Below are 56973 nucleotides of genomic sequence, written 5' to 3'. Positions count from 1 at the left end.
GTCGACACTGCCGACGATCGACTCCAGCGGGATCACCTGTAGACCCAGCCGCCGCTCCCCGGCGCGGCCGAGCGCGGCCACGACCTCGTCGAACGGCAGCATGATGTTCACGTCGTCCGGTTCCCGCCGCAGCCACGCGCTGAGCCGGGCGAGGACCTGGCGGCGGCGCGCCCGCAGGAAGTCGTACTCGGCGTCGGCGTCGGGGAAACCGGTGTCGCGCGGCATGCTCGCTCCCCACGCTCGGGACAGCTCGGTCGGGCGGCCGGGTCGGGCCGCCCGCCAAGTCTTCCCCTCCGGACGGCCCCACGCACACTGCGCCAGCCGGGTGAAATCCCCGGCGGCCCGCACCCGCTCCCAGTGGGTCTCGTTGGCGTGGATCGGGTGACGAGGTGAACGTCCGGTAACCAGCCGTTCGCCCACTCGCCACACCGGCGGTCGCGGGCGTGTCGTGGTTGCCTGGTACCAAGTCGAGCACGGCGGCAACCGAACCGGGGCCCGCTGTATCGATGCTGTTGTCGGGAACGAGGAGTGGTGGGAAGGGAACTGTCGGTGTCCGGCGCGCGTCCAAGCGGATAGCGTCATCGTCGGAAGCGATCGTCCACGGGGCCGAGGGGAGCGGTGGTCCGGTCAGCCACCGAGGGGAGCGAGCGATGGTAATGCAGCGGCACGGCTACGACCGGTACGTCACGGGCGGGGTGGTCTGGGAGAAGTACACCCTGGAGCAGTTGATCAAGATGGTCCAGGAGAGCGCGAGCGCGCCCGAGTTGCAGCAGCTCGCCCAGGAGTGGCGCGAGGCGGGCGACCAGGTGTCCGCGGCCGCCGGGGTGCTCGGCGAGGCGCTCGGGCAGCTGATGGAGTTCTGGGCGGGTACCGCGGCCGAGCAGGCCCGCCAGGACGTGGAGCTCAACGCGCGCTGGGTCGCCGACCTCGGGGAGACCGCGCACGACATCGGGCCGTCGATCGAAGAGGCCGCCAACGCGCTCAAGGCCGTCCAGGCGGCCATGCCCGAGATCCCCGCCGAGCCCGCCGTACCGCCCGCGCTCGCCGCCGACAGCGCCGCCCGGGGCCTCGACGCCGGGGGGCCGCTCGTGTCCGCGGTCAACGGCACCGCGGCGGGCACCGAGAGCGCGTTCGCCGCCGACCAGAAGGTCGCCGAGCTCAAGGCCCGCGCGGTCGAGGCCATGCGCCGCTTCGAGGGCGCCGTCATCGGCATCGACCAGTCCACCCCGCGCTTCGCCGAGCCCGTGTCCGACTCGGGCCCCGGCGTCACCGAGCCGACACCGCCGCCGACCGCGCCACCGAGCCAGACCCCGCCCCCGCCGATCTCCGCCGACCCGGTCCAGCGCTGGGAGGACCTCACCAAGGGCGACCCGAGCACCACCGCGCAGGGCTTCGGCGACGGCGGCGGCTCCGCGGGCGGCTACTCCGGCGGCGGTGGCCTCAGCGCCGCACCTGTCGGAGCGGACGCGGGACGTGGCCCCCTGCAGTACGGCGGCTCGGTCGGCGCGACCGAGGCGCTCACCGGCAACAACCCCCGACCGGCCGTCCCCGCCGCGGGCATGGCCGCCTCGGCAGGCGCCGCGGGTGGTGGCACGGGCATGGGCGGCGGCATGCCGATGGGCGGTGCGATGGGCGGCGGCCAGGGCGGCGAGGGCGGTGCCGACCACCGCAGGCGCTACCCGTACGACGGGGAAGACCCGTTCCTGTTGGACCAGAAGGCCTCGCCACCGGTGATCGGGCTCTGAGGCCAGGGAGACCACGACGATGCGCGAGCAGAACACCCCCCAGTCGGACGCGACCCACCAGTTCCCCGTGCACGTCCCCGACGGCATGACCGTCGCGGTCCCCGTGCTCGGCGCCCTGCCGACCGCCACCCCCACCCCGGCGCCGACCCCCGACCCGATCCCGGCGCCCCCGTCCCCGGACCCGATCCCCGCCCCACCGGTGCCGGACCCCATCCCGACCCCACCCGCCCCGATCCCCCCGCTGCCCGCCCCGCCCACGCCCCCGCTCCCGCTCCCGCAGCAGGCGGCCCCCCAGTACTACCCGCAGCACCAGTACGCCCCGCAGGACTACGGCCGCCCTCACCTGACCGTCCCCTCAGACGCGACCGTCCCGACCGCTTTCTCCCCAGACCTGGCCGCCCGCCTCGCCGCCCAACACCCGGCCAACCAGGCCCCCTACACCCCAGACCCGAGCGCGCACCCCGCGAACCAGTCACCGTTCGCCCCAGACGCACACGCGCACGCGGCAAACCAGTCGCCGTTCGCGCCGGATGTGAGTGGGCAGCCGTATCCGGTCACCCAGCCTCCGGATGCGTGGGCTCGGCCCAGCTACCCGGACGCGACCGCCCACCCCCCGCAGCCGTCGGTGAACCCCTTACCCGACGCGACTGCCGGGCCGGGGAACTGGGGTGCCCCGCCGCCGAGTGCTGGTCAGCAGTACCCCGCCACGCAGCCCGAGCCGAAGCCGGTCCTCAGTGGTCCTGTCACCGGTGCGCCGGTGCCTGCCCCCGAGCCCCTTCCCGTCCCCACCACGCCCACCCCCAGCGCGCCGACCCCCAGCGCGCCGACCTGGACACCCCGGGCGGGCAAGGGCGGCGACTACCACCACCACAGGCCCAGCACCCCGCCCACGTCCGGCTCCGCGCCCGACTACGGCAAGCCCGCCCCAGGTGGCGGCAACAACCAGCCCCCAGACCCCAAGCCCGGCACCAACCCCACCGCGCCGAACACCACCCCCGGTCACACCGAGCCGGGCTCCACCACCCCCGCCGACGCCACGTCCCCCTCCGCAGGCAGGCCGGACGGCGCCGGTCCCGTGCAGCCGACCAACGGCACCACGCAAGGGTTCTGGAAGATCGACCCCGATCAGCTCGCCGGGTTCACGCGGGCCGTGCAGGCGGCCAGGTTCGGGCTGGAGGGCGTGCAGCTCAAGGTCGACGGCATGGACGGCAAGGAGCCGAAGCTGGGCACCAGTCCGGTCGGCGAGCAGCTGGCGCGCAAGTTCGGCGACCGGCTCAACGGCCCGAACGGGCTCAAGACGCTGCTGGACCAGGCCATGATGAAGATGGACGGGTTCATCGAGAGCGCCGAGCGGGTGCGCGACAGCTACCTCGACGTCGACGACACCGCGCGCGGGGACCTGCAGAGGCGTGATCCCTCCTCGGGCGGCACCAGGTGACCGAGATGTCCACCGGCCTGGAGTCCGACTCCGGGTACCGCGACGGCGGCCAGGCCTCGCTGCACCCGGCCGAGGTGGACCTGCTGTGCACGTTCGCCGAGGTGTCGCCGCCGTTCCCGTTGCGGATCGGCGCGATCGGCGACCGCAGGGAAGCGTTCGCGGTGGCTCGCCGGGAGCTGGCCAGGCGAGGGCTGGCGGACGGCCGTGGGCCACGCGGCGTGGCGGGCGACCTCGTCCACTTGCTGCGCAACAGCGCGGGCGCGGTCGACTTGATGGTCGCGCGGCTCGGGCAGAGCCGGGGCGCGTTGGTGCTGGCGCAACGTGACGAGGCGCTGCTCGTCCGCCAGGACATCGGACTGCCCGGTGCGAGAGTGCACGTGGTCGCACTCTCGCTGCACGACGCGATCGAGCATCTAGTCGACTTGGTGCCAGAGCACGGTCCCGGTATGGCGGCGCCGTTCAGCCTCTCGCAGCGAGCGCTCGATCAGGCCTACCGCGCCATCCAGGCCGCCACCGGCACGGACGAACAACCGCGCAAGCTGGACGCTCACGAGGTCGACCGGCTGCTGCGCGACAACGGCATCGATGACACCACCGCCCGCAGGATGACCACGCACCTACAGCCGGTTCTCGGCAACGGTCAGGCCGGGGTCGCAGAGCGCCGCGGGTACGCCGACGAGTGGGGCCGGGTAGGGGAAGAGGTGCGTTGGCTCGACACCGCGCGCGGTCGGTTCCGACTGGGCACGGACTCCACTGGCTGGGTCAGCGTCAACCCCCTGACCCGCGAAGACCTGCGCGCGGGCATCAGGTCACTAGCCGCCGAACTGTGGTACTAACCTCGGCGAACATTCCCGGATCGTCCGTCCTATCGGCTACGGTTGGACCGCGGGAACGGCCCGGGGCGGGGCAGCCACAGGTCGGTTTTACAGCGTGAGGGAGGGCACGGGCATGATCGCCGGTCTCGACGACGTGGTGCGCCGGATGGCCGAACAGGCCGAGCACGCCGCTGCCGCCCGGCGGGCGGCCGAGCAGGAGCGCAGGCGCCGCCGCGAGGCGGACGACAGCTACGTGACCGGCGGTGTCCACTGGGACGGCTACTCGCTCAAGTCGTTGCAGCGCATGGTCGGCGACCAGGCCAACGCGGGCCAGCTGGACATGCTGGCGGGGGAGTGGGCCCGCTACGGCGAGAAGGTCGCCCAGGCCTCCAAGGACCTGTCCGGCTCGATGGCCAAGCTGCTGCAGTTCTGGTCCGGCAGCGCGTCGCAGGACGCGTCGCGGACCGTGGTCAGCAACGCCGCGTGGATCTCCCAGCTCGGCGGCACCGCGCAGCAGATGGCCGACCCGATCCAGGACGCCGGTGGCGCGTTGCGCTCGGCGCAGAGCACGATGCCCGGCGGCTCCCCGAGCAGCCCGTTCCTCGCTACAGCGGGCGGTGGCGCTGCCGCGGGCTTCGCGATCGGTGGGCCTGTCGGCGCCGCTTTCGGTGCGGCGCTCGGTGGTATCGCCAGCGCGTTCGGCTTCGGTAGCAACAAGAAGAAGATGAAGCGCAAGGCAGTGCAGACCATGCAGCGCTTCGAGACAGCCGTACTCGGCATCGATGGCACCACCCCGCGCTTCGGCACCCCGGCTGACGGCGTCGACCCCGGCGTGAACCGGCCGCAACCGCAGCCGCCGCGCACGGGCGTCCCCGGTCCGGGTGTGACCGTCCCTGGTGGCCCCGGCCGCGGACCGTCCGACCCGTCCGCGCCGGTACCCGGTTTCGGCGGTGGGCCCAGCATGGGCACCACGCCGTCGCTCTCGCCCGGGTTCGACAAGGGCTGGGAGAACCACTGGCGCGGCCTCACCGGTGTCGGCACCGGCGGCCAGCTGCCCGGCGGCATCAACAGCAACGTGGGCAACGGCCCCGGCAACATCGGCCTCGGTGGCGGCGGGTACGTGCCCGGCGGTTTCGGCGGCGGTGGCCGCGGTGGTGCCAACGGATCCGGTCGCGCGGGGCTCGGCTCCGGCGTCGGGGCCGGTGGCCGTGGCGCTGACGGCAGCCGTGGTCGTGGCGGCGCGGGTCGTGGCCTCGCGGGTGCGGGTGCGGGCTCGTCCGGCACCGGCCGAGGTGGACTCGCGGGTGGCGGCGGTTCCGGTGTCCCCGGCGGTGGCCGTGGGCGTGACGGCAGCCGCGGCGGGAGCCGGTTCGGTCGGGCCAGCGGCTTCGGCACCGACCCGCACGGCCGGTCCGGCAGCGGCTACGGGATGCCCCCGGGCAGCGCGCGCGACAAGGAAGAAGACGGCGAGCACCGCAGGCGCGTGCCGATCGAGGAGGACCCGTTCACCACGGCCGACCTGACCGCGGCCCCGCCGGTCATCGGCGCCTGAGCTAGGGAGTGAGCATGGACGAGCCCAACGCCGGTGGCGGTTGGCGGGTCGAGCCCGACCAGGTGCGCGAGTTCGCGGCCGCGGTCGAGGAGGTCCGCGCCGACCTGAACGCGATCTTCGCCGAGGTCGCCGACCTGGCCACCCCGGCCTACCTGCCGATGCTGGGCACCAGCCCGGTCGGCCAGGAGCTGGCGGACAAGTTCACCGAGCGGCTCGCCGGGGAGACCGGGCTCAAGGGCCAGCTGGAGGAGGCGCTGCGCCGGATGGAGGACTTCGTCGCCAGCGCCGAGCGCTCCGCCGCCGGGTACCAGGACAGCGACGACAACTCCGCGCAGCGCTTCACCAACCCGTGACCGCGCCGCTGGCCCCCGGCGTCGCGCTGCACCCGGTCGAGGTCGACCTGCTGTGCGCGTTCGCCGAGGTGCAGCCGCCGTTCCCGATCGAGGTGCCCGCCGCAGCGACCTCCGACCTCGAACGCGGCCTGCTCTACCGCGCCGCCGCCGAGGAACTCGCCGAGCGCGGCCTCGCCGACGACAGCGGCCCGCTCGACGTGGCCGAGGAGTTCGTCTACCTGCTGCGCGCGTGCACCGGCGTGCTGGACATCGTGCTCAACGGTCCGTCCGGGACGCTCGGGATCGCCGTGCTGGCGGTGCGCGACGAGGCACTGGTGCTGACCCAGGACCAGTCCGACCCGAACGGCCTGATCCGCATGTGGGCCGCCACCGTCGACGAGGCCCTCGGCCGCGTCACCCGGATGATCCCGCGCGCCGAGACCCCGCTGACCGCCCCGTTCAGCCTGCCGATGCGCCCTCTGGAAGAGGCGTTCGCGGTGATGCTCGCCCGCATGCCCGACCCCGACAGCCCGGGCACCCCCACCCCGATGACCCAGACCGAGATCGACGACCTGCTCCACGCCCACGGCATCGACGACCGAGTAACCCGCCGCATGGTCTCCCACCTGCAACCCGTCCTCGGCAACGGCCAAGCAGGCGTAGCCACCCGCGACGACACCGAAGACCAGTGGCACCGAACCGGCCAAGAACTCCGCTGGCTAGACACCCCCCGCGGCCGCTACCGCCTAGCCACCACCCCCGCCGAAGAAACCCCCTGGCTCAGCGTCAACCCCCTGAGCACAGACGAACTAGTCGCCCACCTCCGCTCCCTAGCCCACACCACCCGCGGCTGACACTCCCCGCAGACGATGGTCCTCACGTGCCCCTCACGGACGTTGGCCAACCACCCGGCCCTCACAGACGTTGGCCCCAACGTGCCCTTCTACGACGTTGGCCCCAACACGCCCTCTGAGGCGTTGGCCGAACAACGCTCCTCGGAGTCGCTGGTGCCAAGCTGGCTCGATGGGGCGGACTTGTTTTGTGTGGGGGAACGGCACCCGTAGCGTCGCCCACGCGGCAGGGCCTGTTTTTCGGCCCCTGCTTTGTGGTTCTGCCCGGGTGTATACCCCACTCAGTCCACACAGGACCGCCAGCGACCGAAGCGGAAATCCGTTACGTCCCCGGCGTTTCCGCGATGATCACCGTTACCACCGTGATCCAGGTGACGATCACCGCGAGCAGCCAGAACTTCACATTGGTCAACAGCCGGGCCATGGGGGAACCTCCCATCGAGAAGGGCGAACGGTGCGGCGAGCTCAGAGCCATCGGTTCTTGCGGAAGATGCGGTACAGCACGATGCACGCCACGAAGATGACCGCCATGACCATCGGGTAGCCGAAGCGCCAGTGGGTTTCCGGCATGTGGTCGAAGTTCATGCCGTACACGCCGACCACCATGGTGGGGACGGCGATGATGGCCGCCCACGAGGTGATCTTGCGCATGTCGGTGTTCTGCTGCAGCGTGATCTTGGCCAGGGTGGCGTCGACCAGGGTGGTGAGGAGTTCGTCGAAGCTGGTGACGCGTTCGGAGACGGTGGTGAGGTGGTCGTCGACGTCGCGGAAGTAGGAGCGGACGGTGTCGGGGACCAGGGGGGAGCAGCCCTCGGCGAGGCGGCGCAGCGGGTTGGCCAGGGGCATCACGGCGCGGCGCAGTTCGAGGATTTCCCGCTTCATCAGGTACATCTGCTCGGCGCTGACCGGGCTGCGCGGCGCGAACACCGCCTTCTCGATCAGGTCGATGTCGTTCTCGAACGCGTCGGTCACCGCGAGGTAGGTGTCGACGACGTGGTCGGCGATCGCGTGCAGCACCGCCGCCGGGCCGCCGCGCAGCCGATCGGGGGCGCGCTCCAGTTCCGCGCGCAGGTCGTGCAGCCCGGAGTGCTTGCCGTGCCGCACCGTCACCACGTAGTCGGCGCCGAGGAACGCCATGATCTCGCCGGTCTCGACGATCTCGTTGGCCGTCGTCGGCGACTCGTGCTCCACGTAGCGGACCGTCTTGAGCACCATGAACAGGTTGTCGTCGTAGCGCTCCAGCTTGGGCCGCTGGTGGGCCTGGACGGCGTCCTCCACCGCCAGCTCGTGCAGCCCGAAGGTCTCCGCGACGCCCTGGATCTGGCGGGCGTCCGGCTCGTGCAGGCCGATCCAGACGAAGCCCTCGCCGCGCCTGCGGACCTCGGCGACCGCGTCGATGTGCGTCCACCGCCCGGGCAGCCGCGACCCGTCGACGTACACCCCGCAGTCGACGACGTACGCCGACAGCGGCACCGGGATCGGCGCCGTCGGTGGCGCGACCCGGGTGGTGCGACCTCTCAGGCCGCCGAACGAGGGAATGGCGGGCATCAGACCTCCAGCGACACGCGTCGCGCACCGACGCGGCTGACCGGTTGGCCGAATGGCATAACCGGGGTTGCTGAGCGCCCCGGCCGGTGACACGGTGCCCGCCACTAGCGGCGGCGTGCACCTCCGGAGGGGACGCGGGGACTACTGCATCCAGTGTCGGTTTCATGACCGGTGGGGTCGCCCATGCGTCTCACCTCCTCAGGTCGACGGCGGCCGGGCGCGTGACGCGCGGGCCTGCCGGGAGGACAGCGTACCCCCGTACACCGACCGCCCGGCCACAGGGCGGCAAAACCGAACGCGTTTCACACGCGGTGCCCTGGCTCACACACCGGTTGCACCTGGGCGGGAGCCGTCGTACACAGATCCCTACTCGCCGGTCACATAGGAGGCACACAGTGCAGTTCGGGCGCTACTACGAGGAGTTCGAGGTCGGTGCCACTTACAAGCACTGGCCGGGTAAGACCGTGACCGAGTACGACGACCACCTGTTCTGCCTGCTGACCATGAACCACCACCCGCTGCACATGGACGCGCACTACGCGGAGAACACCACCGACTTCGGCAAGAACGTGGTCGTCGGCAACTACATCTACTCGCTGCTGCTGGGGATGTCGGTGCCGGACGTGTCCGGTAAGGCCATCGCGAACCTGGAGGTCGAGTCGTTGCGGCACGTGAAGCCGACCTTCCACGGTGACACCATCTACGGTGAGACCGAGGTGCTCGACAAGACCCCGTCCAAGTCGAAAGACGACAGGGGGGTTGTGTATGTCGAGACACGGGGCTACAAGCAGGACGGAACAGTCGTCTGCACCTTCCGCCGGAAGGTGATGGTGCCCAAGCGCTCTTACGGTGAGGCGCGCGGGGGCGAGCAACCGGGACGACCGGAGCCGAAGGTCTAACTGCCGGGTTGGGGACAACCCGGGCGGACGGAGGGAACGCCGTGACCGTGTCGCTGGACGAGGTCAAGCACCGGTTGCGGCGCTTTGCCGAGGTCGAGGCTGCCGGGGTGTCGCCGCTCTACCAGCACCTCGCCGAGCGCGCCGCCGAGGACGACGGCGTCGCCGACCTGCTGACCGCCGCCCAGCCCGGGTTCGAGACGGCGACCCTGCTGCTCGCCGCCGTGCACCGGGCGCTGCAGGCCGAGCCGTTCCACGAGCTGGTCAACTACTACCCGTCCATGGGTGGCAGCTACGGGGTCGACGCCGCGACGTGGCCGATGTTCCGCCAGTTCGTCGTCGAGCGGTCCGAGAAGATCCGGGCACTCGTCGCCGCGCACACCACGCAGACCAACGAGGTGCGCCGGGCCGCGCTGCTCTACCCGGCGGTGTCGTTGGCGGCCAAACAGGCAGGCGCCCCCATCGGGCTGCTGGAAGTCGGTTGCTCTGCCGGGCTCCTTCTCAACCTCGACCGGTACGGCTACCGGTACCAGACAGAGCAGTCCGGTCAGATCGTCGTTGGCCCTACCAAGACGCCTCTTGGGTTGCATTGTGCGCTCGAGTTGGGCTCGGACGCGGTGCTGCCGACCATCCCCAAGAAGCTCGCTGTCGCCGAGCGGGTCGGTCTAGACCGCGCGCCGGTAGACCTGGCTGACGAAGACGCCGCCGCGTGGCTGGAAGCCTGCATCTGGGCGGATCAACCCGAACGCCAACGGTTGTTCAGCACCGCGGCCGCCCTCCAGCGCAAGAGCCCCCCGCAGCTGGTGCGCGGCGACGCCATCGCGGACCTCGACAAGGCCGCCGCGCTGATCCCGACCTCGGTCCCCTTGGTCGTGATCACCAGCCACGTCTTGCCCTACCTGTCGGAGAGCGACCGCGCGGACTTCGTGGCCGCGGTCGCCAAACTCGCCGGGACGCGCGCGCTCTGGTGGGTCAGCGACGAGGTCTACACCGTCGGGCTGCACCACGTGCTGCCCGATCGCGACGACCTCGTCCCGCCGCCGGGGCAGCCCGCGTTCAGCGTCGTGGGGCTCACCAGGTGGGACGGCGGGGTCCCGACTTCTGCCGCTCTCGCGCGCGCCGCCATGCACGGTGAGCGCATGGCGTGGCTTGTCTGATTCCCGTCATCGCGGCAGCTCACCCCACCCGGCCAAGGTCTCGGAAAGGCCTGCCACCAGGGCATTACGGCCATCCAATGTGGTGAACATCGCAAGATCCACCCAGGTGGCCGCATCGGCGTCGTCACCCGGCGAAAGATCACCCCCGGTGACGGTGCAGCGGTAGTCGTGGATCTCGAACAGCCCATCCGGCGCGGGTCGCTCCACGGTGCCCACCAGGTCGCCGACCACGACGGCCAGACCGGTCTCCTCGGCCACCTCCCGCGTCAGTGCCTCGGGGTCGGACTCACCTGGCTCGACCTTCCCACCTGGGATCGACCACAGCCCGGCGCCGGGCTCGCGGCCGCGGCGGATCAGCAGCAGCCGATCGCGCTCATCACGGACGAGGCCGCCGACGCACCTGATCCTCCTAATGTGATCTCCCCTCATGACGACGCAGAGTAGCGATCGCCGGGTGATCACGCTCCGCGTTGCCCCAAGAGCTTGACTACTCTCCCTTAGCGCCGCCGAGTGCGGTACAACGGTTTTCAACAGGCGCCATGCAGGGTGCGTACGGAACGGGGTAGATCACAGTGGACATCAAGAAGATCTTGATCATCACTGGGGCCGCTTTGCTCGTCTTCTTCCTGGTGACGCAGCCGGTCCAGTCCGCGGGGATCGTGAACTCCATCCTCACCAGCCTCCGCGAGGGGGCCGAAGCGGTGATCACCTTCGTCCGCACTGTCTTCCAGAGCTGAGACGAAGTAGCGTCGGAGCATGTTCGCGCCCAGGGACCCTGACGAGTACCTGCTCGACTCCGAGCGCCGGGTCATCCGCGTTCGCAGGCACTGGGCGAGCCTGGCGTGGCAGGTGTTCGAGGCCGTCGCCCTGCTCGCGGTGTGCGTGATGGTCTCGTACCTGCTGCCGCCGCAGGCGTGGCTGGTGCAGAACATCCTCTGGTACGTCGCGCTCGTCGTCGTGCTCCGCTTCACCTACCAGGTGATCGAGTGGTGGGTGGAGCGGATCGTGGTCACCGACAAGCGGTTCATGATGACCACCGGGGTGTTCACCACCCGGGTGCTCATGATGCCGATCAGCAAGGTCACCGACCTCACCTACAAGCGCACCGCGACCGGGCGGGTCTTCGGCTACGGCACGATGGTCGTCGAGTCCGCCGGTCAGATCCAGGCGCTGAACAACATCGAGTTCCTGCCCCGGCCGGAGCAGGTCTACGACGCCATCTCGGAACTGGTCTTCGGCGACAAGAAGGCCCAGGCCGAGCGGTTCTCGATGATCAAGGCGCAGCGGTTGGCCCGCGGTACCCGCAAGGCCCGCAAGCCGGTCGGCTGAGCGGCCCGCGCCGCCCACCACGCCGGTGACCTGGGTCATCGGGAACACTGGGTCGGTGCGGATCGACCTCCACTGCCACTCCACCGCCTCCGACGGCACCGACAGCCCCGCCGGGCTCGTCGCCGCCGCCGCGCGCGCCGGGCTCGACACGCTGGCGATCACCGACCACGACACCACCGCGGGCTGGGCCGAGGCGGCCGCCGCGCTGCCGCCCGGCCTCGGCCTGGTCCGGGGGGCGGAGCTGACCTGCGCGTCCGAGGACGGCCGCGGCGGGCAGTGCACGATCCACTTGCTGGCCTACCTGTTCGACCCGCACGCTGAGACCGTGGTCCGGGAGTACGCCCGCACGCGGGCCGAACGACGCAGCCGCCTGCGCACGATGGCCGAGCGGATGGCCGCGGACGGCTACCCCGTCGACCCCGACACCCTCCTCGGCGACCTGCCGCCCGACGCCCCAGCAGGCCGCCCGCACCTCGCGCAGGCCCTGGTCAGGGCCGGGGTGGTCGGCTCGGTCAACGAGGCGTTCACGGAGCTGCTGCACGGCCGCAACGGCTACTACGTGCCCAGCAGCAAGACCCCGGTGCGCGAGGCCATCGACATGGTCAAGGCCGCCGGTGGGGTCACCGTCCTGGCGCACGGGTTCGCCCACCAGCGCGGTCCGACGATCAGCGCCGACGTGGTCGTCGACCTGGTCGACGCCGGGCTGGACGGCCTCGAAGTCGACCACCCCGACCACGACGACGACTCGCGGGCCCGGCTGCGCGCGATCGCCGACCGGCACGACCTCATCGTCACCGGTTCGAGTGATTACCACGGCACCAACAAGACCATCCGGCTCGGCGCCAGGACGACCGCGCCGGAGATGCTCGACGAGATCGTCGCGCGCGCGTCCGGTTCCGGGTTGTTGGTGGGTGCCTGATGGCGTTCTTCGACGCCGCGCTGTTCGCCGAGGCGACCATCACCCTGGTCGTGATCATGGACCCGCCGGGCACCGTCCCGGTGTTCCTGAGCCTCACCGGCCGCAAGACCCGGCAGACCCGCAACCGCGCCGCGCGCCAGGCGGTGCTGGTGTCGCTCATGGTGATCAGCCTGTTCGCGATCAGCGGCGAGGCGATCTTGCGCTACCTGGGCATCGGCATCCCGGCGCTGCAGGGCGCGGGTGGGTTGCTGCTCCTGCTGATCGCGCTCGACCTGTTGACCGGCAAGAACAGCACCGAGCCGGAAGCGGTCGAGGACGTGAACGTGGCCCTGGTGCCGCTGGGCACGCCGCTGCTGGCAGGCCCGGGTGCCATCGCGGCGACCATAGTGTTCGTCCGCGGCGCAGGCGGGCACGTGGCGTCCTACGTGGCTCTGGGCCTGGCAATCCTGGCCGTGCACCTGATCCTCTACCTGTGCCTGCGCTTCTCCGGCGCGGTGATCCGGCTGATCAAGGACAGCGGCATCACCCTGCTGGCCAAGATCGCCGGTCTGCTGCTGGCCGCGATCGCGGTGCAGCTCATCGCCAACTCGGTGCGCGGGTTCATCGAGGGCTCTAGCTGAGCGCCGCGTCGATCGCTTCCTGGGTGCGCGCGAGGTAGGCCCGCCCGTCGTCGGTGACGATGATCGGCCGCTCGATGAGCACCGGGTTCGCCACCAGCACCGCGATCCACGCCGCGCGGTCCTTCGGCTTGCCCGCGAGGCCGAGTTCCTTCGCCACCGGCTCTTTCAGCCGGGTGATCTCCCACGGCTGGAGGTCGAGCCTGGTCAGCACCTCGTCCAACTCCGCGGCCGTCGGCGGCTCGTCGAGGTAGCGGCGGACGGTGTGCCCGGGTGCGGCGGCGTCGAGCGCGGCCAGGGCGGTGCGCGACTTGGAGCACCGCGGGTTGTGCCAGATTTCCACGCCGCCGATTCTGCCCGGCGCCGGAGTTGTCGGTGCCGGTGCGTACCTTGTACCTCGTGCAGGACGGCCAACTCGGATTCGACAGCATGCCGCGCAAACTCATCAAGGTGACCCCGTCCCGGCTCGGGGTGTGGAACGACTGCAGGCGCCGGTTCCGGATGGCTTACGTGGACCGCCCGACGCCGCCGCGCGGGGGTCCGTGGGCGCACAGCACCATGGGCGCCGTCGTGCACAACGCGCTCAAGGCCTTGTTCGACCTCCCTGTCGAGCGCCGCACACCCGACAGCGCCGCCGCCTTGGTCGGCACGCACTGGAAGGACGACGGGTTCGCCGATCCCAAGCAGGCCGCGGAGTTCCGCGGGCGCGCAGCGGGGTGGGTGCACGACTACGTCAAGGAAACCGACGTCACCGACGACCCGGTCGGCCTGGAGCGCTGGGTGTCCGCGCCGGTCGGCACCATCGTCGCCGAGGGCCGCGTCGACCGCATCGACCAGCGCGCGGGCGAACTGGTGATCGTCGACTACAAGACCGGGCGGCACGCGCTGAGCACCGACGACGCCAGGGGATCGCAGGCGCTGGCGCTCTACGTCCTCGCCGCCCGCCGCACCCTGCGCCGCCCGTGCACCCGGGTCGAACTGCACCACCTGCCCACCGGCACCGTCGCCGCGTGGGACCACACCGAGGACTCCCTGGCCCGCCACCTCACCCGCGCCGAGGAAGCCGCCGACGAGTTCCAGCTCGCCATCGACACCCACAAGGCGGGCGGCGACCCCGAGGTCCTCTTCCCGCCCAACCCCGGCCGCCAGTGCTCCTGGTGCGACTTCCGCCGCAACTGCGCCGAGGGCCAGGCCGCTGGACCGGCCATCGACCCATGGGCGATGCTGTCCCCGTGACCACCCCCGACGACGCCACCGTCGAGCTCCCCAGAACCCGCGCCCGCTCCGGCTTCTGGCGCGAAACCTCGGGCGCCCTGGCGATCGGCCTCGCAGGTCTGGCCGTGGTGGTCCTGGCCCTCCAGGTGATCGCCTGGGTCCGCGGCCTCCCCGGCCCCGGCATCGCCGTCCTCCTGGGCCACTTCGCCACCGCCGCGGCGGCCCTACTGGCCCAGCACTTCGCCGACCGCAAAACCGGCCCCCAAGCCGCCCTCTCCATCCTCATCGTCGCCATCGCCACCGGCACCGCCATCTGGTTCTTCTGGTGGGCCTGACCGGCGCGACGGCCGGAGTGGTCGTCCTGTGCGGAAACCCGTTCCGCACAGGACGGGTTCACCGGGCGTCGCGGTAGAACTGGAGAACCGTGGCGGCGTTGCCCGCCGCCCGGGTCAGCCAGTCCAGTTCCGCGTCGCCGAACTCCCGCGCGCCGGTGTCGACGACGCAGAAGGCTCCCAGCACGTGCCCCCAGGGTGAGCGCAACGGAACGCCCAGGCAGCTGTGGGCGCGGTCGACCACCGAGTGCGACCCGATCTCGACGACTCGGGCGCACAGGTCCGCCGCCGGGGGGCCGACCACGTCCGTGATCGGTCCGGCCGCGGCCAGTACGCGCGCCGCGGTGTCGACCACGACCGAGATCAGGCTCGCGCGGGCGGCGAGCGCGGTCACCGCGCGGGCGGCGGCGGCGTCGAGGTGGGCGAGCAGTTCGGGGTTGCCGAGGTCATACCTGGCGATCTCGGCCTGGTGGTCGTCGCGGCCGCTGCCCGCCGCCACCCCGGCCAGGACGCCGGTCGGTGTCCAGCCAAGCCCGCCGTCGAACGGGGTCCGCCGGTCGTGGTGCGTGGTGTGGATGTCCATGGTCGTCTCCGGTGCTCGGTGCGGTCAGTGGTCGAAGACGTCGACGAGCGAGGTCAGCTTGGCCGCGAGCCGCGACAGGTCCTCGGCGGCGCCCTGGCTGGCCCGCGAACTCTCGGAGGTCGCCGCGGTGACCGCGGCCACCTCGGTGAAGCTGCTGGTCAGCTCCTCGCCGCACAGCGCGACCTCGCCGATCGACCTGGTCATCTCCGAGGTCGTCGCCGACTGCTCCTCCACCGCGGAGGCCACGGTCGTGGCGTGGTCGGTGATCTGCGCGACGACCTCCTGGATGCGCCGCACCGCGAACGCCGCCTCGCCGGTCCCGGTCTGGATGGCCGTGACCCGCTCGGCGATCTGCTCGGTGGCGCGGGCCGTCTCGTGGGCGAGGTCCTTGACCTCACCGGCGACGACGGCGAACCCGGCGCCCGCCGACCCGGCGCGGGCCGCCTCGATGGTGGCGTTGAGCGCGAGCAGGTTGGTCTGCTCGGCGATGCTGGTGATCAGCTTGACCACCTCGCCGATCTCGGCGCTGGCCTGGCGCAGGCTCTCGATCCGCTCCCCGGTGTCCGCCGCCGCCCGCATGGACTCCTGCGCGACCTCGGCCGCCTGGGTGGCGCTGCCCGCGATCTCGGCGATCGACGTGGTCATCTGCGCCGCCCCCGTGGACAGGCTCTGCACGCTCGCGCTCACCCGGGACGCGGCTGCCGAGGCGACGCCCGCCCGCTCGGAGGTCTTCTCCGCGCCCCGGTTCAGCTCGGCGCTGACCGCGGACAGCCCGGCGGCCGCGGTGGACAGCGTGGTCGCGGTCCCGGCCATCTCCCGCACCGTCTCGCGCACGGTGCCGACGGCGGTGTCCAGGTCCCGCCCCATCCGGGCCAGTTCGTCGCGCCCGGTCAGCCCGACGGTGCTGGTGAGGTCCCGGTGCGCGAGAGCCGCCACGACCGCGCCGATGCGGCGCACGCCGCCGACGATCGCCCGCGACACCCACAGGCTGATCGCGACGGCGAGGGTGATGCCGACCGCCAGTGCGACGATGATCGTGGTGCGCGCCGACGCGTAGCTGGCCTCGGTCGCCTCCTGCCGGGTGCGGGCACCCCTGATCTCCGCCTCGACGATGCGCTCCAAGGCGTCCTCGGCCTTGACCGACAACGGTTCCAGCACGGTGTCGGTCAGTGACTCCACCTTCGCGGTGTCGTTCGACCTGCTCGCGGGCACGACCTGGTCGTCGCGGACCTTCTGGTACGCGGTCCAGGCCTCGCGCAGCGGTGCGATCAACTCGGGGACCGTGCTCAGCGCGGTGTAGGCCTCGATCTCGCCGTTGAACGCGTCGTCGTCGGCTTGCATCGCGCGCTCGTAGCCCGCCATCTTCTCCCGGCTGTCCGAGGAGGTGTGGCTCAGCAGGTCCTCGCGGGTGTCCGCCATGTCGATCCTGGCCTCGTAGATCCGCTGCACCGGCAGCAGGCCGCTGCTGTAGAGCGAGTCGGACGCCTCGTTCATGTCGCTCATCCGGATGATCGCGAGCGTCCCCACGCTCACCGCGACCACACCGAGCACGCCGACCGCGCCCAGCACCTTCGTCCCCACGCGGCGGTTGGCCAGCCACCGCGACATCACCCCACTGCGCGTACTTGCCATCGTCCACCTCACTCGGTCGCGGCCATCCGTGGCCGGTTCTCCGGGGGGGGCGGATGCCGGGGGCGCGTCCGGGACACGACGGTGGCAGTCAATATTTCAACAAGACGCGAAACGCCTGGTCGCGTTCCGAAGTCGGTACTCGGGTCCCGTGTGGACCGGGACCAAGGGCCCTGTGTCGCCGGTCACCGCCCGAGCGCGGCGGCCGATGTGGTCGTGGACAACGAAAAGGCCGCTGTCCACACGGGACAGCGGCCTCCGGTTCAGTGCGGCTCAGGGTGCGAAGCCCACCTTCCGCGTGTCCGCGCTGCCGATCTCCACGTAGGCGACCCTGCCTGCGGGGACGACGAAGCGGCGGCCCTTGTCGTCCAGGAGGACCAGTTGTCCGTTGGTGTCCCGCAGGGCGTCGGCGACCAGGGCCTCGACCTCGTCGGGAGTCTGCGAGCTGCTGAGCACGAGCTCTCGCGCGGTGTCCGCGACACCGACCTTGACCTCCACGCCGAACCTCCGGGCATCGAATCTGGGAAAGACCTTCGTCGGCAAGGCTAGTCGAGTGCGGGGGTCGGGGCGCGCAGGGGCGCGTTCACCCGCCGCGAAATCCAGCCGGGACCCGCCCGGGGGACCTAGCCGAGGCCCAGGGCGGTCATCCGCTTGCCGTGCTGCTGCTGGAGCCTGCGGAACAGCGCGGCGATGCCCGCGAGGTCACCCGTTCCGGCGACGATCAGCTCGGAGAGGCCGTCACGCTCAGCGACCACGTACTGGGCCTGGGTGAGGGCCTCGCCGAGCAGCCGCCTGCCCCAGAGCGCGAGGCGGTCGCGGACGGTCCTGTCCCGGTCGATGGCGGCGGTCACCTCGCGCTCGGCGAAGGCCGAGTGGCCGGTGTCGGCGAGCACGGCGAGCACCAGCAGCCGGGTGTCCTCGTCGAGCCAGGCGGCGATCTCCCGGTACAGGTCGGCGGCCAGCCCATCGCCCACGTAGGCCTTGACCAGGGACTCCAGCCACGACCGGGGGGCGGTCGAGACGTGCCAGGTGTCGATGTGGGCGATGAACGGGGCGATCGCGTCCTCGATCAGCACGCCGTGCGCGGCCAGGTACTTCTCGATCGTGGCGTAGTGGCCCATTTCGGCGGCCGCCATCGCCGAGAGCGCGGCGCGCCCGGACACGGTCGGGGCTGATCTGGCGTCCTCGGACAGCCGGTCGAATGCCGACAGTTCCCCGTAAGCGAGCACGCCGAGCAGGTCGACGACCCCTGCCGACAAGGCGCTCCCGGACACTCCCGACTCCGCGTTCTCCATGGTTGGCAGCGTATCCGGCGGCTCTCGCGGGTAGACTCGCCAGGACGCCTGGCTCGCCACCGCCCCAGGGCGGGTGGCGCCGGACGACTACGAAGACCTCGGGGAACGTCGCGGGCACCCTGCCCGCGGGACCGAGTGAGAGGGTGCGCGCCTACCTCGCAGGCCCTCCCGCGCCCCACCCGGGCCGCGCCGACGCGCAGGACCGGGGCGGGACCGGCGCGGTCGAGAAGGGCCCTCCAGGGCAGTGCGCGCTGGTATGAGAGAGGCTGATCACCCTGACGCAGGACGACACCCGGGGCGGCGACACCGCCACCCGATCCGACGAGCTGGACCCGGTCACGCTGGAGCACAGCGAGGCAGGCCTGCCCGAGAGCGACACATCACACCCGTTGACCGCGGGCGCCCCGGTCAAGCCGACCGCGCCGACCTTCGCCGAGCTCGACGTCAAGCCCGAGATCGTGCGGGCGCTGGCCGAGGCGGGCATCGAGCGCACCTTCGCCATCCAGGAGCTGACCCTCCCGCTGGCACTGGCCGGTGAGGACCTCATCGGCCAGGCGCGCACCGGCACCGGCAAGACGCTGGGCTTCGGCGTCCCGCTGCTGCAGCGCATCGTCACCCCCGGTGACGGCACCCCGCAGGCGCTCGTGGTCGTCCCGACCCGCGAGCTGTGCCTGCAGGTCACCGCCGACATCCGCGACGCGGGCAAGCACCTGGGCATCCGGGTGCTGTCCATCTACGGCGGCCGCCCGTACGAGCCGCAGGTCGCCGCGCTGCGCAAGGGCGTCGACATCGTGGTCGGCACCCCCGGCCGCCTGCTCGACCTGGCCGAGCAGAAGCACCTGGTGCTGGGCAAGGTCCGCGGCCTGGTGCTCGACGAGGCCGACGAGATGCTCGACCTGGGCTTCCTGCCCGACATCGAGCGGATCCTGCGGATGGTCCCCGACCAGCGGCAGACCATGCTGTTCTCGGCGACCATGCCCGGCCCGATCATCACCCTGGCCCGCACCTTCCTCACCCGCCCGACGCACATCAGGGCCGAGGAGAACGACGCCAGCGCCGTGCACGAGCGCACCGAGCAGTTCGTCTACCGGGCGCACTCGCTGGACAAGGTGGAGGTCGTCGCCCGCTCGCTGCAGGCCGAGGGCCGCGGCCTGACGATGATCTTCACCAGGACCAAGCGGACCGCGCAGAAGGTGGCCGACGAGCTGACCGAGCGCGGGTTCGCCGCGGGCGCGGTGCACGGCGACCTCGGCCAGGGCGCCCGCGAGCAGGCGCTGCGCGCGTTCCGCTCCGGCAAGGTCGACGTGCTGGTCTGCACCGACGTCGCCGCGCGCGGCATCGATGTGACCGATGTCACGCACGTCATCAACTACCAGTGCCCGGAGGACGAGAAGACCTACGTCCACCGCATCGGCCGCACCGGCCGCGCTGGCAAGACCGGCGTGGCGATCACGCTGGTCGACTGGGACGAGGAGAAGCGCTGGAAGGACATCAGCGACGCGCTCGGCCTGGACAAGCCCGCGCCGGTGGAGACCTACTCCACCTCCGAGCACCTGTTCAGCGACCTGGGCATCCCCGCCGGGTCCACCGGCAGGCTGCCGATCGGGATGCGCACCAGGGCCGGGCTGGACGCCGAGCCGGAGGAGGACTTCGGCGGCAAGCGCCGCGGGTCCGGTGCCGGGGCCGGGGCGGGTGCCGGTCGGACCCGCAGGGTCCGCGCGACCGGCGCGAGCAGGGCGAAGTCCGAGGCCGCCGCCCGCCCGGCCGGTGACGAGCCGGGTGGCGACGACGACAGCAGGCCCCGCAGGCGCCGTCGCCGTCGTGGCGGCAAGGACATCGGCGAGGAGAACGGCGCCGCGGTCGAGTTCTCGGCGGCCGAGGTCTCGGCCGAGCCCGCCGCGGAGCCCGAGTCGAAGTCGGACAAGCCCGCCAGGGTCCGCCGCAGGCGTCGTCGCGGTGGCGCCGATTCGGCCGGTGAGGCCGGGGCCAACGCGGGCGACACACCGGGCGGGGCAGACTAGCGCCCGTGACGCTCGGCGAGACCAGGGACGGCGGGGACGGGGAGCACCAGGACCCGGACCCGCGATACGGGTCGACCGGCGGCCGGACGGCCGTGGTCGACGAGGACGTGCTGGCCGGGGACGCCCCGGCCACGCGCGTGCGGGGCCCGCGCAACGGGTTCAACACCAAGCGCGACTGGGCGCTGCTGCTGCTGATCGTCCTCGCCCTGGTCGGCTCCGGGGTGGGGGTGTGGCAGACCAGCGGCATCGCCGCCACCGAGTCCGACCCGGCGACGGGCAGGTACACGGTGCTCAACCCGCCCGAGGTGTTCCCGCCCTCGCTCGGCGAGGCGTGGCGGGTCAACAGCCCGGCCACCTGGCAGCCGGTGGTCTCGACCGTGCAGCCCGACCAGGGCAACGGCGCGCCCGGGTCCACCGTCGTCAGCGGTGACGGTGGCGTGGTCGCGGGCCGTGACCCGGAGACGGGCGAGGTCCGGTGGACCTACCGGCGCGATCTCGACCTGTGCGGCATCACCGCCGCCTGGAGCAAGATCGTCTCGGTGTTCCGGACCTCCGGCAACGACCTGCCGCCGTCCGACCCGAGGTCGGCGGGTGGCTGCAGCGCGGTCACCTCGCTCGACCCGACCACCGGGGTGCGCGACAACCAGGACAACGGCGAGACCAACGTCGGCCAGCGCGACTGGGACGCCGAACTGGGCTCCCGCTTCCTGTTCGACGGCCAGGACTACGTGACCGCGACCGGGTCGCGGCTGCTGGTGTCGATCCGCTCCGACCTGGTCAAGACCGGCGAGTACGGCCAGGTCCCGGCGCAGGTCAACCCGAACAAGCAGCCGAGGACCGGCTGCGAGTACCACTCGGTGCTGGCCGCCTCGGCCAAGGTCGCGGTGGTCGAGAGCTGCCCGGACGAGAACACCGACCGGCTGACCGTGCTGCGCGCCTCCCCGGCCGAGTGGGAGAAGCCGGAAGAGGTCACCAGCCAGCTCCTCGACGGCCGCGGTGCCCAGGTCGTCGCGATGAACAACGACCTGACCGCCGTCGCGCTGGCCGACCCGGGCCGCATCGTCGTGTTCAACCAGCAGGGCGAGCGCACCGGCACCTTCGACGTCGACCTCGGCCCCAACGACCTGGCCACCGACGCCCCCGGCCGCAGCCCGCTGGTCACGAACGCCACCGGCGCCTTCTACTGGTACACGGGCTCGCGCACGGTCGTGTTGTCGGCGACCGAGCTGCGGCCCCTGTGGACGGTCCCGGACACCCTCGGCCCCGGTGTGGTGTTCGCCGGGCGGGTCCTGGTCCCGGTCCCCGACGGCCTCGCCGTCCTGAGCCAGGCCGATGGCGCCCGCATCGGCACCATCCCGGTCAACCGCGAGGGCTACACCGGCCCGGTCACCATGAACACGATCGGCCCGATGGTCCTGGAGCAGCGCGGCCCCACCCTGGTCGCCTTGCACTAGTCGGTTGGCGCTCGCCTGACCGCTGGTCGCCGTGCGGCCGGAGCGGGCACACTGGCCCGCATGCACTCGCAGCTGACCAGCCACTCGGCTGAGCCGGTCGAGTTGGCCGCGCGGTTCGGTCCGGTGGGGGCCTTGCGCCTGGACACGGGCGGGCCGTACGCGCTGCTCGTGCCGGGCTACACGGGGTCGAAGGAGGACTTCGCGCCCCTGCTGGACGAGATCGCGGGGGCCGGTTTCAGCCCGGTGGCGATAGACCTGCCCGGCCAGCAGGACTCGGCTGGGCCTGACGACGAGGCTCTGTACCTGCCTGAGTCTCTTGGCGGCGTGGTCACCGACCTGATCGACGGGCTAGATCGCCCGGTGCTGCTGCTCGGCCACTCTTACGGCGGCCTCGTCGTGCGTCGGGCGGTGCTTGCCGGGGCCAAGATCGCTGGGTTGACGCTGCTCAGCACCGGTCCGTCAGAGCTACCGCAGGGGCCGCGCCGTCACGTGCTCGACCTGGGGGAGTCGCTGCTGCGCGAGCACGGCGTCCCAGCGGTGCACCGCGGCCTCGAGGTGATGAACGCCGCCAACCCGCGCTGGCTCGCGCAGACCCAGGCGGTCCGCGACTTCCTGCGGCTGCGGTTCCTGCGCAACCGCCCGGAGGCCCTGCTCGGCATGGGCAACGGCCTGCGCACCGAACCGGACCTGGTCCAGGAGCTGGCCCGCGCCCTCCGCGCCACCTCGACCCCGTGCCTGGTCGCCTGCGGCGCGCAGGACGACGCCTGGCCCGCGGCCACCCAGCGGGACATGGCCGACCACCTCCAGGCCGACTACGCCACCGTCGAGGGCGCCGCGCACTCACCGGCCATCGAGAACCCGCACGCCCTGTTGGCCGCGCTCCTGCCCACCTGGAAGTCCTGGCTCGGCTAGGCGTCCAGCACGTCCAGCTCGGTGAGCAGCGTGAACGGCGGGGTCGAGGTCCCCATGATCCGGTACCGGTCCCAGGGGTCCGGGTCCGACAGCTCGCCGACCGCCTCGCCCTGGGGCGTGCGCAGCGTGGCCGCGGTCTTGCGCCCGGCGACGGCCGAGGACAGCTCGGCGTCCGCCGCGACCCGCCCGTACCAGCGGTAGTAGCCGTCGATCGGCTGGAAGTGCCCGCGCAGGTCCACCGCGACGGCGAACTCGCGCTCGCCGACCAGCAGCGTGGCCTCGCCCTGGTAGCCGTCCTCGTCCATGGGTCGCTCCTCAGCCCGCGGCGGTGTCGCCTGTGGACAGTGTGATGAGTTTGTTGATTTCCAAGGGCTTGTGCGGGTCGATGGTGACCCCGTAGCCGCGCATGGTGCCGTCGATGGCGGCCCAGATGGTCATGGTGAGGTACTCGACGACCGCGTCGCGGCTCATCGTGCGGCGTTCGAGCCACCACTCGCCGACGTTCTGCACCATGCCGACGATGCCGTGGCCCCAGATCTCGGCGCCGCCGGAGTCGATCTGGTAGGCCCGCATGTAGTCCCCGAGCAGGGCGGCCAGCGCGTTCGCGATGACCTCCTTGTCCTCGGCGACGATGTCGTTGTCGATCCTGCGGTCGGCGAAGGTGCTGCGGACCAGCAACCGGTACAGGTTCGGGTACTCCTCGATGATGGAGAAGAACGCGTCGAGGCTGCGCCGGATCCTGGGCAGCGGGGCCTCCTCGCGGCTCATCGCCGGGATCAGCCGCTCGAACAGGATCTCGGTGCCGCGGTGGCCGAGCGCGACGAACAGGTCGGCCTTGTCGGTGAAGTGCCGGTAGAGCACCGGCTTGGTGACCCCCGCAGCCGCGGCGACGTGCTCCATGCCCAGGTCGGGGCCGTGTTCGGCGAGCGCGCGCAGCGCGGCCTCGACGAACTCCTCACGCCGGGCGGCGCGGTGCGACTTCCACCGGTCCCGCCGCGCGTCCCCGGTGCCCGCCCCGGTGTCGCCGGGGCTGTGGCGCTTGACACGGTCAGCCATGCGACTCATGCTACCAGAAGTAACTGTTACCCGAAGTTACGCGTGCCGGAACCGCCGCGTAAGAGGAGTGACTCACCGATGAGCCGCGCGACGCAGGTTGCCAAGTTAGCCGATCGGGAGAAGACCGCGGGCCGTTTGCTGAAGTCCTCCGCGGACAAGTTCTACGACCCCGACATCGATATCGACTGGGACGCCGAGATCCCGGCTGACCTGCACTTCCACCCCGAGCACCGGATCTCGCTCTACGGCACCGAGCTGTGGGAGCGGTTGACCCCGCAGCAGCGCGTCGAGCTCGGCAAGCACGAGATCGCCAGCATCGCCAGCACCGGGATCTTCTTCGAGGTGCTGCTGATGCAGATGCTGCTCAAGCAGGTCTACAAGCACGACCCGACCACCGACCACGTGCACTACATGCTCGCCGAGATCGCCGACGAGTGCCGACACTCGACCATGTTCGGCAAGGCCTGCAAGCGCTTCGGCGTCCCCGCCTACGGCCCGCGCGGCTGGGTCAAGCAGCTGGCGAAGGTGCTGCCGGTGATCGGTCGCGGCCCGTCGGCGTACGCCGCGATCCTGGTGGCCGAAGAGGTGCTGGACCGGATGCAGCGGGAGAACATGGCCGACTCCACGCTCCAGCCGCTGATCCGGATGGTCAACCGCATCCACGTCCTCGAAGAGGCGCGGCACGTCACCTTCGCGCGCCAGGAAGTCGTGCAGGGCATGGCCAAGGCGGGGTGGCTCGCGCGCCAGTACCACCGGCTGCTGACCGCGTTCGTCTCCTACTTCGTCGCGCTGAGCCTGGTGAACCCCGAGGTGTACCGGGCGGTCGGGCTTGACCCCAAGCAGGCGTGGAAAGCGGCGAAGAACAACCCGCACTTCCAGGAGACCATCCGCTACTGGGGCGAGCGGATCATGAAATTCCTGGACGAGGCCGATCTGGTCGGCGGTCCCGGGATGGCCCTGTGGCGCCGCTCGATGCTGCTGCCCGCATGAGCGCCACCAGGACTGCGTCCGCTGTGTCCACTGTGTCTACTTCGGACGGAGTGGAACTCAACGTTGTCGTGAGCGGCGAAGGTCCGGTCACGGTCGTGCTCATCCACGGCTGGACGATGGACCACGCCTCGTGGGACCTGGTCGTCGACGGCCTGACCGGTGTCCGGGTCGTCCGGTTCGACCTGCGCGGCCACGGCGCCTCCGGCTCCGCTCCACAGGGGACGGCCACCATCGCCCGGGTCGCCGACGACCTGGCGGAGGTCATCGCCGCGACCGCCCCCACCGGTCCGCTCGTCCTCGGCGGCCACTCGCTGGGCGGCATGACGCTGATGGCCCTCGCCGAACGGCACCCCGACCTGGTGACCTCCCGGGTCGCAGGCGTCGCCTTCGTCGCCACGACCTCCGGCGGGCTGTCCCGGCTGACCCTCGGCCTGCCGCGCTGGGTCGCCGCGCCGGTGCTGTTCGCCGAGAAGCTGGTCAACCTGCGCATCGCCCGCTTCCGCCGACCCCGGCTGATGGGCCGCCGCACCGGCTACGCCCGCCCCGGCGTCCGCTGGCTGGTGTTCGGCAAGCGCCCGGTCCCCGAGCACATCGCCGCCACCGCCGCGCAGGTCGGGCGCTGCAACCCGGCCAACATGGTCGAGTTCCGCAACGCCCTCAACGAGCACGAACGCCTCCACGCGCTGCCGGTCTACCGGGGCGTGCCCGCGGTGGTCATGGCGGGCGGCCGCGACCGGCTGTGCACGGTCGCCGACGCGCGCGTCATCGCGGGCGCCCTCCCCGACGCCCACCTGCTGATCTACCCGGGAGCCGGGCACATGCTCAACTACGAGCGGTCCAGCGAGGTCGTCGCCCAGCTGACGGAGTTGGTGGCGGGCGTTCGGCAACTAGCCGCTGCAGGATGACCTAAGTCGCAGGATGACCTCAGTTCGGCCAGCCGCGCACATCGCCTACGACGGCCGTCACGTTGTCCCTAGGCCCTACCTGGCAGGCAGCGCGCACGAGCTCGTTGACGCACACCTCCGCCGATTCCCCTCTCAGCGACTGCAACAGCGGCCACAGGTCGTCGCCCAAGGTGTTAGTGAGGCCGTCAGTGCACAGCAGGTACCGGTCGCCCTTAGTCGCGGGCAGCTCCCACAGGTCCGGTCGGATGTCTTGCTCTAACCCGACCGCGCGGACCAACGCGGAGCGCTGCGGGTGCCGTGCGGCCTCTTCCTCGCTGAGGTGGCCGCCGTCGACGAGGTCGTTGGCCAGGGTGTGGCTCCTGGTGAGCACGCGAACTCCGGAACCGCCCTGCACGACCGTCACGCTGTCGCCTACGTGCGCGCCCCGGACAACCCAGCGGCCTGCCGCGCGCACGAGTACGGCCAGGTCAAGCGTGGTGCCCATGCCGGTTGTGGCGGGGTCCGCCTCGCCGTGGGCCAGGACCGCGGCGTTCGCGACCTCGACCATGCCCTCGGGGGAGTCGCCGTGCCGCTCGACCAGCGTCCTGATGGTCAGCGCCGAGGCCACCTCACCCGCGGGCGCCCCGCCGACGCCATCGGCCACCGCCAGCAGCCGCTGGGCCGCGTGCGCCGCGTCCTGGTTGGTCGGGCGCCCACCGAGCGCCGTCGTGCTCGCCGCCGTGAAGATCATGTCTCCACGGTGCCCTGTCCCCACCACCCACGGCAGCAGAGTGCTCAGCCCGTGGGATCGCCTAGTCGTGCGGGTGGAACGGGAACCCGCCGCCGATGCCGCGCCAGGCCAGGTTGGAGATGAGGTTGATGGCCTCTTCCTTGGGCAGCGCGCGGTTGTCGGCCAGCCACGAGCGGGCCGCGACCTGGCTGGCGCCGACCAGCCCGACCGCCAGCAGCCGCGCCCTGGACTCGTCCAGGCTGGCGTCGGCGGTGATGGTCGCGGCGATGGCGTCGACGCTGGCGCTGGTGGCGCGCTCGATGGCGTCCTGCACCAGCGGCTCGCCGCGCAGGTCCGACTCGAACACCAGCCGGAACGCCTGGCTCTCGCCGTCGACGAAGTCGAAGTAGGCGCCGACCGCGTTGCGCACCCTGGCCTTGTTGTCGCTGGTGGCGTCCATCGCCTCGGTGACCCGGCGGACCAGCTCGTCGACGTGCTTGTCCAGCAGCGCCATGTAGAGCTCGAGCTTGCCGGGGAAGTGCTGGTAGAGCACCGGCTTGCTCACGCCCGCGCGCTCGGCGATCTCGTCCATGCCCGCGGCGTGGTAGCCGTTCGCCGCGAACACGTCCTGGGCCGCGGCCAGCAACTGGGCGCGCCTGGCGGTGCGCGGCAGTCTGGCCCCTCGGCCGACCCCGTTCGACTGAACCGTCTCGGACATGCGTCTCCACCCTCGTTCACCGCTACGCCGGGGTCAGGATCACCAACCCCGCGGCTGGGTCGACCGTACTCGCCGGTATCCCCGTTCGGGGCAATTTCATGGACGTTCGTGCTCCACGACAAGTATCCAGTGTGACCCACGCCGCAGTGCGGCGAGCCCCGGGGATCGCGTGCACACTGGATCGGTGACCGCCCTACCCACCACCCGCCGCGCCCCGCAGTCGACCGTGCCGATGTCGGAGGCGGAGCTGCCCGCGCTCGACCAGGCGACCAAGGCCTGGCCGGGCAAGGTCGTGGAGTCGGCCGGGATCACGCTGCACGTCCGCCGCACCCCGGGTGTGGGCCCCGTCACCGCGCTCTACGTGCACGGCCTCGGCGGCTCCGCGACGAACTGGACCGACCTGGCCGCCTCGCTGGCAGGCTTCGCCCCTGGCATCGCGGTCGACCTGCCCGGCTTCGGCCGCAGCGAGCCCCCCGAGGGCTACACCTACGCGCTGACCGCGCACGCCGACGCGCTGGCCACCTGGCTGCGCGGCCTCGAACTCGGACCGGTCCACCTGCTGGGCAACTCGATGGGCGGGGCCATCAGTGCGCTGCTCGCGTCCCGCCACCCCGACCTGGTGCGCACGCTGACCCTCATCTCCCCGGCCGTGCCCGACCGGCGGCCGCTGGCCAGCCGGATGTCGGACCGGCGCATCCCGCTGGCGTTCCTCCCGGTCGTCGGCACCCGGGTGCGGCACGCGCTGGCGAACCTCACCCCGGGCGAGCGGGCCGCGCAGATGCTCACCCTCTGCTACGCCGAGCCGTGGACGGTCACCGAGGAACGCCTGGCCGAGGCCACCGAGGAGTACGCCGAGCGGGCGGGCATGGCCTGGGCCGGACCGGCGCTGGCGGCCAGCACAATCGGTCTCATCCGGGCCTGGTTCGCCTTCGGTGCCAGGTCGCTGTGGCGGGCGCTGCCCCGGATCAAGGCGCCGACGCTGGTCATCTGGGGCGACCGGGACAAGCTCATGTCGGTGCGCAAGGCGCCGCGGACCACCCGGCTCATCCCGCGGGCCAAGCTGCTCGTGCTGCCCCGCACCGGCCACGTCGCGCAGATGGAGCGACCGTCGACCGTCGCGCGCGCCGTGCTCGGTCTGTGGGAGACCGCCGAGGCGGGGGATTGGTGACACGCGCCGTTGCCCCGGTGGCACCAATCCACCGGGCGTCGGGTGATGTGGCACCCTGGGGCGCGTGAGCCGAATGACGCAGGGCGAGCCGGACACGGCCACCGGGTCGTCACGCTCCGCACCCGACCCCGACGACCGGTACCGGAGAGCGGGCAGGCGCACGTCGGCCGAGCCGCTCGCCGCGTCCTGGCGGCCGGAGCACCCGGACAAACCCCGCAAGCGCGGCTTCCTGGCGACCTACGGCTGGCGGGTGTACGCGGTGCCGGTGCTGGTCGCGGTGACCGCGCTGGTCGCCGTGCGCACCGCGGGCGACCGGGCCGACCCGGTCGCCTCGCCACCCGCCGGGCAGACCGCTGATCAGGCGAACCCGGTCACCGAGGGCGGCCCCGGTGTGCCCGACGTCACCGAACGACCACCCGGTCCGGTGGACCTGAACATCCCGACCGCGGAACTGCCCAACGGCGGCGCCTTCACCCAGGCGGGCAAGGTCACCTTCCACGTCGTGCCCGGCAGCGGACCCCGGATCGGCACCGGCCCGAAGTTCTTCACCTACACCGTCGAGGTCGAGGACGGCATCGAGCCCGCGTCCTACGGCGGCGACGACGCCTTCGCCAGCCTGGTCGACTCCACCCTGGCCGACCCGCGCGGCTGGACCGGCCTCGGCGAGATCTCGGTGCAGCGGGTGGCCGCCGACTTCCCCAACCCGAGCTTCCGGATCAGCCTGACCACCCCGGACACCGCGCACCGAGCCGAGATGTGCGGGTTCACGATCAAGTACGAGTCGTCCTGCTACCGGTCCAGCCAGAAGCGGGTGATGATCAACCTGGCCCGCTGGTCGCGCGGCGCGGTGGTCTTCGGCGGCGACATGCTCACCTACCGGCAGTACGCGCTCAACCACGAGGTCGGGCACGCCTTCCGCAACAACCACGTCGGCTGCCCGCAGGCCGGGGCGCTGGCGCCGGTGATGATGCAGCAGAGCTTCGGCGTGGCCAACGACTACGTCGCCCAGCTCAACAAGGCCGTCGGCAACCCGGACCCGGTCAAGGCGGACGGGCTGGTGTGCAAGCCCAACGCTTGGCCCAACCCCCAGGCCCGTCCCACGCAGTGACCTGCGATGACGCCGGGCGGGGGGCGACACCCGACCTGCCAAGCCGGGAACGATGCCGGGCGGGGACGAGGGGGCGGGTGGCGGGAGGGAGTGATACGAGTCCCGGATGTTGGGAGCTGGGAAGAGCGTGGTGGGATCCTGGCGTTGACCGGGGAAGAATCCGGCATACATCCGTGCTGTAGGAGGACCCGATGTCAGGCAGTCTCCCGCCGCTCGTCGAGCCCGCGACCGAGCTGACCAGGGACGAGGTGGCCCGCTACAGCCGCCACCTCATCATCCCGGACGTCGGCGTGGACGGGCAGAAGCGGCTCAAGAACGCGAAGGTGCTCGTGGTGGGCGCCGGTGGGCTCGGCAGCCCCGCCCTGCTCTACCTCGCGGCGGCGGGGGTCGGCACCCTCGGTGTGATCGACTTCGACATCGTCGACGAGTCGAACCTGCAGCGGCAGGTGATCCACGGCCAGTCCGACATCGGAAAGCCCAAGGCCATCTCGGCCAAGGAGTCGGTGGCCGAGATCAACCCGCTGATCACGGTGAACGTGCACCAGGAGCAGTTGACCACCGACAACGCGCTCGACGTGTTCGCCCCGTACGACCTGATCCTCGACGGCACGGACAACTTCGCCACCCGGTACCTGGTCAACGACGCCGCGGTGCTGCTGGGCAAGCCGTACGTGTGGGGCTCGATCTTCCGGTTCGAGGGCCAGGTCAGCGTGTTCTGGGAGGACGCGCCGAACGGGCAGGGCCTCAACTACCGCGACCTCTACCCCGAGCCGCCGCCCGCGGGCATGGTGCCCTCCTGCGCCGAGGGCGGTGTGCTGGGCATCCTGTGCGCCTCCATCGGCTCGGTCATGGTCACCGAGGCGATCAAGCTGATCACCGGCATCGGCGAGACGCTGCTGGGTCGGCTGATGGTCTACGACGCGCTGGAGATGTCGTACCGCACCATCAAGATCCGCAAGGACCCGGAGACCAAGCCGATCGAGGGCCTCATCGACTACGAGGCGTTCTGCGGCGTGGTCAGCGACGACGCCCAGGCGGCCGCCGCGGGCTCGACGATCACCCCGCGCGAGCTCAAGGCCAAGTTCGACCGGGGCGACACCTTCGCCCTGATCGACGTCCGCGAGCCGCACGAGTACGAGATCGTCCGCATCGAGGGCTCGGTGCTGGTGCCCAAGGACCAGATCATCTCCGGCGAGGCGCTGGCCGGGCTGCCGCACGACCGCCAGATCGTGCTGCACTGCAAGTCCGGGGCCCGCTCCGCCGAGGCGCTCGCCGCGCTGCACCGGGCCGGGTTCAAGGACGCGGTGCACGTGGGCAGCGGCGTGCTCGGCTGGGCGCGCGACGTCGACACCAGCCTGCCGACCTACTGATCGACGCGAACGGCCCCCCGCTCCTGGTGAGCGGGGGGCCGTTCCCGTATTCCCAGTTCCCGCTGTCCCGCCTGGAGATCAACCATCCCGGGCACGTGTCGCGCGCCCGTGTGCGCGGGGTGGGCAGGTAGCGTCCCCGCCCGTGAGAACACCGCCCCCGCCGCACGTCCGGGCAGCCTTCGGCGCCAAGAACGCCGAGCCGGTGCTGATCGAGCACGGCCCGGTGTGGCGTTGCGGCGACATCGCGCTGCGGCAGGCGGTGAACCCGGCCGAGGCGTCGTGGGTGGCGCAGACCCTCGGCGAGCTGGAGGTGCCGGAGCTGCGGGTGGGTCGGCCGGTGCGGTCATCGGACGGCAGGTACGTGGTCGGCGGCTGGGTCGGGTTCCGGTTCGTGCCCGGTCGGGCCGAGCCGCGCTACGACGAGGTGATCTCGGCGTCGCTTCGGCTGCACAAGGTCACCGCCGAGCTGCGCAGGCCGCGGTTCCTGGGGCTGCGCGCGGACGTGTTCGCCACGGCCGACCGGCTGGCCTGGGGCGAGGAGAAGAAGGTCACCCTCGACCCGCACCTGGGTGGGCGGCTGTTCGAGATCTACGGCGAGTCGCGCAAGGACGTCACCCTCACCCCGCAGGTCGTGCACGGCGACCTGTTCGGCAACGTCCTGTTCGACGGGGACGCCGACCCGGGGATCATCGACTTCACCGCCTTCTTCCGCCCTCCGGAGTGGGCAGCGGCCGTGGTGGTGGTGGACGCCATGGCGTGGGGCGGCGCCGATGAGGCAATCGCGAAGCGGTGGGGCCACCTGCCCGAATGGCCACAAGCGCTGCTGAGGGCGCTGTTGTTCCGCCTTGCCGTGCACGCGTTGCACCCGAAGTCCACCCCGAGGTCGATGCGCGGTCTGGAGCGCGCGGCGCAGGCGATCGGACCGTTGATCTGACCCCTACTAGGGGCGGTCCCGGGCAGGTTCTTGCCAACAAAGCCTGGACGGGGCACCGCGCGATGCGCTCTCCTTGAGTGTCGGTGCAGACACAGGGGGAGCTCGTGACGAGACTTGCCGCGCCTGGCCGGGGGGACACGCACTGCCCGTACTGCGCCCTGCAGTGCGGCATGCGGCTCACCGGCACCGCCGTCGAACCCCGCGATTTCCCCACGAACCTGGGCGGTTTGTGCCAAAAGGGGTGGACCGCGGCCGAGGTGTTGCGCACTCCGTCCCGCCTGACCACGCCACTCGTGCGTGTGGACGGCGAACTCCGGGCTGCCTCGTGGGACACGGCCCTGGACCTGGTCGCCGCGAAGTTGGCGCGTTTGCGTGATGCGCACGGCGCGGACTCGGTGGCGGTGTTCGGCGGTGGCGGTCTCACGAACGAGAAGGCTTACCTGCTCGGGAAGTTCGCCAGGGTCGCGTTGGGAACCGCGCAGATCGACTACAACGGCCGGTTCTGCATGTCCTCGGCGGCCGCGGCGGGGATGCGCGCGTTCGGCCTCGACCGCGGGATGCCGTTCCCCATCGACGACGTCGCCCGGTCCGAGGCGGTGCTGCTGGTCGGTGCGAACCCGGCGGAGACCATGCCGCCGTTCGTGCAGCACCTGACCGGCGCGCTGATCGTCGTCGACCCGCGCCGGACCGCGACGGCCGAGCGCGCGGACCTGCACCTGCGGCCCCGCCCGGGCACGGATCTGGCGCTGGCACTGGGAATCCTGCACGCCGTGGTCGCTGAGGGGCACTACCGGGGCGACTACGCGGCCGAGCGGACGACGGGGTTCGAGGCCGCGTGGCGGTTGGCGGCGGCGTGGTGGCCGGAACGGGTGGAGCGGGTGACGGGTGTCGCCGCTGGTGACCAACGGCGTGCTGCCGCTCTGTTGGCCGGGGCCCGCACGGCGCACATCCTGACTGGCCGAGGCACTGAGCAGCACTCCAGCGGCACGGACATGGTGGGGGCGTGGATCAACCTCGCGCTGGCCCTCGGGCTGCCCGGGACACCGGGGTCCGGATACGGGTGCCTCACCGGGCAGGGGAACGGCCAGGGTGGGCGTGAGCACGGGCAGAAGGCGGACCAGCTGCCGGGGTACCGGAAGATCACCGATCCTGGCGCTCGCTCGTACGTCGCCTCGGTGTGGGGTGTACCAGCGGAAAGCCTTCCGGGGGCGGGGAGATCGGCCTACGAGCTGCTGGATTCCCTTGGGCGGGAGGGCGGTCCGCGGGCGCTGATGGTGTTCGGGAGCAACATCCTGGTGTCCGCGCCGAATGCCGGGCACATCGCTCAACGTCTCTCCACAGTGGACTTTCTGGTGGTCGCTGATTTCGTGTTGTCCGAGACGGCTGCGTTGGCGGACGTGGTGTTCCCAGTGACGCAATGGGCGGAAGAGGGCGGCACGATGACCAACCTCGAAGGCCGCGTCCTGCTCCGCACGCCCGCGGTCTCGGCGCCCGACGGTGTGCGCAGCGACCTGGAGTTGTTGCGCGCCTTGGCCATTCGCCTCGGTCAGCCCGAACACCGCTTCCCGGCCGACCCTGAGACCGTGTTCGAGGAACTCCGCTCAGCCTCCCGCGGCGGCCCGGCTGACTACTCCGGCATCACCTACTCCCGCCTCCGCGCGGGCGACCAACTCCACTGGCCCGTCCCCACCACCGACCACCCCGGCACCCCGCGGATGTTCCTCACCCACTTCGCCCACCCCGACGGCCGAGCCCACTTCACCCCCGTCGACTACACCGGCCCCACCGAACCCCTGGACGACGAATACCCCTTGCTGGCCACCACCGGCCGCGTCCTCCACCACTACCAATCCGGCGCCCAGACCCGCCTCGTCCCGGAACTGAACGCCGCCTCCCCGGAAGCCTTCGTCCAGGTCCACCCCGACACGGCGAGCAGAGCAGGCCTCACCGACCGCGCCCTGGCCCGCGTGACCTCCCGCCGCGGCTCCACCGAAGCCGTAGTCCACTACGACCCGACAATGCGCCTGGACACGGTCTTCCTGCCTTTCCATTTCCCCGGCGCCCAACGAGCGAACCTGCTGACCAACCCGGCCCTGGACCCGCACAGCCGCATGCCGGAGTTCAAGGTCTGCGCCGTCCGCTTGGAGTCCCTGTGAACCCGCGCCGGGTGGTTGTCGTGGGTTATGGCATGGCGGGGGCGCGGTTCGCGGAGGAGGTGCGGCGGCGGGATCCGGTGGGGGAGCGGGTCGCGTTGACTGTGGTCGGGGCTGAGTCGCATCCGGCCTATAACCGGGTGTTGTTGTCGGCGGTGTTGGCGGGGACGATGCCTGCGGGGGTTGTGGGGTTGCACGCGCCGGACTGGGCGGAGACGGCGAGGGTTGATCTTCGGCTGGGGACGCGGGTCGTGGATCTGGCGGGGCGCGAGGTCGTGCTGTCCGATGGGTCCACTGTGGAGTACGACGCGGTGGTGCTGGCCACGGGGAGTCGGGCGTGGGTGCCGCCGGTCGAGGGGTTGCGCGGGGAGTCCGGGGCGCTGGCGGCGGATGTGGCGACGTTCCGGGAGTTGGACGACTGCGCGGCGATCCTGAGTCGGGTGCGACCGGGGGCGCCGGTCGCGGTACTCGGCGGCGGGTTGCTCGGGTTGGAAGCGGCGCGCGGGTTGTTGGGGCGCGGGTGCCTGGTCACGGTGGTGCACCCGGTCGGGCACCTGATGGAGCGCCAGGTGGACCCGGCGGGCGGTGCCGTGCTGGCGAAGGTCCTCACCGACATGGGCGTCGACGTGCGCCTGGGGCGGTCGGCGGCCCAGCACCTCACCGGCGACGGGCTCAAGCTCGACGACGGCAGCCACGTCCCGGCGGAGCTGGTGGTCGTGGCCGCCGGGGTGCGCGCGGAGACCGGCCTGGCGGAGGCACTGGGGCTGGCGGTGGACGGCGGGATCGTGGTCGACGACACCCTGCGCACCAGCGACCCGCGGATCCACGCCCTCGGCGACTGCGCCGCGCACCCGGGGACCGTGCCGGGCATGGTCCAGTCCGGCTGGGACCAGGCCGTCGTGCTCGCCGACCTCGTGACCGGCGCCGACCCGGCCGCCCGCTACCGCGGCACCCCGTCCGTCGCCCGGCTCAAGGCCCGCGGCATCGACCTGGCCGCCCTGGGCGAGGTGCACGCGTCGCCGCCCGACGCCGAGGTGATCACCCTCGACGACCCGACCCGCGGCCGCTACGCCAAGCTCGCACTCCGCGACAACCGGGTCGTCGGCGCCATCATCATCGGCTTCCCCGACGCGGCCGCCACCATCACCGAGTTCTTCGACACCGGCACCCCAGCCCCCTCCGACCGCCTCGCCCTACTCCTCGGCCGCGCGAACCCCAGCGGCACACCCCGCTCCCCCGCCGACCTACCCGACGACGCCCTCGTATGCCGCTGCAACACCGTCACCAAAGCCGGCCTCGTCACCGCATGGTGCTCCGGCGCGACCAGTGTCCCCGCCCTGGTCGCCGCGACACGAGCCACCACCGGATGCGGCACCTGCGCCGACAAGACCACCGCCATCGCCACCTGGCTCACCGACTTGAACGCGGAGGGCTCGTGAACTGGCTCACCGACTTGAACGCCGCTGTCGCCGAGTTGTCTGTGGAGGGATCGTGAATCGGTGGATCGACCGGTGGGAGCCTGAGGACGAGGGGTTCTGGGCCGGCACTGGCAAGCGGGTCGCGCGGCGGAATCTGGTGTTCTCGATCTTCGCGGAGCACCTGGGGTTCTCCATCTGGGTGCTGTGGTCGGTGGTCGTGCTCAACCTGTCCAACGCGGGGTTCGGCGGCGGCACCCCGTTCACCCCGAGCGAGCTGTTCTGGCTCACCGCCGCGCCGAACCTGGTCGGGGCCGCGCTGCGGATTCCTTATACCTTCGCGGTTCCCCGTTTCGGCGGTCGCTTGTGGACGGCCATCAGCGCGGCACTGCTGCTGGTCCCGACCACCGCTCTGGCCGCCTTGGTGCACTTCGACGTGGTGCGGGAGCAGTCGCACGACGCGCAGTTCGTGCTGTTGCTGGTCGCGGCGTCGCTCGCGGGTGTCGGCGGCGGCAACTTCTCGTCGTCGATGGCCAACATCTCGTTCTTCTACCCGGAGAAGCGCAAGGGCCTCGCCCTCGGCCTCAACGCGGCGGGCGGCAACCTCGGTGTCGCCGTGGTCCAACTCCTGACCCCGCTGGTCATCATCGTCGGCGTCCCCTACGCCGTCGCCCGCAACCCGGTCCACCCCGTCCACCTGGCCTACGCGGGCCTGATGTGGCTCCCCCTGATCATCGCCGCCGTCGTCTGCGCCTGGCTCTTCATGGACAGCCTCACCATGGCCCGCTCCGACGCCGCGTCCTACGCCGCGTGCCTGAGCCGCTCGCAGACCTGGATCATGTCGGTGCTCTACATCGGCACCTTCGGCTCGTTCATCGGCTTCTCGTTCGCCCTGCCGCTGGTGATCAAGCTGACCTTCCCCGAGTTCCTCGCCGAACACCCGTTCATCGGCACCTACCTGGCAGGCCTGGGTTTCCTGGGCGCCCTGATCGGCTCGGTCACGCGCCCTCTCGGCGGTTGGCTGTCCGATCGCCTGGGGGGTGCTCGGGTGACGCTGTGGGTTTTCATCGGGATGGCGGTGTTCACCCTGATCGCCGTGCTGGGAGTCGCTCGCCGCGACTTCAGCCTCTTCTTCACGTCGTACATGGCGATCTTCGCGTTGTCCGGCGCTGGCAACGGTTCGACTTACCGGATGATCCCGGTCATCTTCGGCGCGCTGGGTCGGCGGGAGTCGGATGACGCGGCGACTGCGTTGCGGTACAAGCGGATGGCTGCTGCGGTGATCGGGATCGCGGGGGCTATCGGGGCCTTCGGTGGGTTCCTGATCCAACAGGTGTTCCGGCTCGCCAGCGCGCCGGTGGGGGCGGCGGTGGCCGCTGCTCGGACCGTGGAGGAGAAGGCCGCTGCGGCCGCTGCGCACGCTACTTGGTCCACGGCGGCGTTGTGGGTGTTTGTGGTGGGGTATGTGGTGTTGGCTGGGGTTACGTGGGTCTTTTATCTGCGGCGGAGTTCGGGGGATTCTCGGGTGCCTAGTTTGGCTTATGCGCAGGTGTGAGGTGGGCTGTGCGGCTCTCGTGCTCGCCTGCGGCGTCGACGATCAATGCCTCGCCTGCGGCATTGGCCGGGGCGCGAGTTTCGAGCTGTGCTCGATGGGGCGAACTTGTTTTGTGCGGGGCCCCTACGGCACCCGGGCAGAACCGCAAAGCAGGGGCCGAAAAGCAGGCCCTGCCGCGAACGACGCTACGGGTGCCGTTCCCCCACACAAAACAAGTTCGCCCCATCGAGCCGGCTTGGCACCAGCGGATCCGAGGAGCGCTTGTCGGCCAACGTCGTTTGGGGGGCGTGGTGGGGCCAACGTCTGTGAGGGCCGGGTGGTTGGCCAACGTTGTTTGGGGGTGAATGGTTGGCCAACGTCTGTGAGGGGCGCGTGTGGGCCAACGATCGTGAGGCCGGGTAGGAGCCAACCTTCTTGGCCTGTTGGTCGATGTTGTGGGGTCGTCAGCTACTCGGGGGTGTCGGTGAGGCGGGCGAAGAGGGGGTCGATGATCTTGCGGACCGTGGGGCAGGGGGCGGTTTCGAAGCTGCCGAGCACGGTCAGGTGTGAGCCGTGTTCGTGGGGGGCCAGGTAGGGGTCCAGGGCGATCGCCAGGCCGCAGGCGGTGGGGTCTGGGCCTATTACCTGGTAGGCGGTGTTGCCGAAGTGGTCTTCGGTGCGGACGTAGCTGGGGGTGCCTGGGGGTTCGGCTCGGAAGAGGATGGAGACGTTGGTGGTGCCTCGGGCGTAGGGGAGGCGGTAGCGGCACAGCTCCGGGGTGCCGAGCAGGGGTTCGGCCTTCACGCCGGTCGCCTTGGTGATCAGGGGGACGTAGCTGGGGCAGTCGAGGACGGCGGGGGCGAGTTTGGGGGAGCCGACCATGGTGTTCGGTTGGCGGGTGGGGGGTGGGGTCGGGAACGAGGTGGTGGCCTCGTTGCGCACGGGGGCCAGCTGGGGCTGGGGGCTTGCGGTCGAGGTGGCTGCGCAGCCGGTGAGGGTCAGGGCGGTCAGGAGAGCGGCGGTGGATCGGGCGAGCACGCGGAAACGGTAGGTGCTGCCCGGCGCTGCCGCCGGGCGCGCGCGGGGGATTCCACCGATCGTGGATCTTCGGGGTCCGGTGTGGACATGAGGCCGGCACGCGTAACGCGCGGGGCCGGTCCGTCGAACCTGCGGATATGAGGTCAATCGCCGGTTTGTTGTTGCTCGCCACCCTGATCACTGGCTGTTCCGGACCCGTCACGGGAACGGCGTCGGGAGTGGACACGCCAAGCACCACCACAACCCGCGAGACGACCACCACCAAGCCGACGACCACCGCGAAGTCGACCACCAAGCGCCCCACCACCACGACCGCCAAGCCCAAGTCGGACGTCCCCGTGGTCGACGAGAGCGCCCCCACCACCTACTGCGACCGCCCGTTCAAGGGCGCGCTCGGCAAGAACATGCTCGCCGCCGTGGTCGAGACGCCGCGCGGCAGGCTCAACTGCGAGCAGGCCGCCGCGATCCTGTTCGACTACTACGCCGCGCGCCCCGAGCCCAAGACCGGCCAGGTGGACTTCGAGATCGGGCCCATGCGCTGCAACCAGGTCGCCGAGCCCGCCCTCCCGCAGGTCGTGTGCGCAGACGAGGACAACCTCATCTACTCGATGTGGGCGCAGACCTGAGGAATAATTGAGCGCGCAACTAGGTTGACGGGGGTGTGGTCGCCGCCCGGGTGGCCCGAGAGGAGGCAGTCATGCCTGCTGTCACCGCCGACACCCTGACCCTGCCCCGCCTGCCCGTCCTGCCCGGGTCGGACACGATCTGGCGCGGGGTGCGCACGACGGTGCGGGCCGAGTCCTTCCTGGAGGGCGAGGGTTTCCGGGTTCGCAGGCCGTTCCCGGGCGTCGACCTTGCGATGGCCGACCCGTTCCTGCTGCTCGACCACATGGGAGCCGTCGAGTACGGCCCCGGCGAGGCCAAGGGCGCGCCGTGGCACCCGCACCGCGGCTTCGAGACGGTCACCTACATGATCGACGGCGCGATGGCGCACACCGACTCCATCGGCGGCGGCGGGCTCATCACCGACGGTTCCACCCAGTGGATGACCGCCGGGAGCGGGATCCTGCACAACGAGGTCCCGCCGCCGGAACTGGTCGCCACGGGCGGGTTGTTCCACGGCGTGCAGTTGTGGGTGAACCTCCCGAAGGCGCTGAAAATGGTGCCACCGCGTTATCAGGACATTGCTGCGGGTGACGCGAAGTTGCTCGCCAGCGAAGACGGTGGCGCTCTTGTGCGCGTTATTGCCGGCGACCTCGCTGGATATAAGGGGCCGGGGTCGACATACACGCCGATCACTTACCTGCACGCGACCGTGGCTGCCGGAGCACGGTTGGCCTTGCCTTGGCCGGAGGACTTCAACGCACTCGCTTATGTGCTGTCCGGTCGCGGCACCGTTGGCCGGGAAGGCAGGCCGCTGCAGGAAGGTGAGCTCGCCGTGTTCGGCAATACCGGGCAGGCGCTCACGTTGCGCGCCGCGGACACCCAGCCCGGCAACTCCCCGACGTGGGAGGTGCTCGTGCTCGGTGGCCTGCCGATCAACGAACCGGTCGCCCGATACGGTCCGTTCGTGATGAACACCCGCCAGGAGATCCTGCAGGCGTTCGACGACTACCAGGCCGGGCGGCTGGGCCAGATCCCCGTCGCCCACCGCAGTTCCGCCGACATCACCGAGGAGGACGCGTGACCGACCTCGCCACGCTCTACGAACTCGGGCGCCGCTACCGCGAGGGCGGCGACCCGGCCACCGCGGCCCGCTACCTGGCGCAAGCCGCCGAACTGGACCCGACCTCGCGCGCGGTGCTGACCGAGTTGGCGCTCGCGCACTTCCAGTCCGCCGCGCTGGGCAAGGCCGAGGCGACCGCCCGCTCGCTGGTCGAACTCGACCCGTCGGACGCGTTCGCGCTGACCCTGCTCGGCCGCGCGCTGGCCAGGCAGAGCAAGCACGCCGAGGCCGTGCCGCACCTGCGGCTCGCGGCGGCGATGACCGGCTCGGCCGAGGCCGGTTCCGCGCTCGCTGAATGTGAGTCACGCCTCACCTAGCGTGTGCCGAAATGCCCGCTGATTGGGTGGAAAACCTTCCACCCAATCAGGCAACCGAGTGCGTGCCGAAGCGTCCTGGAATGCATGGACGTTGGTCTCATCGCGGTTGTCGTGGGGGCGTTGCTGCTCGTCAGCGGTCTCATCGCCTTCACCAAGCGCCGCATCAAGCAGTGATTGTGTTCGGCCAATCGCATTCCGTGACATTCACACCGGCGTAACACATCAGGTCCCTTGGGCCTCTTGCGGCAGCCCGCATTGGGCTGAAAGAGTGATGGCCACTCCGGCCGGCACGCCGCGCGAAAACCCCTGTGGGCACCTCGACGCCCTTCGTGGTGGCGGCCGTCTCTAGGAAGGTTCTCGCCATGACGCTCGCGAACGGGACACCGACGTCCCCGACCAGGATCGCCGCGGCCAGGGAGGTCGAGTCGATGCACAACGCGGAGCAGTGCAGCAAGGCGGCGCGCACGGTGGCCGACCACTCCTCCGATGCCTCCGACTGCCTGCGCCTGCTCGACATGCTCGGCCTCGACCCGGCCGACGGCAAGCGCCGCTAGAACAAGCCAGGTTCTTCCTCGGGGACCACGTCCGCCCACCGGTGGCGGCGCAGGTCGACCTTGTCGCCGTCGGCGAGCACCCCCTCCGCGCGCAGCCGCGCCAGCTGTTCCCCGGCCAGGTGCGGCGCTGGCGTGCCGTTGGCGCGCAGCACCCGGTGCCACGGCAGGTCGTGGCCGTCCTCGGCCAGGACCTTGCCCACCAGCCGCGGCGACGGCGCCTTGGTCAGGTCCGCGATGTCGCCGTAGGTGGCCACGCTCCCCTCGGGGATCGACTTGATCGCCTCGCGCACCCGCTCGTGCAGTTCCTCGTCCACGCTCATCCCCTGAGGAAGTCGGTCACCAGAGCGCCAACGCGTTCCGGCGCGTCCACATAGACCACGTGGCCGCAGTCGAGGTCAACGACTGTCGCCGGACCGGCCGAGTCGAGGAACTCGGGCCCGACGTACGGCGCGCGCAGTGCCCGCACGACCAGCGTGTCGCCGGTCGGCGCCGGTACCGGTCGGCACATCTCGCTCCACGCCGTGGCGACCGCGGGCGGGCAGTACCGGGGCCGCCAGCCGTCGCCGACACGCTGCCAGTGCGCCGCGACCTCCTCGGCCACCACCTCGTCCGACGCCGCGGGCCAGTCGCCACTCTGCGCAGCGACCGGATCGCTCACCGTCGCCGCCGCGTTCTCCGCGTACGCCAACGCGTCTTCCGGCCGGACGCTCACGGCCGGGTCGAGCAGGACCACCTTGCCCACGCGGTGCCGCGGCAGGTGCAACGCGATCAGACCGCCGAACGAGTGCGCCACGACCGGCGGCGCGTCCAGCCCGAACGCGTCGATCACCGCGAGGACGTCCTCGACGTGCTGCTCCAGCGTCCACGGCGGCAGCGCGGGGGAGTGGCCGTGCCCGCGCAGGTCAGGGGCGATCACCCGGTGGCCGGGCAGGTGCCGCTCGGCCAGCCCGCGGAACCGGCCGCCGTGCCCGGTGACCCCGTGCAGTGCGAGCAACGGCTGCGCGTCCGGCGGTCCGAACTCGTGCACGGTCAGGGCGTCGGCCATACCGCGCATCATCCCATCCGCCGCCGTTGGGCGTGCCGCGTCCGGGTCCCGGTGGCGGCCGTGGTCCAATCGGCGGATGGTCGCCGGGAAGTCGCCGCTCGCTCCGCGGCTGGTCCGCGGACCGCAGCCGCGCAGGCGCCCGCTGCGCTGGGGCGAGGACGCCCGCCGGGTGCTCTCCGGCGCCGACGGGTTCGTCCGCGTGCTGGGTGGTCCCGGCTCGGGCAAGACGACCCTGCTCGCGGAGCTGGCCGCCGACCGGATCCTGCGCGGCGGGGTCGACCCCGAGCAGCTGCTGGTGCTCACCGCGAGCCGCCGCGCCGCCGCCGACCTGCGCGGACGCGTCACCGAGCTGCTCACCGACCAGGGCGCGCCCCGGACCGTGCGGGAACCGCTGGTGCGCACCGTGCACTCCTACGCCTTCGCCGTCCTGCGCATCCAGGCGATGCTGCACGACGGCCCCGGCCCCCGGCTGCTGTCCGGTCCCGAGCAGGACGCGGTGATCCGGGAGCTGCTGGCAGGCGACATCGACATGGGCGCCCGGCACTGGCCAGAACGGCTGCGGCCCGCGCTCGCCGTGCCCGGGTTCGCCGAGGAGCTGCGGGACCTGATCCTGCGCGCCGCCGAACGCGGTCTCGGCCCCGAGGACCTGGTGGACCTGGGCAAGCGGGAAGGGCGCGAGGAGTGGATCGCGGCGGGCCGGTTCGGGCAGCAGTACGAACAGGTCACGCTGCTGATCGGGTCGGCGGACAGCGGCATCGCGCACACCGCCGCGCCCGCGCTGGACGCCGCCGAGCTGGTCGCCAGCGCCCTGCTGGCCTTCGAGACCGACACCGAGCTGCTCAACGCCGAACGCGACCGGGTCAGGTACCTGCTCGTCGACGACGCCCAGCACCTCGACCCGTTGCAGTACGCGCTGCTGCGGACCCTGGGCGGCGCGGCGAAGGAGTTCGTCGTCGCGGGCGATCCGGACCAGGCGATCTTCTCCTTCCGCGGCGCCGATCCAGCCCTGTTGCGCGACGCCGATCCCGGCGGCGGCACGGTGGTTCTCGGGTCCGGTCACCGGATGGCGCCCGCTGTCCGTCGAGCTGTGTCGCACCTGGCGGCGCGGTTGCCGGGCGGGGTGCGGCGGGTCGACAAGAGCCAGGCCGAGGGCGGGACGGTCATGGTGCGGCTGCACCCGTCCGCCGCGGCCGAGGCGAGCTGGGTGGCGAACCAGTTGCGGCGCGCGCACTTGCTCGACGGGGTGCCGTGGGCGGACATGGCCGTGCTGGTGCGCTCGGCGACCCGCTCGGTGCCGGTGCTGCACCGGGCGCTCGCGGCAGCGGGGGTTCCGGTCGCGGCGCCGGGGGACGAGCTGCCGTTGTCGCAACAGCCCGCTGTGCGACCGTTGTTGGCACTGCTGCGGTGCGCCGCCGTGCCCGCGGTGCTCGACCCGGCGTTGGCGGAGATGTTGCTGTCGTCGCAGCTCGGCGGCGCGGATCCGTTGGCGCTGCGGCGGTTGCGGCGTGGTCTGCGCAGGCTGGAGCTGACCTCCGGCGGCGACAAGTCGAGCGACGAGCTGCTGGTCGAGGTCATCAACGACGACGACAAGCTCAGCGCGCTCGCCGACACCGAGGCCGGTCCGGTCCGCCGGGTCGCCGGGCTGATCTCCCTGGCGCGCAAGGGGATCGACGAGGGTGTCGGGCTGGAGCAGATCCTCTGGGACGTGTGGCAGACCAGCGGCCTGGAGGCGCGGTGGGTGACCGTCGCCTCGCGCGGGGGCCCGGTCGGGGCGCAGGCGGACCGGGACCTGGACGCGATCGTGGCGTTGTTCCACACGGCGCAGCGGTACGCGGAGCGGCTGCCCGGGTCGGACGTCACGGGGTTCGTGAGTCACATCGTGTCGCAACGGATCGCGGGCGACACGCTCGCACCCACCGCGCCGCAAGGGGATGCTGTCGCGGTGCTGACCGCGCACGCCGCCGCCGGTCGCGAGTGGGCGGTCGTGGCGGTGCCCGGCGTGCAGGAAGGTGCCTGGCCGGACCTGCGGCTGCGCGGGTCGCTGCTCGGTGTGGAGCGGCTGGTCGACATGCTTTCCGGTGTGGGGGAGCAGGTTTCGGCGACGGCACCGCTGCTGGCGGAGGAGCGGCGGCTGTTGCTGGTCGCGGCGTCCCGGGCTCGGTCGAAGCTGCTGGTCAGCGCGGTGCGCGGGGACGACGAGCAGCCGTCGCGGTTCCTGGCCGAGCTGGCAGGCGCCGACACGGCGGAGACCGACATGCCGGTGCCGATGGCCGAGCAGGAGCGGGCGCTGGTGCTGGCCGATCTCGTCGGCGAGTTGCGGCAGGTCGTGTGCGACGCCGGTGTCGACGCGGCTCGGCGTGGTCAGGCGGCGCGGCAGTTGGCCAGGTTGGCCGAGGCGGGCGTGCCGGGGGCGAACCCGGACAGTTGGTACGGGCTGCCGGAGTTGACGACCGTCGCCCCGCTGCGCGCCGCCGACGAGCCGGTGCGGGTGTCACCGTCCACAGTGGAGATCCTGGCCAAGTGCCCGCTGCGGTGGATGGTCGAGCGGCACGGCGGGCAGGACCCGGCCGAGCTGGCGGCGGTCACCGGGACCCTGGTGCACGCGCTGGCCCAGGCGGCGGCGTCCGGGGTGCCGCGCGCGGAGCTGATGGTCGAGCTGGACAGGGCGTGGAACTCGGTCGACGCCGGGGCGCCGTGGTTCTCCCGGCGGGAGCGGCAGCGGATCCGGGCGATGCTGGACACCTTCCTCGGCTGGATGGCGGCCACCCGCTCGGAGTTGACGCAGGTGGCCGTCGAACGCGAGGTCTCCGTCGAACTCCCGGACAAGATCACCGTCGCAGGCCGGGTGGACCGCCTGGAGGTCGACGCCGAGGGCCGCCCGGTGATCGTCGACATCAAGACCGGCAAGTCCCCGGTCAGCGCCAACGACGCCCAGGAACACCCCCAACTCGCCGTGTACCAACTGGCCGTCGCCTACGGCGCCTTCGCCGACCTCGGCACCGACCCCGGCGGCGCCCGCCTGCTCTACGTCGCCAAACCCAACAAGAAGACCAGCGCCACCGAACGCACCCAGTCCCCGGTCCACGGCGAGTCCGCCACCCACTGGCTGAACATCGTGCGCGAGGCCGCCGCGTCGACCGTGGGCCCGGAGTACACCGCCTACGAGAACCCGGACTGCCCCCGCTGCCCCGTCCGCACCGCCTGCCCCCTGCACCCCAGCGGCCGCCAGGTCACCGAGTAGGCCTGACCCGCTCGTCCACGCGGGCGGGTTGTCGGGGGTTCGGAGTACAGTGTCGCGGGTGAGGTGGAGGTCTCGGTGAGTTTGCCGCTGCCCGGGTTGGCGCTGGTCAGCCCGGTGGAGTTGGCGGCCGAACTGGGGTTGAAGCCGCCCACCCGGGAGCAGGCCGAGGTCATCTCCGCGCCGCCGGAACCCGCGCTCGTCGTCGCCGGGGCGGGGGCGGGCAAGACCGAGACCATGGCCGGGCGCGTGGTCTGGTTGGTGGCCAACGGGCTCGTCACGCCGGAGCGGGTGCTGGGGTTGACCTTCACCCGCAAGGCCGCCCGGCAGCTCGCTGAACGGGTCCGGGCCCGGTTGCGCAGGCTCGCGGGCGCCAAGCTGCTCGACAAGCTCGACCCGACCGGTGAGCGCAAAGCCGCCGTGTTCGCGGGCGAGCCCACGATCCTCACCTACCACGCCTACGCCGGCCGACTCGTCGCCGAACACGGCCTGCGCCTGCCCGTCGAGCCCGGCGCCCGGCTGCTCACCGAGACCGCGTCCTGGCAGGCCGCGCACCGCGTCGTGTCCACCTGGGGCCAGGACCTCGACACCGACTACGTGCCCGCCACCGTCACCCAGTACCTGCTCTCCCTCGCGGGCGAACTGGCCGAGCACCTGGTCGAGCCGGACGCGCTGCGCGAGCACGCGGAGGCCGTCTGCGCCGCCATCGAGTCCGCCCCCCGCGCCAAGGGCCAGCGCGCCGAGCCGTCCCAGGACCTGCAGAAGATCCTTGTCACGCAACGGTTCCGGGTCGCGCTCCTGCCGCTCGTGCAGGCGTACGCCGACCGCAAGCGCAAGGAGGGCGCGCTCGACTTCGGCGACCAGATGTCGTTGGCCGCCAAGCTCGCCGCCAGCCACCCCGAGACCGTCGCCGGTGAGCGGGCCCGCTTCGGCGCCGTGCTGCTCGACGAGTACCAGGACACCGGGCACTCCCAACGGGTACTGCTGCGGTCGCTGTTCGGCAGCTCGCTGGAGTACCCGGACGCGGAGCCGATGCCGGTCACCGCGGTCGGCGACCCGGCGCAGGCGATCTACGGCTGGCGCGGCGCGAGCGCGGCCAACCTGCCCCGGTTCACCACCGACTTCCCGCAGAAGCACCGCGGCCGCAAGGAACCGGCGACCCGCTACGGCCTGCTCACCAGCTTCCGCAACCCGCCGGAGGTGCTCGAGCTCGCCAACGCCGTGTCCGACCCGTTGCGCCGCAGCGGCTTGGAGGTCGACGAGCTGCGCGCCCGAGAGGAAGCGCCGCCCGGCGACATCCGGATCGCCCTGCTGTCCGATGTGGACACCGAGGTGCAGTGGCTGGCCAACCAGGTCGCGGACCGCTGGCACGCCGTGGTCGAGGAGCGCGGGACGCCGCCGACCGCCGCCGTCCTGGTGCGCCGCCGCGCCGACATGGCCGACATCGCCACCGCCCTGCGGGAACGCGGACTGCCGGTCGAGGTCGTCGGCCTCGGCGGGCTGCTCGACGAACCCGAGGTGCGCGACCTGGTCAGCACCCTGCGCGTGCTGATCGACCCGCTCGCCGGTACCGCCGCCGCCCGCCTGCTCACCGGGTCCCGCTGGCGCGTCGGCGCCGCCGACCTGGCCGCGTTGTCGCGCCGCGCGAGCGCGCTGGCCGGTGCGTACGCCACCGAGCCGGGCAACCTCGTGCCGGGGGAGGGCGCCGAGCAGGCCGGGCTGGTCGACGCGATCGACGACCCGGGCGAGCCCGCGCTGTACTCCGAGGCGGGCTACCAGCGCGTCCGCACCCTCGGCCGCGAGCTGACGATGCTACGGCGCAGGCTCGACCAGCCACTGCCCGAGCTGGTCGCCGACGTGGAGCGCACCATGCTGCTCGACATCGAGGCCACCGCCCGCCGGGGTGGCGCGGGCCGGGCGCACCTGGACGCGTTCGCCGACGTCGTCGCCGACTACGCGCAGGCGGCCCCGGCGGCGAGCCTGTCCGCGCTGCTGGACTACCTCGCCACCGCGGAGGCCGCCGAGGACGGGCTGGAGCCGGGCGAGGTCGTGGTCGCCGAGGACCGGGTGCAGATCGTCACCGTCCACTCCGCGAAGGGCCTGGAGTGGGAGGTCGTCGCCGTGCCGCACGTGGTGCGCGAGGTGTTCCCGAGCGGTCGGCGCGGCGGCAGCTGGCTGCGCACGGTCACCGAACTGCCCGCCGACCTGCGCGGCGACGCGGTCGACCTGCCGAGGTTGAACCTGGCGGGCGCGGCCAACCGCAAGGAGGTCGAGCAGCAGCTGAAGATCCACAACGAGGAGTTCGCCGAGCGCGGCCTGCTGGAGGAGCGGCGGCTGTTCTACGTCGCGCTGACCAGGTCGGAGCGGGTGCTGCTGGTGTCGGGGCACTGGTGGGCGCGCACCGGGAGCACACCGCGCGGCCCGTCCGACTTCCTGACCGACCTCGGCGGGTACGAGGCGTATGTGGACATCTGGGCCGAGGAGCCCGAGGAAGGCACCGAGAACCCGCTCACCGCCGCCGTCCGGTCCGCGAGCTGGCCCGCCGACCCGTTGCGCGACCGGCGGTCCGATGTGGTCGCGGGGGCGGAGCTGGTGCGCGCCGAGTTGGCGGCGCTGCGCGCGGGGGAGGACGCGGTCGAGGAGCAGGACGACCCGGACGGCTGGGTGCGCGACACGGACGTCCTGCTGGCCGAGCGGGCCTCCGGGGGGCGCCAGGAGCAGGTGCGGTTGCCGGACAGCCTCTCGGTGAGCCAGCTCGTCGAACTGGCCGCCGACCCGACCGCGCTGGCCCGCAGGCTCCGCCGCCCGCTGCCGTTCCCGCCGAACCCGGTCGCCAGGCGGGGTACCGCCTTCCACGCCTGGCTGGAGCGCCGGTTCGGCTCCCGCGCCCTGCTCGACCTGGACGAGCTCCCCGGCGCCGCCGACGACGACGCCGCTCCCGACTCCGAGCTCGACCGGCTGCGCGAGGCGTTCCTGGCCAGCGACTGGGCCAACCGCACCCCGCACGAGGTCGAGGTCCCGTTCGCCACCGACGTCGACGGCATCGCCATCCGCGGCCGCATGGACGCCGTCTACCTCGACCCGGACGGCGGCTGGACCATCGTCGACTGGAAGACCGGCCGCGTCCCCGACGACGACCACCTCCCGGCCCTCACCGTCCAACTCGCCGCTTACCGCCTCGCCTGGTCCGGCCTTTCCGGCATCCCCCTGGACCGAGTCCGAGCCGCCTTCCACTACGTCCGCCCCAACACCACCCTGCGCCCCGCCGACCTCATGGACGCCGAAGGTCTCAAGGCGCTGCTGCGCACCATTCCCCACGCCGAGTAACGGGCTGACTCCGCAGGCGATCTACACAGGCGTGTCCACCACTCCCGCTGGGATCCGCAATGACGAGCCTGCCTCGGTTGACGCGCTCGATCGGGACAAGATCGCCAGGGCGTTGGCCACGGCGGTGAAGGTGTGTGACACGCCGTTGGTCGTAGGCGTCTACGGGTCCTGGGGGACCGGTAAGACCTCCCTGATGAAGTTGGTGCAAGGGGAGCTGGAGAGCGAGACCGACTTCTACACCGTCTGGTTCGACTCCTGGCAGCACCAGTTCGACGAGAACCCGGCCATAGGGCTGCTGCACACCATGGTCGCCCAGTTGGGCCTGGCCGAGAAGAGCGGCAGCCAGGCCCGGGAGCTGCTGACCTCCGTAGCGGGGGCGTTCACGGACCTGACCCAGTGGGTGCAGCCGCTGGTTGATGGCTCTGCCGATCTCGATCAGCTCAGGCAGCGGTTCTTGGATGAACGGTTCAAGGCCCGTGAGCAGCAGATCTTGCTCCACAAGCACCTGCGCGACCTGCTCGACAAGGCAACCGAGCGCGGTGCCATCCGGCTGGCGTTCTTCATAGACGACCTGGACCGGTGTCTGCCCGAGTACATCCTCAAGACACTTGAGGCGCTCAAGCTGTTCCTCAACATCTCCGGCTGTGTCTTCGTCCTCGGTGTCGACCGGGAGGCGCTGGAGAGCACTATCCGCGCCCGTTACGGCGACCGGGGCATCAGTGAGCACTACCTCGACAAGATCGTGCAGGTGCCGTTCGCGCTACCGCCCATCACCAAGGCGGCCGCGACCCGGTTCGTGAAGTCGATGCTGCCGGAGGAGCTCGTCGGGGTTACCGACGACATCGTCGCCGGGCTCGACCCCAATCCGCGGCAGCTCAAGCGGTTCGTCAACTCGTTCATCCTCAACAACGAGCTGGCCAAGGAGATCTTCGAGGGCCCGGACTACAGCCCGATCGTGCTGGTCGACCTGCTGATCGTGCAGTACCGGCTGCCCGCGTTCTACAAGGAGATCGCCGAGTCGCGGCAGGCGCTCATCGCCGACCGGCCGGACAAGACGGTCGCCGGGGTCGACCAGCTCTCGTCGGTGCGCAGGCTGGTCGACCTGGTCGCCAGGGACCCGTCCGCGCTCGACGGCTACATCTACCTGTCCGAGGCCATCAGCGTCCGCCGGATCGCCTTCGACGTGGTGGTCACCGAGGTCGGCGAGTTCCGCATCCAGCTGATCAAGGTGCTGCGCGAGGTGCTCGGCTGCACCCTCACCGAGGCCCGCGACCTGGCCGAGTCCCCGCCGCCGATCATCATCGCCACCGCCAAGACCCGGGAGGAGGCCGAGGTGCTGCTGGCCAGGGTGCTGGCCACCGGCAGCACCGGCGAGATCCGCTGAGGAGGGTGGGAGCGAGCGGATCCGGGAGCGGGTGGGTAGCCTTCCGGCCGTGAGTCGCACGGTGGGGAAGTGGCGGTGATCCGCCCACGGCGCTCGGCTGAGGACCTCGCCGGACGGGCCGAGCACGACCTGGTCGGCATCATCCGCATGCCGGAGAGCAGCGTCAGCCCGGTCACCGCCATCGTGCGCCGGATCGCCTGGGCGGTGGTGGCGCTGTTCGCGGCCGTCCTGCTGGTCTACCTCGACCGCGACGGCTACCGCGACGTCAACGAGGACGGCATCTCCTTCCTCGACGCCGTCTACTACGCCACCGTGTCCCTCTCGACCACCGGCTACGGTGACATCACCCCGGCCAGCGACTCGGCCAGGCTGCTCAACATCCTGGTCATCACCCCGTTGCGGGTGCTCTTCCTCATCGTCCTGGTCGGCACCACGCTCGCGGTGCTGACCGAGCGCTCCCGGCAGGCTTTCAAGATCCAGCGGTGGAGGTCGAACGTGCGGGACCACGTGGTGGTCGTCGGGTACGGCACCAAGGGCAGGTCGGCGGTGAGCGCGGTGCTCTCCGACGGGGTCGAGCCGAGCCGCATCGTGGTCGTGGACACCGACCAGGCCATGTTGGACGCGGCCTCGTCGCTCGGGCTGGTGACGGTGCACGGCTCCGGCACGAGATCGGACGTGCTGCGCGTCGCTGGCGTGCCCAGGGCCAAGTCGGTGGTGGTCGCGGCCAGCCGGGACGACTCGGCGGTGCTGATCACGCTGACCGCCAGGGAGATGTCGCCCAACGCGCAGATCGTGGCCGCGGTCCGCGAGACCGAGAACGTGCACCTGCTGCGCCAGTCCGGCGCGAACCAGGTGGTGGTGTCCAGCGAGACCGCCGGGCGGCTGCTGGGCATGGCGACGCACACCCCGACCGTGGTGGACATGGTCGAGGACCTCATCACCCCGGACGAGGGCCTGGCCATCGCCGAGCGCGAGGTCGAGGACAGCGAGGTGGGCGGGTCGCCGCGGCACCTGCCGGACATCGTGCTGGGGCTGGTGCGCGCCGGGAAGCTCTACCGGGTCGACTCCTCGGAGGCCGACGCCATCGAGCTCGGTGACCGGTTGCTCTACATCCGCAAGGTGACGCCGGCCGAGGACTGACGGTTCCTCGCGCGGTCTGCGACGATCCGGGCATGCGAGTCCCGTTCGCCATACCGGCGTCCGCCTTGAAGTTGGCGGCTGTCGCGGCGTTCAGCGTCATCGTGGCGTTGGGGCTGGCGTTCGCTGGTGCGTTAGGGCACTGGTCCAGCGGGCCGGAGACGGCTACGACGGTTAGTGCGACCGTGCTCGCTGGGGTCCCGTGCGACGGCAGCGGCCAAGAGCGGGTCTCTTACGTCACCGACGGCGGCAAGCAAGATGCCTTCTTTGACGCTTGCGGACACGAGTCCGGCGAGACGGTAGAGGTAACCGTCGGCGATGGCGTTGTCCACCTCGCCAGGGCCACGACGGGGGCGACGCTGGATGCCCGCCCCTTCGCCGTGGTCCTGCTCGTCTTCGCCGGGATTGCCGGAGCCGGGTTCACCCAGCTCAAGCGGCGGGACTAACTGACGTCGGCCGCGGCCGCCAGCCAGGTGTTGCACGGCGCGGTCCGGTTGGTGGTGAACCCGTGTTCCTGCCACGCGCCGTAGTGCTGTTGGCTCCCGTGGTCACGCGGGAGGTCTTCCTGCCAGTCGCCGCGTTCGTAGCCATCGGCCAGCATGTCCCGGATGACGGTGTCGGTGATCGAGCCGCCGCCGTGCTGACCACCGGCGAACCACATCCCACCCAGGCACTGCGCCTGGAGTTCCGACCGCCGTGACAGTTCAAGACCGGCCGGGGTTTGGTCACCGGCGGCGTAGCGCGCGTCCCAGTAGGCGTCCGAGACACCGGAGAGCGCCTGGATGTGGTGGCCGAACTCGTGCGCGAACAGCGCCAGGTACGACCCGGTCTTGGTGCCGAGCTTCTCGGTCTGCAGGCCTTCGAAGGGCAGGTAGATGGTGCTGTCCTGCGAGCAGTAGAACGCGGCCCAGCCCGCCTCCGCGGTCCCGCAGGGGCTGGTCCACGTCTTCCCGCCGGGGAACGCCAGCTTGGGAGCGGCGTAGGGCAGGCCCGCGCGCTGCATCACCGGCGCCCACGCCTGGTCGAAGCACGGTAGGGCCGCGGTGAAGAACGCCTGCGTGGCCTTCGGGTCGCTGCGCCAGGCGGGGAGGTTGCACGTTGCCGCGTTGACGCCGTTGGTGGCGCTGAACAGCGGGTTGTCCCCGAGTGCGAGGACCGGCTTGGGACCCGACTGCGTAGTCGTCGTGGGTCGGGACGACCTCGTCGTGGTTGTCCTAGCGGACGTCGTGGTACGGCTGGTCGTGGTTGTCGTAGTAGTGGCCGTCGTTGTCGTAGTGCGCGACGAGGCTGTCGTAGTGGGGGCGGAGTAGCCGACATCGTTGGACCGGCTCCGCTTACCTGCCAACTGCACGTATCCGACCAGAGACGCCCCCGCGAGTAACAGGACGACTATGCAGATCGAGATCACCATGCCGGTGTTGGACTTCCGAGGCACCGGCGCGTAACCGTGCGGCGGCCACGGAGTCCTTTGTGGATACGGTGGCTGCGGGTAGTGCTGACCGGGGTACTGCTGCTGCGGCGGATACTGCTGCGCTGGGTAGTGCAACGTGGGGTACTGCGCTGGGGGATAGCCCTGTGGTGCTTGGTAGCCCGGTAACGCCATCGGCGGCGGTGCCACCGGCATCGGTGGCGGGTACGGGCCGTGTGGGCGCCACGGACCCAGTGGCGGATGGCTCATCGTTCCCCCGTGTCGGCTTGGGTCGACCAATTCGGCCAGACCGGCGGTGAGCATAAGGGCGCTCGGCTATCGTTCGCTGCCGTGTTGAGGAAATGGGGGATCACCGTCGCGGCGGTGATGGCATTGTTCACCGTGTGTGTGGTTGCGGGCGCTGCGGCGGCGGAACAGCCGACGTTCCCGTCGATACCGCCCACGGTGCCGAGCATCGATTTCCCGATCCCCAAACCGGGTCCGACCGGGACGGTGAAGCCGCCGGTGATCGATCCGATCCCGCCCACGGGAGGCCCGAGCAGGCCTCCCGGTGCTGTTCAGCCGATCTTGCCCGGCAGCGTCAACATCCAGCTCAAGGTCGAACGCGACGGTAGCCTCACCGTCCGCGAGCAGGTCATCGTGCGCGCGAAGCAGCGGATGGTCCGTGTGGCACCGCTGCGTGTAGGCGACCGTGTGTTCACCGTCCGTAATGCCAAGGTTGAGGGCAACGGCGCGGTTGACGTCACCGCCGACACTCTCACCGTTCGCCTCGACGGCGGTGCGTCGACAGTCCTCTACACCGTGGACGGCACCATCGACGACCTCGGCGACCGGCAGGAGTTCCGCTGGCAGCCGGTGAGCGGGTGGGACACCAAGCTGACCCTGGTGCGGGTCTCGCTCCTCACGCCGCGCCCCGGCCGCGACTTCGTCTGCCTCGCCGGGCGACCCGGGACGGAGGACACCTGCCAGTCCGCCCTGACCGACAGCGGCGTCCTCCGGGTCAGCCAGTCCGATCTGGACAGTGGGTCGCGGGTCGACCTGTCCGCCAAGCTGCCCGCTGGTCTTGTCCCGGCCAACGCTCGGTACGAGAAGGCAGCCTCGACCGCGTTCGCCGTGACTCCGCTCAGTGGCGCAGGGTTGGGCCTTGTCGGTCTCTTGCTGCTAGGTGGATTCGTGTTCCTCTGGCGTGCGCGTGAGCGTGAGGCCAAGATGCTCGCCGCCGAGGTAGGACCGGTCGAACTCGTTGTCAACGACGGCGGCAAGGTCACCTTCGCCTCCCCAGACGGCGTCCTACCCGGACAGGCCGGAGCTCTCCTCGCCGAGCGCGCCGGTCACCGCGAACTCGCGGCCACCGTCGTGGACCTCGCCGTCCGCAACTACCTGTGGGTCACCGAGTCCAGCGGTGACTGGCAGATCGTCCGGCGCAACGCCGCGGATGACGCGCTTACCGACTACGAGCGCGTCGTCTACCGCACGTTGCTGCCAGAGGGCACGGAGTCGGTCACTCTCTCGTCCCTGCGGACCTCCCCGCTCGACATCACCGCGGCCAGGACCGCGATCCATGCCGACGCCGTCTCTCGCGGCTGGTTCACGCGCACTCCCGGCGGGCTCGGTCGCCTGGGTCTCGTCGGGGCCGCTGTGTTGGCGGTCGGAGTGGTCGGGGCGTTAGTGCTGGCGTTGACCGGTGGTCCTGCCCTGCTCGCCGTGGCGGTTGGTCTAGGTGGCCTCGGGCTGCTTACCGGCGCTCGGTTCGTGCCGGTTCGCACCCAGCGCGGATCTGCGCTGGCGCAGCAGGTAAGAGGTGTCGCGGCGTTCCTCGCGAGCGTGGGGCCGGAGACGGTGTCGAGCGAGCGCGAGGTGGTGTTCTCCCGGTCGCTGCCCTACGCCGTCGCCCTCGGCGAGTCCGAGCGCTGGCTGACCGGGTTCGGCCCGGTCGACCCCGCGGGCGTGCACTGGTACGCCTCCCAGGACCCGGACCTCGGCGCTGACCAGCGGGAGTTCGCTACCCGGCTGACCCCGTTCCTGGGCGCGCTCGATGAGGCGTTCGGAGCGACCGAAAAGCACTGACAGTTGTCAATTAGTCACACGTCTGACCTGGACATACACACCATTGGGGGTAATTAGCGGATCTGCGGTCACGCGGTGTACGTTTCGCGCACTTATCGCGTGTTCTGGGAGGTCCGCTTGCTCACGTTCGTGAAGCGCGCCGCTGTGGCGATCGCGACCGGGTTGACCCTGGTGGCCACCGCGCTGCCCGCCCTGGCCCAGGACGACCCGGACCTGTCCTTCCCGGACTACCCGATGGACGAGGTGGTCAGCCCGACCCCGGCTACCGTCGCCAGCATCTGCAAGAAGGGCGTGCGCTCGGTCGAGGTCGCCATCCACGACAGCGGGCCGTTCACCGTCCGCCTGGTCGGCTCGGACCTCCCGGCGAAGACCACCAAGGCCAACGACGAGCCCAAGGTGACCTTCAAGCCCGTCCCGCCGGGTGAGTACACCGTGGAGATCGACGGCGCGGGCGAGGCCTCGGACGGGCTGCCCGTCGTGGTCCGACCGTGCACCGAGGACACCCCGTCCGAGGATCCCCTGGAGGTCTCGGTCCAGTGCCGCGGCGGCTGGGGCATCGTGACCGCGAAGGTCACCAACCCGTCCACCGACGAGGTGCGCGAGTACGCGATCGACATCGACCTGCCCTACACCCACTCCGGTGAGATCGCCCCGGGCGTGGCGTACACGGTCGTCGACAACGCCTACGACGACCGCGACAAGTACCAGATCAAGCTGCACGGGCCCGGTTTCGACCCACCCGTCATCAAGACCTTCAGCGTCAACTGCCGTTCGGGCAACGCGCCCGGTTTGGGCACTTACGCGCAGTGCGACGGCAAGGACAACATCAACAGCCTGCCCAACCTGTGGGTCGAGATCGACAACCCCAACCGGATCTCGGTGGACTACACCGTCTCCGCGCACGAGGCGACCAAGACCGTCACGGTTCCCGCTGTCGGGCACGGTAGCGCCAACCTCGGCCCGATCGAAGCGGGCGACTACAAGGTCATCGTGAAGGGTTCGGACGGCACCGAGACCGTCACCGGTGTCTCCGTGGACTTCTGCGAGGACGTCAAGGTCGACACCGACGGCCTGCAGATCTCCTCCCGCTGCGTCGACGAGCAGTCAGTCGTGACCTTCCGCTACTACGCGGTCGGCCCCTACCCGGCCGAGCGGAAGTTCACCATCGACGGCAAGCCCGGCTTCGAGGAGAACGTGCGCTTCGACGGCGACGGCGTCTACCAGTGGACCCGCCACGTCGGTGTCTTCGCGGACGGCGGCTACACCGCCCACCTGACCGGTTCCGGCCTGACGACCACCGAGACCTTCAAGGTCGACTGCGAGCGGGACGAGACCACCACGCCGACGACCCAACCGTCCACCCCGGACACCACGACGACGGCGCCGCCGACCAGTTCGACCGGGACGACCCCGACCGGCGGGTCCACCACCACCTCCCCGGCACCGCAGGGCGGCACCGCCCCCAACGCCGACGGCGGCTCCGGTGACCTGCCCGTCACCGGCGCGGCGGTCGGCGGGATGGTGCTGCTCGGCCTCGCCGCCCTCGGCGGTGGCGCGTTCCTGCTGATCGCCCAGCGGCGCAAGCGCTCCGGTCGGCAGTCGGCCTAGTCCACAAGACCCTGATTCATCCACAGGCGGACACGCACGGTGTCCGCCTGTGGCGCACCTCCCGTAGGCTCGGCCGCGTGACCGTTTCCCAGCCGCACCGCTACACGCTCGCCAACGGACTGCGGGTCGTCCTCGCCCCCGACGACACCGCGCCGGTCGTCGGCGTCAGCGTGCATTACGACGTGGGCTTCCGGTCCGAGCCGGAAGGCCGGACGGGGTTCGCCCACCTGTTCGAGCACCTGATGTTCCAGGGCAGCGAGAGCCTGGAGAAGCTGGCGCACTTCCGGCACGTGCAGTCCTCCGGTGGCACCTTCAACGGGTCCACCCACCCGGACTACACCGACTACTTCGAGGTCCTGCCCTCGGCGGCGCTGGAGCGCGCGCTGTTCCTGGAGGCGGACCGGATGCGCGCTCCCAAGCTCACCGAGGAGAACCTGCGCAACCAGATCGACGTGGTGAAGGAGGAGATCCGGCTCAACGTGCTCAACCGCCCCTACGGCGGTTTCCCGTGGATCCTGCTCCCGCCGGTGCTGTTCGAGACCTTCCCCAACGCGCACAACGGCTACGGCGGGTTCGAGGACCTGGAGCAGGCCACGGTCGCCGATTGCGCCGCGTTCTTCGACACCTACTACGCCCCCGCGAACGCGGTGCTGACCGTCGCCGGTGACTTCACCCTCGACGCCGCCAAGGAGCTCATCGAGCGCCACTTCGGCGACGTCCCGGCCCGCCCGCGCCCGCAGCGGCCCTCCTTCGCCGAGCCGCCGCCCGCCGCCGAGGTCCGCGCCGACCACCCGGACCCGCTCGCCCCGCTGCCCGCGGTCGCCATCGGCTACCGCATCCCGGACCCGATCGACGAGCTCGACGCCTACCTGGCGTACCTGGTGCTCGCGGGCGTCCTCACCGACGGCGACGGCTCCCGCCTGCAGCAGCGCCTGGTCTACGGCGACCAGCTGGTCACCGAGGTCAGCGCGGGCTGCGGCATGTTCGGCCCGTTCGAGGCCCGCGACCCGGACACCTTCACCATCACCGCGATGTACTCCCCGGACGCGGACCTGGCCCCGGTACTCGCCGCCATCGACGAGGAACTCGAGCGCCTGGCCAGCACCCCGCCGGACCAGGAGGAACTCGCCAAGATCACCGCCCGCTGGGCCGCGAGCCTGCACAAGGAACACGACCGCATCGTCAGCCGCACCCTGGCCCTCGGCGCGTTCGAACTCCTCTACGGCAACCCGTCCCTGGTCTACGAACTCCCCGACCGCATCAACGCCGTCACCCCCGACGCCGTATCGGCCGCCGCGAAAGCCCTACGCCCAGACTCCCGCGCCATCCTCACCGTCACCCCCGCCGGCGGTGGTGCCGAGTGACCCCCCGCCCCACCGCACCACTACCCGGCGGCAGTGCAT

The 56973-nt window shown here is 71.3% G+C and carries 55 protein-coding genes (1 of these 55 cut by a window edge); 39 read left to right on the top strand and 16 right to left on the bottom strand.

Annotated features, from left to right (window positions below; all coding sequences use genetic code 11):
- Window positions 1-225 carry the start of a ParB N-terminal domain-containing protein gene (locus BMY07_RS28315; RefSeq protein WP_092785399.1) on the bottom strand. It extends 630 nt beyond the left edge of the window, so 225 of the gene's 855 nt are visible here — the first part of the coding sequence; it begins with the start codon at window positions 223-225; its stop codon lies beyond the left edge, outside the window.
- A gap of 425 nt (window positions 226-650) precedes the next feature.
- Here BMY07_RS28315 and BMY07_RS28310 point away from each other — a divergent pair, with 425 nt between their 5' ends.
- From BMY07_RS28310 to BMY07_RS28290, 6 genes are all read left to right on the top strand, one after another.
- Window positions 651-1745, top strand: a complete 1095-nt coding sequence (locus tag BMY07_RS28310; RefSeq protein WP_177215838.1) for a PPE domain-containing protein — start codon at window positions 651-653, stop codon at window positions 1743-1745.
- Between the two features lie 19 nt (window positions 1746-1764).
- Window positions 1765-3183 (top strand): hypothetical protein, encoded by a 1419-nt coding sequence (locus BMY07_RS28305; RefSeq protein ID WP_092785395.1) that lies wholly within the window; start codon window positions 1765-1767, stop codon window positions 3181-3183.
- Between the two features lie 5 nt (window positions 3184-3188).
- Window positions 3189-4019: an ESX secretion-associated protein EspG gene (locus BMY07_RS28300; protein ID WP_092785393.1), complete on the top strand. Its 831-nt coding sequence runs from the start codon at window positions 3189-3191 to the stop codon at window positions 4017-4019.
- 94 nt (window positions 4020-4113) lie between these two features.
- Window positions 4114-5550: a hypothetical protein gene (locus tag BMY07_RS28295; protein ID WP_143073682.1), complete on the top strand. Its 1437-nt coding sequence runs from the start codon at window positions 4114-4116 to the stop codon at window positions 5548-5550.
- Between the two features lie 14 nt (window positions 5551-5564).
- Window positions 5565-5903, top strand: coding sequence for a hypothetical protein (locus BMY07_RS34615; protein ID WP_170224632.1), 339 nt, complete (start codon window positions 5565-5567; stop codon window positions 5901-5903).
- Window positions 5900-6736, top strand: a complete 837-nt coding sequence (locus BMY07_RS28290; RefSeq protein ID WP_177215837.1) for an ESX secretion-associated protein EspG — start codon at window positions 5900-5902, stop codon at window positions 6734-6736. The genes BMY07_RS34615 and BMY07_RS28290 overlap by 4 nt, the downstream gene beginning before the upstream one ends.
- Window positions 6737-7198: 462 nt before the next feature.
- On the opposite strand, the gene BMY07_RS28285 is transcribed toward BMY07_RS28290, so the two are convergent.
- The gene (locus BMY07_RS28285; RefSeq protein ID WP_092785387.1) at window positions 7199-8281 is read right to left on the bottom strand and encodes a magnesium and cobalt transport protein CorA; all 1083 of its coding nucleotides are present in this window, start codon (window positions 8279-8281) and stop codon (window positions 7199-7201) included.
- A gap of 362 nt (window positions 8282-8643) precedes the next feature.
- On the opposite strand from BMY07_RS28285, the gene BMY07_RS28280 reads away from it, so the two are divergent.
- Together BMY07_RS28280 and BMY07_RS28275 are read left to right on the top strand one after the other, a co-directional pair.
- On the top strand, window positions 8644-9180 hold the full coding sequence (locus BMY07_RS28280; protein WP_342741564.1) for a MaoC family dehydratase: 537 nt from the start codon (window positions 8644-8646) through the stop codon (window positions 9178-9180).
- A gap of 41 nt (window positions 9181-9221) precedes the next feature.
- Window positions 9222-10334, top strand: a complete 1113-nt coding sequence (locus BMY07_RS28275; RefSeq protein ID WP_092785383.1) for a DUF2332 domain-containing protein — start codon at window positions 9222-9224, stop codon at window positions 10332-10334.
- 6 nt (window positions 10335-10340) lie between these two features.
- Here the strand turns inward: BMY07_RS28275 and BMY07_RS28270 are convergent, their stop codons facing one another.
- On the bottom strand, window positions 10341-10763 hold the full coding sequence (locus BMY07_RS28270; RefSeq protein ID WP_092785381.1) for an NUDIX hydrolase: 423 nt from the start codon (window positions 10761-10763) through the stop codon (window positions 10341-10343).
- 143 nt (window positions 10764-10906) lie between these two features.
- On the opposite strand from BMY07_RS28270, the gene BMY07_RS34610 reads away from it, so the two are divergent.
- Genes BMY07_RS34610 through BMY07_RS28255 form a run of 4 tightly spaced genes read left to right on the top strand, consistent with a single transcriptional unit; the run spans window position 10907 to window position 13202 of the window.
- Window positions 10907-11071, top strand: coding sequence for a hypothetical protein (locus BMY07_RS34610; protein ID WP_169735350.1), 165 nt, complete (start codon window positions 10907-10909; stop codon window positions 11069-11071).
- A gap of 19 nt (window positions 11072-11090) precedes the next feature.
- Window positions 11091-11663 carry a PH domain-containing protein gene (locus BMY07_RS28265; RefSeq protein ID WP_092785379.1) on the top strand — a complete coding sequence of 191 codons (573 nt, stop codon included), beginning with the start codon at window positions 11091-11093 and terminating at the stop codon, window positions 11661-11663.
- A gap of 55 nt (window positions 11664-11718) precedes the next feature.
- Entirely contained in the window at window positions 11719-12582 is an 864-nt protein-coding gene (locus BMY07_RS28260) for a PHP domain-containing protein (RefSeq protein WP_092785591.1), read from the top strand.
- Window positions 12582-13202 carry a MarC family protein gene (locus BMY07_RS28255; RefSeq protein ID WP_092785377.1) on the top strand — a complete coding sequence of 207 codons (621 nt, stop codon included), beginning with the start codon at window positions 12582-12584 and terminating at the stop codon, window positions 13200-13202. The genes BMY07_RS28260 and BMY07_RS28255 overlap by 1 nt, the downstream gene beginning before the upstream one ends.
- On the opposite strand, the gene BMY07_RS28250 is transcribed toward BMY07_RS28255, so the two are convergent.
- Window positions 13195-13542: an ArsC/Spx/MgsR family protein gene (locus BMY07_RS28250; protein WP_092785375.1), complete on the bottom strand. Its 348-nt coding sequence runs from the start codon at window positions 13540-13542 to the stop codon at window positions 13195-13197. The genes BMY07_RS28255 and BMY07_RS28250 overlap by 8 nt on opposite strands.
- A gap of 86 nt (window positions 13543-13628) precedes the next feature.
- Between BMY07_RS28250 and BMY07_RS28245 the strand changes: the two genes are divergently transcribed.
- A complete protein-coding gene (locus BMY07_RS28245; RefSeq protein ID WP_092785589.1) occupies window positions 13629-14435 on the top strand; it encodes a RecB family exonuclease in 807 nt (268 codons plus the stop codon).
- On the top strand, window positions 14432-14749 hold the full coding sequence (locus BMY07_RS28240; protein WP_092785373.1) for a hypothetical protein: 318 nt from the start codon (window positions 14432-14434) through the stop codon (window positions 14747-14749). The genes BMY07_RS28245 and BMY07_RS28240 overlap by 4 nt, the downstream gene beginning before the upstream one ends.
- A gap of 58 nt (window positions 14750-14807) precedes the next feature.
- On the opposite strand, the gene BMY07_RS28235 is transcribed toward BMY07_RS28240, so the two are convergent.
- The 4 genes from BMY07_RS28235 to BMY07_RS28220 all read right to left on the bottom strand — a co-directional run bounded on the left by BMY07_RS28235 (window position 14808) and on the right by BMY07_RS28220 (window position 18253).
- Complete coding sequence (locus tag BMY07_RS28235) at window positions 14808-15329, bottom strand: GAF domain-containing protein (protein ID WP_092785371.1); 522 nt, start codon at window positions 15327-15329, stop codon at window positions 14808-14810.
- 24 nt (window positions 15330-15353) lie between these two features.
- Window positions 15354-16961, bottom strand: a complete 1608-nt coding sequence (locus tag BMY07_RS28230) for a methyl-accepting chemotaxis protein (protein ID WP_092785369.1) — start codon at window positions 16959-16961, stop codon at window positions 15354-15356.
- Between the two features lie 270 nt (window positions 16962-17231).
- Window positions 17232-17456 (bottom strand): DUF3107 domain-containing protein, encoded by a 225-nt coding sequence (locus BMY07_RS28225; protein ID WP_092785367.1) that lies wholly within the window; start codon window positions 17454-17456, stop codon window positions 17232-17234.
- Window positions 17457-17581: 125 nt separating this feature from the next.
- Complete coding sequence (locus BMY07_RS28220; RefSeq protein ID WP_092785365.1) at window positions 17582-18253, bottom strand: ferritin-like fold-containing protein; 672 nt, start codon at window positions 18251-18253, stop codon at window positions 17582-17584.
- 389 nt (window positions 18254-18642) lie between these two features.
- On the opposite strand from BMY07_RS28220, the gene BMY07_RS28215 reads away from it, so the two are divergent.
- From BMY07_RS28215 to BMY07_RS28205, 3 genes are read left to right on the top strand one after another with little or no spacing between them, the layout of a single operon-like run.
- The gene (locus BMY07_RS28215; protein ID WP_483860467.1) at window positions 18643-20274 is read left to right on the top strand and encodes a DEAD/DEAH box helicase; all 1632 of its coding nucleotides are present in this window, start codon (window positions 18643-18645) and stop codon (window positions 20272-20274) included.
- A gap of 5 nt (window positions 20275-20279) precedes the next feature.
- Window positions 20280-21728 carry an Rv3212 family protein gene (locus tag BMY07_RS28210; protein ID WP_092785361.1) on the top strand — a complete coding sequence of 483 codons (1449 nt, stop codon included), beginning with the start codon at window positions 20280-20282 and terminating at the stop codon, window positions 21726-21728.
- Window positions 21729-21788: 60 nt separating this feature from the next.
- On the top strand, window positions 21789-22640 hold the full coding sequence (locus tag BMY07_RS28205) for an alpha/beta fold hydrolase (protein WP_092785359.1): 852 nt from the start codon (window positions 21789-21791) through the stop codon (window positions 22638-22640).
- Here the strand turns inward: BMY07_RS28205 and BMY07_RS28200 are convergent.
- Together BMY07_RS28200 and BMY07_RS28195 are read right to left on the bottom strand one after the other, a co-directional pair.
- Window positions 22637-22945, bottom strand: a complete 309-nt coding sequence (locus BMY07_RS28200) for a DUF4873 domain-containing protein (protein WP_092785357.1) — start codon at window positions 22943-22945, stop codon at window positions 22637-22639. The two genes, BMY07_RS28205 and BMY07_RS28200, sit on opposite strands and share 4 nt — an antisense overlap.
- A 10-nt stretch (window positions 22946-22955) precedes the next feature.
- Window positions 22956-23705 (bottom strand): TetR/AcrR family transcriptional regulator, encoded by a 750-nt coding sequence (locus tag BMY07_RS28195; RefSeq protein ID WP_092785355.1) that lies wholly within the window; start codon window positions 23703-23705, stop codon window positions 22956-22958.
- Between the two features lie 69 nt (window positions 23706-23774).
- On the opposite strand from BMY07_RS28195, the gene BMY07_RS28190 reads away from it, so the two are divergent.
- Window positions 23775-24686 carry an AurF N-oxygenase family protein gene (locus BMY07_RS28190; RefSeq protein WP_092785353.1) on the top strand — a complete coding sequence of 304 codons (912 nt, stop codon included), beginning with the start codon at window positions 23775-23777 and terminating at the stop codon, window positions 24684-24686.
- Window positions 24683-25591 carry an alpha/beta fold hydrolase gene (locus BMY07_RS28185; RefSeq protein ID WP_092785351.1) on the top strand — a complete coding sequence of 303 codons (909 nt, stop codon included), beginning with the start codon at window positions 24683-24685 and terminating at the stop codon, window positions 25589-25591. The genes BMY07_RS28190 and BMY07_RS28185 overlap by 4 nt, the downstream gene beginning before the upstream one ends.
- 19 nt (window positions 25592-25610) lie before the next feature.
- Here BMY07_RS28185 and BMY07_RS28180 read toward each other — a convergent pair whose 3' ends face one another.
- Window positions 25611-26321: a PP2C family protein-serine/threonine phosphatase gene (locus BMY07_RS28180; protein WP_092785349.1), complete on the bottom strand. Its 711-nt coding sequence runs from the start codon at window positions 26319-26321 to the stop codon at window positions 25611-25613.
- 61 nt (window positions 26322-26382) lie between these two features.
- Window positions 26383-27018, bottom strand: a complete 636-nt coding sequence (locus BMY07_RS28175; protein ID WP_092785347.1) for a TetR/AcrR family transcriptional regulator — start codon at window positions 27016-27018, stop codon at window positions 26383-26385.
- Between the two features lie 232 nt (window positions 27019-27250).
- Here BMY07_RS28175 and BMY07_RS28170 point away from each other — a divergent pair, with 232 nt between their 5' ends.
- The 7 genes from BMY07_RS28170 (at window position 27251) to BMY07_RS28140 (ending at window position 36721) form a co-directional block, all read left to right on the top strand.
- Window positions 27251-28186 carry an alpha/beta fold hydrolase gene (locus tag BMY07_RS28170; RefSeq protein WP_092785587.1) on the top strand — a complete coding sequence of 312 codons (936 nt, stop codon included), beginning with the start codon at window positions 27251-27253 and terminating at the stop codon, window positions 28184-28186.
- Between the two features lie 73 nt (window positions 28187-28259).
- Complete coding sequence (locus tag BMY07_RS28165; RefSeq protein ID WP_092785345.1) at window positions 28260-29294, top strand: DUF3152 domain-containing protein; 1035 nt, start codon at window positions 28260-28262, stop codon at window positions 29292-29294.
- A 191-nt stretch (window positions 29295-29485) separates the two neighbouring features.
- Window positions 29486-30664: an adenylyltransferase/sulfurtransferase MoeZ gene (gene moeZ, locus BMY07_RS28160; RefSeq protein WP_092785343.1), complete on the top strand. Its 1179-nt coding sequence runs from the start codon at window positions 29486-29488 to the stop codon at window positions 30662-30664.
- Between the two features lie 142 nt (window positions 30665-30806).
- The gene (locus tag BMY07_RS28155) at window positions 30807-31598 is read left to right on the top strand and encodes a TIGR02569 family protein (protein WP_092785341.1); all 792 of its coding nucleotides are present in this window, start codon (window positions 30807-30809) and stop codon (window positions 31596-31598) included.
- Window positions 31599-31768: 170 nt separating this feature from the next.
- Entirely contained in the window at window positions 31769-33754 is a 1986-nt protein-coding gene (locus BMY07_RS28150) for a molybdopterin oxidoreductase family protein (RefSeq protein WP_092785339.1), read from the top strand.
- A complete protein-coding gene (locus tag BMY07_RS28145; RefSeq protein WP_092785337.1) occupies window positions 33751-35190 on the top strand; it encodes an FAD-dependent oxidoreductase in 1440 nt (479 codons plus the stop codon). The genes BMY07_RS28150 and BMY07_RS28145 overlap by 4 nt, the downstream gene beginning before the upstream one ends.
- Window positions 35191-35242: 52 nt before the next feature.
- Window positions 35243-36721, top strand: a complete 1479-nt coding sequence (locus tag BMY07_RS28140; RefSeq protein WP_092785335.1) for an MFS transporter — start codon at window positions 35243-35245, stop codon at window positions 36719-36721.
- Between the two features lie 447 nt (window positions 36722-37168).
- Here BMY07_RS28140 and BMY07_RS28135 read toward each other — a convergent pair whose 3' ends face one another.
- Window positions 37169-37738 carry a hypothetical protein gene (locus BMY07_RS28135; RefSeq protein WP_092785333.1) on the bottom strand — a complete coding sequence of 190 codons (570 nt, stop codon included), beginning with the start codon at window positions 37736-37738 and terminating at the stop codon, window positions 37169-37171.
- 218 nt (window positions 37739-37956) lie between these two features.
- On the opposite strand from BMY07_RS28135, the gene BMY07_RS28130 reads away from it, so the two are divergent.
- The 5 genes from BMY07_RS28130 (at window position 37957) to BMY07_RS28110 (ending at window position 40335) form a co-directional block, all read left to right on the top strand.
- The gene (locus BMY07_RS28130) at window positions 37957-38364 is read left to right on the top strand and encodes a hypothetical protein (protein WP_092785331.1); all 408 of its coding nucleotides are present in this window, start codon (window positions 37957-37959) and stop codon (window positions 38362-38364) included.
- 71 nt (window positions 38365-38435) lie between these two features.
- Window positions 38436-39425: a pirin family protein gene (locus BMY07_RS28125; protein WP_092785329.1), complete on the top strand. Its 990-nt coding sequence runs from the start codon at window positions 38436-38438 to the stop codon at window positions 39423-39425.
- The gene (locus tag BMY07_RS28120; protein ID WP_092785327.1) at window positions 39422-39781 is read left to right on the top strand and encodes a tetratricopeptide repeat protein; all 360 of its coding nucleotides are present in this window, start codon (window positions 39422-39424) and stop codon (window positions 39779-39781) included. The genes BMY07_RS28125 and BMY07_RS28120 overlap by 4 nt, the downstream gene beginning before the upstream one ends.
- An 84-nt stretch (window positions 39782-39865) precedes the next feature.
- Window positions 39866-39955 carry an MprA protease, GlyGly-CTERM protein-sorting domain-containing form gene (gene mprA / locus BMY07_RS28115; RefSeq protein ID WP_092785325.1) on the top strand — a complete coding sequence of 30 codons (90 nt, stop codon included), beginning with the start codon at window positions 39866-39868 and terminating at the stop codon, window positions 39953-39955.
- Between the two features lie 188 nt (window positions 39956-40143).
- A complete protein-coding gene (locus BMY07_RS28110; RefSeq protein WP_092785323.1) occupies window positions 40144-40335 on the top strand; it encodes a hypothetical protein in 192 nt (63 codons plus the stop codon).
- On the opposite strand, the gene BMY07_RS28105 is transcribed toward BMY07_RS28110, so the two are convergent.
- Window positions 40332-40649: an MGMT family protein gene (locus BMY07_RS28105; RefSeq protein WP_177215857.1), complete on the bottom strand. Its 318-nt coding sequence runs from the start codon at window positions 40647-40649 to the stop codon at window positions 40332-40334. The genes BMY07_RS28110 and BMY07_RS28105 overlap by 4 nt on opposite strands.
- A 2-nt stretch (window positions 40650-40651) precedes the next feature.
- Window positions 40652-41380: an alpha/beta fold hydrolase gene (locus tag BMY07_RS28100; protein ID WP_177215835.1), complete on the bottom strand. Its 729-nt coding sequence runs from the start codon at window positions 41378-41380 to the stop codon at window positions 40652-40654.
- A gap of 76 nt (window positions 41381-41456) precedes the next feature.
- Between BMY07_RS28100 and BMY07_RS28095 the strand changes: the two genes are divergently transcribed.
- The 5 genes from BMY07_RS28095 to BMY07_RS28075 all read left to right on the top strand — a co-directional run bounded on the left by BMY07_RS28095 (window position 41457) and on the right by BMY07_RS28075 (window position 50912).
- The gene (locus tag BMY07_RS28095; protein ID WP_092785317.1) at window positions 41457-44621 is read left to right on the top strand and encodes an ATP-dependent helicase; all 3165 of its coding nucleotides are present in this window, start codon (window positions 41457-41459) and stop codon (window positions 44619-44621) included.
- A gap of 75 nt (window positions 44622-44696) precedes the next feature.
- Window positions 44697-47945 carry an ATP-dependent helicase gene (locus BMY07_RS28090; protein ID WP_281245098.1) on the top strand — a complete coding sequence of 1083 codons (3249 nt, stop codon included), beginning with the start codon at window positions 44697-44699 and terminating at the stop codon, window positions 47943-47945.
- 31 nt (window positions 47946-47976) lie between these two features.
- Window positions 47977-49329 carry a ribosomal protein L7/L12 gene (locus tag BMY07_RS28085; RefSeq protein ID WP_092785315.1) on the top strand — a complete coding sequence of 451 codons (1353 nt, stop codon included), beginning with the start codon at window positions 47977-47979 and terminating at the stop codon, window positions 49327-49329.
- A 75-nt stretch (window positions 49330-49404) separates the two neighbouring features.
- Entirely contained in the window at window positions 49405-50469 is a 1065-nt protein-coding gene (locus tag BMY07_RS28080) for a potassium channel family protein (RefSeq protein ID WP_425426361.1), read from the top strand.
- A 32-nt stretch (window positions 50470-50501) separates the two neighbouring features.
- Entirely contained in the window at window positions 50502-50912 is a 411-nt protein-coding gene (locus BMY07_RS28075) for a hypothetical protein (RefSeq protein ID WP_092785313.1), read from the top strand.
- On the opposite strand, the gene BMY07_RS28070 is transcribed toward BMY07_RS28075, so the two are convergent.
- On the bottom strand, window positions 50909-51901 hold the full coding sequence (locus BMY07_RS28070; RefSeq protein ID WP_177215833.1) for a neutral zinc metallopeptidase: 993 nt from the start codon (window positions 51899-51901) through the stop codon (window positions 50909-50911). The two genes, BMY07_RS28075 and BMY07_RS28070, sit on opposite strands and share 4 nt — an antisense overlap.
- Before the next feature lie 324 nt (window positions 51902-52225).
- Between BMY07_RS28070 and BMY07_RS28065 the strand changes: the two genes are divergently transcribed.
- From BMY07_RS28065 to BMY07_RS28055, 3 genes are all read left to right on the top strand, one after another.
- Complete coding sequence (locus BMY07_RS28065) at window positions 52226-53962, top strand: DUF2207 family protein (protein ID WP_177215831.1); 1737 nt, start codon at window positions 52226-52228, stop codon at window positions 53960-53962.
- A 117-nt stretch (window positions 53963-54079) separates the two neighbouring features.
- Complete coding sequence (locus BMY07_RS28060) at window positions 54080-55570, top strand: LPXTG cell wall anchor domain-containing protein (RefSeq protein WP_143073680.1); 1491 nt, start codon at window positions 54080-54082, stop codon at window positions 55568-55570.
- A 77-nt stretch (window positions 55571-55647) separates the two neighbouring features.
- Window positions 55648-56934, top strand: coding sequence for a M16 family metallopeptidase (locus BMY07_RS28055; protein WP_092785307.1), 1287 nt, complete (start codon window positions 55648-55650; stop codon window positions 56932-56934).
- Window positions 56935-56973 lie beyond the last annotated feature (39 nt).

It is taken from the genome of Actinokineospora terrae, from assembly GCF_900111175.1.
Lineage (GTDB): Bacteria > Actinomycetota > Actinomycetes > Mycobacteriales > Pseudonocardiaceae > Actinokineospora > Actinokineospora terrae.
The sequence above is the reverse complement of the archived record's forward strand: the minus strand, read 5'-3'. Positions and strand labels throughout refer to the sequence as shown.

Bases quoted from the DNA above. Each gene is read 5' to 3' on its own strand.
- BMY07_RS28310 (WP_177215838.1), top strand. From the start codon at position 651: ATGGTAATGCAGCGGCACGGCTACGACCGGTACGTCACGGGCGGGGTG.
- BMY07_RS28305 (WP_092785395.1), top strand. From the start codon at position 1,765: ATGCGCGAGCAGAACACCCCCCAGTCGGACGCGACCCACCAGTTCCCC.
- BMY07_RS28300 (WP_092785393.1), top strand. From the start codon at position 3,189: ATGTCCACCGGCCTGGAGTCCGACTCCGGGTACCGCGACGGCGGCCAG.
- BMY07_RS34615 (WP_170224632.1), top strand. From the start codon at position 5,565: ATGGACGAGCCCAACGCCGGTGGCGGTTGGCGGGTCGAGCCCGACCAG.
- BMY07_RS28285 (WP_092785387.1), bottom strand. From the start codon at position 8,281: ATGCCCGCCATTCCCTCGTTCGGCGGCCTGAGAGGTCGCACCACCCGG.
- BMY07_RS28270 (WP_092785381.1), bottom strand. From the start codon at position 10,763: ATGAGGGGAGATCACATTAGGAGGATCAGGTGCGTCGGCGGCCTCGTC.
- BMY07_RS28265 (WP_092785379.1), top strand. From the start codon at position 11,091: ATGTTCGCGCCCAGGGACCCTGACGAGTACCTGCTCGACTCCGAGCGC.
- BMY07_RS28255 (WP_092785377.1), top strand. From the start codon at position 12,582: ATGGCGTTCTTCGACGCCGCGCTGTTCGCCGAGGCGACCATCACCCTG.
- BMY07_RS28245 (WP_092785589.1), top strand. From the start codon at position 13,629: ATGCCGCGCAAACTCATCAAGGTGACCCCGTCCCGGCTCGGGGTGTGG.
- BMY07_RS28235 (WP_092785371.1), bottom strand. From the start codon at position 15,329: ATGGACATCCACACCACGCACCACGACCGGCGGACCCCGTTCGACGGC.
- BMY07_RS28230 (WP_092785369.1), bottom strand. From the start codon at position 16,961: ATGGCAAGTACGCGCAGTGGGGTGATGTCGCGGTGGCTGGCCAACCGC.
- BMY07_RS28220 (WP_092785365.1), bottom strand. From the start codon at position 18,253: ATGGAGAACGCGGAGTCGGGAGTGTCCGGGAGCGCCTTGTCGGCAGGG.
- BMY07_RS28205 (WP_092785359.1), top strand. From the start codon at position 21,789: ATGCACTCGCAGCTGACCAGCCACTCGGCTGAGCCGGTCGAGTTGGCC.
- BMY07_RS28200 (WP_092785357.1), bottom strand. From the start codon at position 22,945: ATGGACGAGGACGGCTACCAGGGCGAGGCCACGCTGCTGGTCGGCGAG.
- BMY07_RS28195 (WP_092785355.1), bottom strand. From the start codon at position 23,705: ATGAGTCGCATGGCTGACCGTGTCAAGCGCCACAGCCCCGGCGACACC.
- BMY07_RS28190 (WP_092785353.1), top strand. From the start codon at position 23,775: ATGAGCCGCGCGACGCAGGTTGCCAAGTTAGCCGATCGGGAGAAGACC.
- BMY07_RS28185 (WP_092785351.1), top strand. From the start codon at position 24,683: ATGAGCGCCACCAGGACTGCGTCCGCTGTGTCCACTGTGTCTACTTCG.
- BMY07_RS28180 (WP_092785349.1), bottom strand. From the start codon at position 26,321: ATGATCTTCACGGCGGCGAGCACGACGGCGCTCGGTGGGCGCCCGACC.
- BMY07_RS28175 (WP_092785347.1), bottom strand. From the start codon at position 27,018: ATGTCCGAGACGGTTCAGTCGAACGGGGTCGGCCGAGGGGCCAGACTG.
- BMY07_RS28170 (WP_092785587.1), top strand. From the start codon at position 27,251: ATGTCGGAGGCGGAGCTGCCCGCGCTCGACCAGGCGACCAAGGCCTGG.
- BMY07_RS28165 (WP_092785345.1), top strand. From the start codon at position 28,260: ATGACGCAGGGCGAGCCGGACACGGCCACCGGGTCGTCACGCTCCGCA.
- moeZ (WP_092785343.1), top strand. From the start codon at position 29,486: ATGTCAGGCAGTCTCCCGCCGCTCGTCGAGCCCGCGACCGAGCTGACC.
- BMY07_RS28150 (WP_092785339.1), top strand. From the start codon at position 31,769: ATGCGGCTCACCGGCACCGCCGTCGAACCCCGCGATTTCCCCACGAAC.
- BMY07_RS28125 (WP_092785329.1), top strand. From the start codon at position 38,436: ATGCCTGCTGTCACCGCCGACACCCTGACCCTGCCCCGCCTGCCCGTC.
- mprA (WP_092785325.1), top strand. From the start codon at position 39,866: ATGGACGTTGGTCTCATCGCGGTTGTCGTGGGGGCGTTGCTGCTCGTC.
- BMY07_RS28110 (WP_092785323.1), top strand. From the start codon at position 40,144: ATGACGCTCGCGAACGGGACACCGACGTCCCCGACCAGGATCGCCGCG.
- BMY07_RS28100 (WP_177215835.1), bottom strand. From the start codon at position 41,380: ATGGCCGACGCCCTGACCGTGCACGAGTTCGGACCGCCGGACGCGCAG.
- BMY07_RS28095 (WP_092785317.1), top strand. From the start codon at position 41,457: ATGGTCGCCGGGAAGTCGCCGCTCGCTCCGCGGCTGGTCCGCGGACCG.
- BMY07_RS28075 (WP_092785313.1), top strand. From the start codon at position 50,502: ATGCGAGTCCCGTTCGCCATACCGGCGTCCGCCTTGAAGTTGGCGGCT.